Origin of the sequence: Nostoc commune NIES-4072 (genome assembly GCF_003113895.1) — a bacterium.
In the GTDB taxonomy this organism is placed as follows: Bacteria; Cyanobacteriota; Cyanobacteriia; order Cyanobacteriales; family Nostocaceae; genus Nostoc; species Nostoc commune.
This window is the reverse complement of the sequence record NZ_BDUD01000001.1, coordinates 288,358-346,028: the sequence shown is the minus strand read 5'-3', so window position 1 is coordinate 346,028 and position 57,671 is coordinate 288,358. Positions and strand designations below refer to the sequence as shown.

General features: G+C 42.5%; 52 protein-coding genes and 1 riboswitch (2 of these 53 only partly in view). Of the genes, 18 read left to right on the top strand and 34 right to left on the bottom strand.

What is annotated here, in order from left to right; all coding sequences use genetic code 11:
• The 9 genes from CDC33_RS01500 to CDC33_RS01460 form a co-directional block, all read right to left on the bottom strand.
• Positions 1-268: the 5' end (the start) of a DUF1822 family protein gene (locus tag CDC33_RS01500; protein WP_244919103.1), read on the bottom strand. 980 nt of this gene lie to the left of the window's left edge; 268 of the gene's 1,248 nt are visible here — the first part of the coding sequence; the start codon lies at positions 266-268; its stop codon lies beyond the left edge, outside the window.
• Entirely contained in the window at positions 252-1,421 is a 1,170-nt protein-coding gene (locus tag CDC33_RS01495) for a sigma-70 family RNA polymerase sigma factor (protein ID WP_369694276.1), read from the bottom strand. The genes CDC33_RS01500 and CDC33_RS01495 overlap by 17 nt, the downstream gene beginning before the upstream one ends.
• Before the next feature lie 535 nt (positions 1,422-1,956).
• Positions 1,957-3,990, bottom strand: coding sequence for a serine/threonine-protein kinase (locus CDC33_RS01490; protein WP_181373859.1), 2,034 nt, complete (start codon positions 3,988-3,990; stop codon positions 1,957-1,959).
• Between the two features lie 426 nt (positions 3,991-4,416).
• On the bottom strand, positions 4,417-5,469 hold the full coding sequence (locus tag CDC33_RS01485) for a serine/threonine-protein kinase (RefSeq protein ID WP_109006983.1): 1,053 nt from the start codon (positions 5,467-5,469) through the stop codon (positions 4,417-4,419).
• A gap of 365 nt (positions 5,470-5,834) precedes the next feature.
• Complete coding sequence (locus tag CDC33_RS01480; RefSeq protein ID WP_109006982.1) at positions 5,835-7,463, bottom strand: outer membrane protein assembly factor BamB family protein; 1,629 nt, start codon at positions 7,461-7,463, stop codon at positions 5,835-5,837.
• A gap of 1,314 nt (positions 7,464-8,777) precedes the next feature.
• Positions 8,778-11,012 carry a glycoside hydrolase family 57 protein gene (locus CDC33_RS01475; protein WP_109006981.1) on the bottom strand — a complete coding sequence of 745 codons (2,235 nt, stop codon included), beginning with the start codon at positions 11,010-11,012 and terminating at the stop codon, positions 8,778-8,780.
• A gap of 77 nt (positions 11,013-11,089) precedes the next feature.
• On the bottom strand, positions 11,090-11,326 hold the full coding sequence (locus CDC33_RS01470; RefSeq protein WP_109006980.1) for a NifU family protein: 237 nt from the start codon (positions 11,324-11,326) through the stop codon (positions 11,090-11,092).
• Positions 11,327-11,775: 449 nt separating this feature from the next.
• The gene (locus CDC33_RS01465; protein WP_109006979.1) at positions 11,776-13,539 is read right to left on the bottom strand and encodes a sensor histidine kinase; all 1,764 of its coding nucleotides are present in this window, start codon (positions 13,537-13,539) and stop codon (positions 11,776-11,778) included.
• Between the two features lie 171 nt (positions 13,540-13,710).
• Positions 13,711-13,947: a hypothetical protein gene (locus CDC33_RS01460; protein ID WP_109006978.1), complete on the bottom strand. Its 237-nt coding sequence runs from the start codon at positions 13,945-13,947 to the stop codon at positions 13,711-13,713.
• 597 nt (positions 13,948-14,544) lie between these two features.
• Here CDC33_RS01460 and lepA point away from each other — a divergent pair.
• The 3 genes from lepA to CDC33_RS01445 all read left to right on the top strand — a co-directional run bounded on the left by lepA (position 14,545) and on the right by CDC33_RS01445 (position 19,664).
• Positions 14,545-16,356 (top strand): translation elongation factor 4, encoded by a 1,812-nt coding sequence (gene lepA, locus CDC33_RS01455; protein ID WP_109006977.1) that lies wholly within the window; start codon positions 14,545-14,547, stop codon positions 16,354-16,356.
• 661 nt (positions 16,357-17,017) lie between these two features.
• Entirely contained in the window at positions 17,018-18,205 is a 1,188-nt protein-coding gene (locus CDC33_RS01450; RefSeq protein ID WP_109006976.1) for a glycosyltransferase family 4 protein, read from the top strand.
• Positions 18,206-18,605: 400 nt separating this feature from the next.
• A complete protein-coding gene (locus tag CDC33_RS01445; RefSeq protein ID WP_181373858.1) occupies positions 18,606-19,664 on the top strand; it encodes a cyanophycinase in 1,059 nt (352 codons plus the stop codon).
• 360 nt (positions 19,665-20,024) lie between these two features.
• Here CDC33_RS01445 and CDC33_RS01440 read toward each other — a convergent pair whose 3' ends face one another.
• Entirely contained in the window at positions 20,025-20,783 is a 759-nt protein-coding gene (locus tag CDC33_RS01440; RefSeq protein ID WP_109006975.1) for an SDR family oxidoreductase, read from the bottom strand.
• 529 nt (positions 20,784-21,312) lie between these two features.
• On the opposite strand from CDC33_RS01440, the gene CDC33_RS01435 reads away from it, so the two are divergent.
• Positions 21,313-22,269: an aldo/keto reductase gene (locus CDC33_RS01435; RefSeq protein WP_109006974.1), complete on the top strand. Its 957-nt coding sequence runs from the start codon at positions 21,313-21,315 to the stop codon at positions 22,267-22,269.
• On the opposite strand, the gene CDC33_RS01430 is transcribed toward CDC33_RS01435, so the two are convergent.
• The 5 genes from CDC33_RS01430 to bcp all read right to left on the bottom strand — a co-directional run bounded on the left by CDC33_RS01430 (position 22,217) and on the right by bcp (position 25,417).
• Positions 22,217-23,425 (bottom strand): cysteine desulfurase family protein, encoded by a 1,209-nt coding sequence (locus CDC33_RS01430; protein ID WP_109006973.1) that lies wholly within the window; start codon positions 23,423-23,425, stop codon positions 22,217-22,219. The genes CDC33_RS01435 and CDC33_RS01430 overlap by 53 nt on opposite strands.
• Positions 23,426-23,430: 5 nt before the next feature.
• Positions 23,431-24,057, bottom strand: a complete 627-nt coding sequence (locus tag CDC33_RS01425) for a type I restriction enzyme HsdR N-terminal domain-containing protein (RefSeq protein ID WP_109006972.1) — start codon at positions 24,055-24,057, stop codon at positions 23,431-23,433.
• Positions 24,058-24,081: 24 nt separating this feature from the next.
• Complete coding sequence (locus CDC33_RS01420) at positions 24,082-24,477, bottom strand: hypothetical protein (protein ID WP_109006971.1); 396 nt, start codon at positions 24,475-24,477, stop codon at positions 24,082-24,084.
• Between the two features lie 3 nt (positions 24,478-24,480).
• Complete coding sequence (locus CDC33_RS01415) at positions 24,481-24,870, bottom strand: hypothetical protein (RefSeq protein WP_109006970.1); 390 nt, start codon at positions 24,868-24,870, stop codon at positions 24,481-24,483.
• Between the two features lie 67 nt (positions 24,871-24,937).
• Positions 24,938-25,417, bottom strand: a complete 480-nt coding sequence (gene bcp / locus CDC33_RS01410; protein WP_109006969.1) for a thioredoxin-dependent thiol peroxidase — start codon at positions 25,415-25,417, stop codon at positions 24,938-24,940.
• A gap of 99 nt (positions 25,418-25,516) precedes the next feature.
• On the opposite strand from bcp, the gene CDC33_RS01405 reads away from it, so the two are divergent.
• The 5 genes from CDC33_RS01405 to CDC33_RS01385 all read left to right on the top strand — a co-directional run bounded on the left by CDC33_RS01405 (position 25,517) and on the right by CDC33_RS01385 (position 30,234).
• Positions 25,517-26,413 (top strand): FAD-binding domain-containing protein, encoded by an 897-nt coding sequence (locus tag CDC33_RS01405; RefSeq protein ID WP_109006968.1) that lies wholly within the window; start codon positions 25,517-25,519, stop codon positions 26,411-26,413.
• A gap of 104 nt (positions 26,414-26,517) precedes the next feature.
• Complete coding sequence (locus tag CDC33_RS01400; RefSeq protein WP_109006967.1) at positions 26,518-26,976, top strand: adenine nucleotide alpha hydrolase family protein; 459 nt, start codon at positions 26,518-26,520, stop codon at positions 26,974-26,976.
• A gap of 139 nt (positions 26,977-27,115) precedes the next feature.
• Positions 27,116-27,205: riboswitch (adenosylcobalamin-variant (AdoCbl-variant) riboswitch) on the top strand.
• On the top strand, positions 27,192-28,727 hold the full coding sequence (gene cobG / locus CDC33_RS01395; RefSeq protein ID WP_181373857.1) for a precorrin-3B synthase: 1,536 nt from the start codon (positions 27,192-27,194) through the stop codon (positions 28,725-28,727). (Overlaps the previous riboswitch by 14 nt.)
• Before the next feature lie 173 nt (positions 28,728-28,900).
• Complete coding sequence (locus CDC33_RS01390; protein ID WP_109006965.1) at positions 28,901-29,527, top strand: precorrin-8X methylmutase; 627 nt, start codon at positions 28,901-28,903, stop codon at positions 29,525-29,527.
• Between the two features lie 2 nt (positions 29,528-29,529).
• Positions 29,530-30,234: a precorrin-2 C(20)-methyltransferase gene (locus tag CDC33_RS01385; RefSeq protein ID WP_109006964.1), complete on the top strand. Its 705-nt coding sequence runs from the start codon at positions 29,530-29,532 to the stop codon at positions 30,232-30,234.
• 258 nt (positions 30,235-30,492) lie between these two features.
• Here the strand turns inward: CDC33_RS01385 and CDC33_RS01380 are convergent, their stop codons facing one another.
• The 5 genes from CDC33_RS01380 to CDC33_RS41100 all read right to left on the bottom strand — a co-directional run bounded on the left by CDC33_RS01380 (position 30,493) and on the right by CDC33_RS41100 (position 33,990).
• Entirely contained in the window at positions 30,493-31,680 is a 1,188-nt protein-coding gene (locus CDC33_RS01380; RefSeq protein ID WP_109006963.1) for a transposase, read from the bottom strand.
• 3 nt (positions 31,681-31,683) lie between these two features.
• Entirely contained in the window at positions 31,684-32,079 is a 396-nt protein-coding gene (locus tag CDC33_RS01375) for a four helix bundle protein (protein WP_109006962.1), read from the bottom strand.
• Positions 32,080-32,205: 126 nt separating this feature from the next.
• Positions 32,206-33,213 carry an aldo/keto reductase gene (locus CDC33_RS01370; protein ID WP_109006961.1) on the bottom strand — a complete coding sequence of 336 codons (1,008 nt, stop codon included), beginning with the start codon at positions 33,211-33,213 and terminating at the stop codon, positions 32,206-32,208.
• 209 nt (positions 33,214-33,422) lie between these two features.
• On the bottom strand, positions 33,423-33,752 hold the full coding sequence (locus CDC33_RS40110) for an SDR family NAD(P)-dependent oxidoreductase (RefSeq protein ID WP_109006960.1): 330 nt from the start codon (positions 33,750-33,752) through the stop codon (positions 33,423-33,425).
• A gap of 112 nt (positions 33,753-33,864) precedes the next feature.
• Positions 33,865-33,990, bottom strand: a complete 126-nt coding sequence (locus CDC33_RS41100) for a hypothetical protein (protein ID WP_280524389.1) — start codon at positions 33,988-33,990, stop codon at positions 33,865-33,867.
• Between the two features lie 84 nt (positions 33,991-34,074).
• On the opposite strand from CDC33_RS41100, the gene CDC33_RS01355 reads away from it, so the two are divergent.
• The 5 genes from CDC33_RS01355 (at position 34,075) to arsH (ending at position 37,881) form a co-directional block, all read left to right on the top strand.
• Complete coding sequence (locus CDC33_RS01355) at positions 34,075-35,058, top strand: AraC family transcriptional regulator (protein ID WP_109006959.1); 984 nt, start codon at positions 34,075-34,077, stop codon at positions 35,056-35,058.
• A 99-nt stretch (positions 35,059-35,157) separates the two neighbouring features.
• Positions 35,158-35,484, top strand: coding sequence for an ArsR/SmtB family transcription factor (locus CDC33_RS01350; protein ID WP_109006958.1), 327 nt, complete (start codon positions 35,158-35,160; stop codon positions 35,482-35,484).
• Positions 35,485-35,680: 196 nt separating this feature from the next.
• A complete protein-coding gene (gene arsB / locus CDC33_RS01345; RefSeq protein ID WP_109012393.1) occupies positions 35,681-36,745 on the top strand; it encodes an ACR3 family arsenite efflux transporter in 1,065 nt (354 codons plus the stop codon).
• 31 nt (positions 36,746-36,776) lie between these two features.
• A complete protein-coding gene (arsC, locus tag CDC33_RS01340) occupies positions 36,777-37,187 on the top strand; it encodes an arsenate reductase, glutathione/glutaredoxin type (RefSeq protein WP_109006957.1) in 411 nt (136 codons plus the stop codon).
• Between the two features lie 4 nt (positions 37,188-37,191).
• Positions 37,192-37,881 (top strand): arsenical resistance protein ArsH, encoded by a 690-nt coding sequence (gene arsH / locus CDC33_RS01335; RefSeq protein ID WP_109006956.1) that lies wholly within the window; start codon positions 37,192-37,194, stop codon positions 37,879-37,881.
• A gap of 85 nt (positions 37,882-37,966) precedes the next feature.
• Here arsH and CDC33_RS01330 read toward each other — a convergent pair whose 3' ends face one another.
• The 6 genes from CDC33_RS01330 to CDC33_RS01305 all read right to left on the bottom strand — a co-directional run bounded on the left by CDC33_RS01330 (position 37,967) and on the right by CDC33_RS01305 (position 44,938).
• Positions 37,967-38,653, bottom strand: a complete 687-nt coding sequence (locus CDC33_RS01330; RefSeq protein WP_109006955.1) for a PHP domain-containing protein — start codon at positions 38,651-38,653, stop codon at positions 37,967-37,969.
• A 584-nt stretch (positions 38,654-39,237) separates the two neighbouring features.
• The gene (locus tag CDC33_RS01325; RefSeq protein WP_109006954.1) at positions 39,238-40,374 is read right to left on the bottom strand and encodes an AIR synthase related protein; all 1,137 of its coding nucleotides are present in this window, start codon (positions 40,372-40,374) and stop codon (positions 39,238-39,240) included.
• Between the two features lie 87 nt (positions 40,375-40,461).
• A complete protein-coding gene (locus CDC33_RS01320) occupies positions 40,462-40,668 on the bottom strand; it encodes a hypothetical protein (RefSeq protein WP_109006953.1) in 207 nt (68 codons plus the stop codon).
• Between the two features lie 138 nt (positions 40,669-40,806).
• The gene (sodB, locus tag CDC33_RS01315; RefSeq protein WP_109006952.1) at positions 40,807-41,409 is read right to left on the bottom strand and encodes a superoxide dismutase [Fe]; all 603 of its coding nucleotides are present in this window, start codon (positions 41,407-41,409) and stop codon (positions 40,807-40,809) included.
• 654 nt (positions 41,410-42,063) lie between these two features.
• Complete coding sequence (locus CDC33_RS01310) at positions 42,064-43,668, bottom strand: bifunctional pantoate--beta-alanine ligase/(d)CMP kinase (protein ID WP_109006951.1); 1,605 nt, start codon at positions 43,666-43,668, stop codon at positions 42,064-42,066.
• 169 nt (positions 43,669-43,837) lie between these two features.
• Positions 43,838-44,938 (bottom strand): septal ring lytic transglycosylase RlpA family protein, encoded by a 1,101-nt coding sequence (locus CDC33_RS01305; protein ID WP_109006950.1) that lies wholly within the window; start codon positions 44,936-44,938, stop codon positions 43,838-43,840.
• Between the two features lie 895 nt (positions 44,939-45,833).
• Here CDC33_RS01305 and glsA point away from each other — a divergent pair.
• Complete coding sequence (gene glsA / locus CDC33_RS01300; protein ID WP_109012392.1) at positions 45,834-46,817, top strand: glutaminase A; 984 nt, start codon at positions 45,834-45,836, stop codon at positions 46,815-46,817.
• A gap of 66 nt (positions 46,818-46,883) precedes the next feature.
• Here glsA and CDC33_RS01295 read toward each other — a convergent pair whose 3' ends face one another.
• From CDC33_RS01295 to CDC33_RS01260, 7 genes are all read right to left on the bottom strand, one after another.
• Positions 46,884-47,138: a hypothetical protein gene (locus CDC33_RS01295; RefSeq protein ID WP_109006949.1), complete on the bottom strand. Its 255-nt coding sequence runs from the start codon at positions 47,136-47,138 to the stop codon at positions 46,884-46,886.
• A gap of 38 nt (positions 47,139-47,176) precedes the next feature.
• Entirely contained in the window at positions 47,177-47,992 is an 816-nt protein-coding gene (locus CDC33_RS01290) for a DUF1838 domain-containing protein (protein WP_109006948.1), read from the bottom strand.
• 148 nt (positions 47,993-48,140) lie between these two features.
• Positions 48,141-49,901 (bottom strand): serine/threonine protein kinase, encoded by a 1,761-nt coding sequence (locus tag CDC33_RS01285; RefSeq protein ID WP_181373856.1) that lies wholly within the window; start codon positions 49,899-49,901, stop codon positions 48,141-48,143.
• A gap of 309 nt (positions 49,902-50,210) precedes the next feature.
• Complete coding sequence (rpsU, locus tag CDC33_RS01275; protein WP_012407716.1) at positions 50,211-50,399, bottom strand: 30S ribosomal protein S21; 189 nt, start codon at positions 50,397-50,399, stop codon at positions 50,211-50,213.
• A 116-nt stretch (positions 50,400-50,515) separates the two neighbouring features.
• The gene (gene rbp, locus CDC33_RS01270; protein WP_109006946.1) at positions 50,516-50,839 is read right to left on the bottom strand and encodes an RNA-binding regulator; all 324 of its coding nucleotides are present in this window, start codon (positions 50,837-50,839) and stop codon (positions 50,516-50,518) included.
• Between the two features lie 562 nt (positions 50,840-51,401).
• Positions 51,402-53,042 carry a tetratricopeptide repeat protein gene (locus tag CDC33_RS01265; RefSeq protein WP_109006945.1) on the bottom strand — a complete coding sequence of 547 codons (1,641 nt, stop codon included), beginning with the start codon at positions 53,040-53,042 and terminating at the stop codon, positions 51,402-51,404.
• A 101-nt stretch (positions 53,043-53,143) separates the two neighbouring features.
• The gene (locus CDC33_RS01260) at positions 53,144-53,347 is read right to left on the bottom strand and encodes a hypothetical protein (protein ID WP_109006944.1); all 204 of its coding nucleotides are present in this window, start codon (positions 53,345-53,347) and stop codon (positions 53,144-53,146) included.
• A gap of 444 nt (positions 53,348-53,791) precedes the next feature.
• On the opposite strand from CDC33_RS01260, the gene CDC33_RS01255 reads away from it, so the two are divergent.
• A complete protein-coding gene (locus CDC33_RS01255; protein WP_109006943.1) occupies positions 53,792-53,974 on the top strand; it encodes a CsbD family protein in 183 nt (60 codons plus the stop codon).
• A gap of 691 nt (positions 53,975-54,665) precedes the next feature.
• On the opposite strand, the gene CDC33_RS01250 is transcribed toward CDC33_RS01255, so the two are convergent.
• Positions 54,666-55,760, bottom strand: a complete 1,095-nt coding sequence (locus tag CDC33_RS01250) for a hybrid sensor histidine kinase/response regulator (protein WP_109006942.1) — start codon at positions 55,758-55,760, stop codon at positions 54,666-54,668.
• A gap of 580 nt (positions 55,761-56,340) precedes the next feature.
• Here CDC33_RS01250 and CDC33_RS01245 point away from each other — a divergent pair.
• Positions 56,341-57,060 (top strand): response regulator, encoded by a 720-nt coding sequence (locus CDC33_RS01245; protein ID WP_109006941.1) that lies wholly within the window; start codon positions 56,341-56,343, stop codon positions 57,058-57,060.
• A 180-nt stretch (positions 57,061-57,240) separates the two neighbouring features.
• A protein-coding gene (locus CDC33_RS01240; protein ID WP_109006940.1) for an NAD(P)H-quinone oxidoreductase subunit 4 crosses the window boundary here: on the top strand, positions 57,241-57,671 show its 5' end (the start). The gene runs 1,255 nt beyond the window's last position; 431 of the gene's 1,686 nt are visible here — the first part of the coding sequence; it begins with the start codon at positions 57,241-57,243; its stop codon lies beyond the right edge, outside the window.

Genomic DNA, 57,671 nt, shown 5'->3' with positions numbered 1-57,671 from the left:
ATTCCCAAAAAGCAGGAATACCAGGGGAACTGTACCAGATACTTGCTTCTGGAACATATTCAGCTTTTACCCAATTCAAAAACCCATGAAGGCAAATTTGATTTATGTAAGCACGCCAGCGACTACTAGGTGTGGCGTACATTTGGCTTTCTTGCCAAGAGCTTGTCTGTAAGGATGGCGATATTTCTAACAATAGTTCCTGTGGTTCCGTAAAAGCAGAAGTCATTTTTACTACCTCATCCTTCATAATCTCAGCGATGTTCCCCATACTTAACTTTCAACCATTCTTCCAAAGCACTACTCATATCATTAACTAGGTTGGAAGTCACAGAAATATTAAGCGTGTCTTGACTCCATTGGATCAATTCTGAAAGCATTGATTCTCTAGCTTTGAACAGTCGGCGAGAAACAGTAGGCTGACTCATTTGTAGGCGTTCTACAATCTGTGGCTGAGTTAACCCCTGTTGGTAGTAAAATTTTAGTATTTCTTGGGTTTTTGCCTCAAGAGTTTGTAATTTTTTTAACAAAACATTTTCAATCTGAGATTGTTGATTTTGTTGGTTTTGGGCATCCTCTTGGGCTATCATCTGAGCGATTAATGAGTCAGAGGATGGGGATGGATCTGGCAAATCAAAAGTTGTTGTGGAATCATCTTCTGATATCGCTGCATTTAGAGAACTAACAGGTGGATACAGATAACCACGCACGTAGACAGCTGCCTGGGTTAGCCACTGTTCAATTTTCTCTCTCGTGCATTCTGGAGTAGGTTGAGTTAACTGATTTTGGCGATCGCGGTTGTAAAGGTTGACAATAGCTTCCCAAAGTTGGGATTCTGGTTCTGGTAGTGATTTTGTACCACCTGGTTGATTTTGAACATACAGTTCTTTGAAACAAGTCCAGGCGAGTCGATATTGGTCAATTAGAATAGGTGATAATCCAGCTTGAGCAAGAGCTTCTAATAACTGCTTTTTGCTTACTTTGCGTAACAATGCCCAATTTGTGCAAATATCAGCTTCTTTGCGTTGGCGTAAAATATCTTTTAGCCGACTGGGAACTGCAATAGTAGCATAGGCTTTTAAACTAGAGCATTTTTCTGGGTTAAATTGTTTAAGAATTGTTTCAATTTCAGCATTCGCCATTTGAAAATAATCTGCTAGGCTGTATTGACTATTTGTAAATTTGGCAATTGTTTTTTTAGCAGCCCAATAATTTGGTTCCTGTAAATAAGCAGATAAATGCATTCTAGCAAGGCTATTAGATTCCTCTCGCCAGCACTTGTGCCAATATAGTGCCCAAAAGTTTTCTGAGTTAGAGACTTCTTGTGAACACTTCAAACAATTTTGAATACTTCGATGCAGCTTGATATCAATCAACCATTTGCTGAATCTGTCTCCTTCCAACTGAACGAAGGTTGAGAACATCTCCGTAATTTTTTGGCGAGGATGCATAAGCAATTAAAAATCAAAATTGAGCCAACTTCAGTAATTATCGCAGGGGCAGAGACTTCTGCGGCTGATTGCACACGTTGCTTTCCTTTTTAATTTGCAATCAAGTAGCACGCAGCTATAGGAATCATATTTGATTTTTGAACGAAATTAGGTATTGTAGGGTGTGTTAGAACGCAGTTCGTAACGCACCAAACCCTTGATGATGGTGCGTTACGCTGTCGCTAACACACCCTACGTATCTTTTCAGAAATCAAATACTAGTCCTATATTCTTGCCTCATCTGATAATACCTGAGTGGGACGATAGCGACCTCCCAGTAGCGCAAAACCTGTCCTTCTGCGGTAGGCAAAAGCGACAGATTTGAACTTTAGTTCAATACAGGAGGTTCGTCTAACTCATCTGGATTTAGGCGGATCTAAAAGTGTTTGATAGATCGCTAATTCAGGTAAATAGACCACAGGAACGCATGGCTGTGCGCCCCTACTACGCAATTCAGTATAATTCCTCTTCACTGAGATAATTGCCAAATTTTAATAGTATTATCTTCACTACCACTGACAAGAGTCTTGCCATCAGGGCTAAAGGTGACAGATGTCACAGTGTTGCTATGCCCCGTCAATGTCAGAATTTCTTCTCCTGTGGCTGAATTCCACAATTTGATGGTGCGATCGCGGCTACCACTAGCAATAATTTTACCATCGGCGCTAAAGGCTACGGATGTAACTGTGTTGGCATGTCCCGTAAGTGTGCGAATTTCTTTTCCCGTAGTTAGATTCCAAAGTTTGATGGTGCGGTCGCGGCTAGCACTGGCTAAAGTTTTACCATCTGGGCTGATAGCCACGGCTGTTACTGTTTGATAATTTCCCTCCAGTGTGCGGATTGAGTACCCTTTTGTCAGATTCCAGATTTTGATAGTCTTGTCAAAACCGCCACTGGCAAGAATCACACCATTAGGGCTAATAGCTAGCGATCGTACCCAGAATGTATGCCCTGTGAGTGTCCGAATTTGCTCTCCTGTTGCTAAATCCCAGATTTTGATGGTGTTGTCATCACTTCCACTAACTAGAGTCTCGCTATCAGCACTAATGGCTAAGGCATGAACAGAATCAGAATGCCCTGTAAGAGTGCGAATTTGCTTTCGCGTTGCCAGATTCCAGATTTTGATGGTGTTGTCATCACTTCCACTAACTAGAGTTTTGCCATTAGGACTGATCGCTACTACACTCACCTGCTGAGAATGTCCATCAAGGGAAGAGATTTGTTTTCCGGTTGCGAAATTCCAAAGTTTGATTGTGCTATCGCCCCCACTGCTGACAATGGTTTTGCCATCGGGACTGATGGCAACAGATAAAACCGATCCATGCCCTTGCAGGGTATTAGCTAAGGAAACCTTACCCAAAGTAATTTTTAGTGGTTGACCTAAAAATGCTTCATCTTTGCCAGAATTATTGTGCTGAGTCAGCCGAGAAACCAAACTGGTCTGAATCCGGCGAAAATGTCTATACCAAGATTCTTGGAATCCAAACAACAGAATCAAAGCACTTACCAAGATTAAAATTCTCACTAAGGGATAACTTTTTGGTAAATCCGGTGCTTTAGTTGGTGGTATTTTCCCAGAGGATTTCCCGGCTGGTGGTAGCGCCAGGAGTTGTTTTGGACTCAAATCTCTAAGAACTTCATCGGCTGACTGGTAACGTTCATGGATATCTTTTTTCAAAAGCTTGTCGATAACGAAATCCAACTCAGCATTTAATGGACTCCGCAAATATTCCCGCCAATTACTCACCCAGGCGTACCCAGATTCCATCCACAACTGAAAGGGGGAATTTCCCGTTAGCAGATGAAAGCAGGTAGCCCCCAAACCGAACAAGTCACTGGCGGGGAAAGCTTTACCATCTCGAATCTGTTCCAAGGGTGAATAACCATGTGAACCAATGGATGTGCCAGATTTCTGCTGAACTTTGGCGGTAAATTGCTTTGAGGAGCCAAAATCAATCAAACTTAATCGCCCATCACTTTTATTGCGGATAATATTTTCTGGCTTGATATCTCGATGAATGACTTTGCGATCGTGGATAAATTTGAGGATAGGCAGTAAATCTAGCAAAATAGATTGAATTTCTCTAGCGTTATAAGCCTTGCGCTGTTGCAACTCCTTTAATAAATTTTCTCCATTAATAAACTGCTGCACTAAATATAGGCAGCCGTCTTGCTCAAAGTAAGCTAGCAAAGTCGGAATTTGGGGATGTTCCCCAAGGTCTTGTAGTCGCTGGGCTTCTTCAGCAAATAACTCCATCGCCTTTTTTTGCGACCAAGTTCCTTGAAATTTTGGAGCTAGTTGCTTGATAACACAACGTTCATTGAGTTTATCGACATCTTCTGATAGATAGGTTCTGCCAAATCCCCCCTCATCTGAAAGAACTCGGATGACACGGAAGCGATTTCTTAAAAGTGACACCAACGGGGTGCTACAACTTTGGCAAGACTTCTTTCCATTGGGATTCAGGGGATTTGAGCAATCGGGATTTAAGCAGCAGATCATGATCTGACAGGCGCGACTGCATGACAACTTAGGCTAAGTTTGCCCCGAACTTTCCCTTAAGAAAATTGACTCTCGCTTACTCGTGGTAGAAAACCCTGTTCTGGGGATTGGGGAATTACTTAATATAGTTAGCGTTTGTAAATAGTAGTTAGTCTTCCTCATCTGTGGAAAACTACGAGAGTCATAAGATTAATTATTCTCTCGATTATATAATAATTTGAATAAAAATTTTTTCGGAACTTTTAAACCTAGTAATTTTGCTTGTATATTGGTAAGCAATAATCTACTAAGTATTAAAGATAAACCCTGATTAATTAACCATCACTGACGATGAAATGTAGTTAAAATCTTACTAAATTTGTTTTTGATATTTTAAATTACCCATGATTAATTGTTAATTTGATACTTTAGGCAGTGCAACCTTGTTTACTTTAGTTTTGCTCTCCATCTCCGAATAGCATTAGCAGTTCTGGCAACAGGTGGTAAATATGCATCAGGAGTTTCGTAAGAATTTCCGTATTGTGTAATACTTTTATTATTTAATTTTTGGGTAGTTAGACAGTCAGCCAAAGTAGACAAATAACTTTCATGACCTAAAGCTTTCATCACTTCATCGGCAGTTTTAAACCGATCAGTTAACGGAATTTTTACCATTTTTCCTAAAATCTGGGCGAAACTATTGCTAATAATTACTTCTTTTCGCCAGCATATTTCACCAGTATTTGCGTCGTAGTCAAATTCTAAAGGACTTTTAGCAGTCAACATAAAAATACAAGTTATACCCAGTGCATAAATATCACTGGCATAAACTGGACGTAGAGAAAATTGTTCTGGTGGTGCAAATCCCCTAGTTCCGATAAAGTTGGTGTTTGCAACTAGATTCCGAGAGTTTTCACAAGCATCAGCTAATTGCTCTTTCACCGCTCCAAAATCAATCAGCACTATTCGTTTGTCATAGTCACACCGCAATAAATTCTGGGGCTTAATATCCCGATGAATCACATGATGTTTATGAAGATACTTTAATACAGGTAATAATTCTTGCAAAAACTGTTTAACTGAAGCTTCACTTTTGGGGCCAGTTTGCCGCACTTCTCGTGCCAAAGTCAAACCCGGCACATATTCTTGAATTAAAAAAAAGTCCCCATTTGCCTGAAAGTAGTCTAATAGCATGGGTATTTGCGAATGACTACCGAGTTGGCCCAAAGTTCTTGCTTCTTTTTCAAAGCGCCTACATGCCCTTTGCCAGGTTTGAGGATTAGTCACTTTTGGGCAAAGCTGTTTAATAACACAGAGAGGATTCCCCGGTAATACAGCATTTTTGGCTAAAAACGTGATCCCAAATCCACCTCGACCCAAAATTTGCAATATTTCATAGCGATCGCGAAACAGCTTCTTGGAACCACACATCTGGCCAAGTTGAGTTTGCTGTAAAATGCTCTCTTGAGAATTCGTTATTTTCTGAGAAAAGCGATCCATTAGCGTAGAATATCTGTTCTGAAATGTTTCTAATCTTATGACAAATATTCTTTGGTTACAGTAAAATTACTGCAACTTTGCCAAATCATCAAACTTTTTCAAAAAATAAAAAGAAATTTTCGTAGAAATTACGCATTGACAACAAAGATTAAATATACATATAAAATTCTTTGCCACACATGAATCGGCTGTAGGGACGTACAGATGTACGTCCCTTAATTTTACCGTTAAGCCTTGAAAAGCTTGTTCACAAAGAATTTAGGGGAATAGCACTAAGTTAAGATACAGTCCTTTCCCAGTCCCCCGTTTTCGAGAGAGTTTTAAGTATTATTACTTATTAAAAAGTTGTTTGTAAACTTAACCTGTTACCGATGCTTCGAGACTGTGAACGCGTAAAACTTATTATTAGACTTAAACCCGCCTGGGATGCGGCTGTAGCCAGAACCCCAGTACACTGTACCATCAACCACTGCTGCACCTGCAATTACTGATCCCCCACTGTTAAAATTCCACAGAATTTTACCAGTCTTTGCATCTAATGCATACATGTTATTCTTATCGGCTACTGATGCCATCGAGCCAGCATACACCACTCCATTCGCTACTGTCATTGGAGCCATATCCCTTTCACCTGTTGGATCTGCTGTCTGCCAGATAATTTTGCCAGTAGCTGCATCAAGCGCACTCCATGACCCACCGTTAATAGTCTCACCTGAGGGATCTAATGTGTACTTCTCAAATCCGTAGTTTGAAATCGCTACATAGATTTGTTGACCATCCGTAGCCGAACCCCACATTATTCCACCAGCAGGACCACCAGGGCCAACAATTCGGCTCCAGACGACTTTTCCAGTATCCCGGTCAAGCGCCCAAAAAACACCACTCTTCTGACCAGCACCAAGGAGATCGCGAGATTTTCCCGCATCTTTAACAGTGAAAAGCATGGGTGCCTGAGCGAAATCATAATCTGGCCCTTTGGGGTCAGGGCAATTGGAGATACCGCCATAGAAGCAGGCAAGAGTCCAGGTATCGTATCCCTGTAGTTTATTTGCCCACTTAATCGTGCCAGTGTTGAGATCAAGTGCCATGATCGCGTCAATATAATTATTGCGATCGAGGCATTGCGACTCATTAGGAACTTTCTGTGAAGATAATTTTGTAATACAATCTCTTACCGTTCGAGGCACATTGTAGTTATTGCCTGTTGCAATATATACCGAATTTCGCTTTGGATCGATTGCTGGTGTGCTACCCCAAACTGCTCCACCTGAGTAGCCATCCGATTCACCATAATTTTCTGGTACAGTGTAAGTTTTCCACAGAAGCTTTCCAGTATTTAAATCTACCGCCGTCATGCTTCCACGGAATGTGCAGCATGGATAGTTCGGCTGGTTTGCTGCTGTTTCCTCAGAAGAGGCAACTCCAACATACACACGATTGCCATAAATGGTCGGCGACTGAGTAATAATAGCATAGGGGTGCTTGTCAAGTTTTGTTTTCCAGATGAGCTTCCCAGTATCTTTGTTAACTGCTATCAGGAAAGCACCTTCCTGGCTACCAATAATTACTTTATTCCCCTTAAGTGCTGGACTTGTGCGCGAGACAGCTTTTGGGATAGTTGGATCATTAATATAGCTGGCAATGCTATTTGCCCAAATCTGTGTACCCGTCTGTGCATCAATCTTAAAAAAATTACCGCCCCAGTCTGGTATATATACAGTTTTATCTACAACTGCTGGTGTTGCAGAGAGTTCACCACCTGCACTAAAAACCCATTTGGGAGACAACTGTTTTACGTTCTTTGGATTGAGGTATCTCTCACCTGCTTGATAGCGAGTATTGTTTAGGTTCTGGCCACCCAAACTCCACTGATTATCCGATTTACAGTCACTTTCTTTAGCACTACTGCTAATTGTTGGCATGATCAAGACTAATGCCACTGTGACAATTCCAAGCGCTTGTTTACAGGATGAATAAGTTTTAATAACAGTCACTAATCTCCTCCACTAATAATAAAAATAATTTGCTATGGCTTTACCGCACTTTTAGTGAAAAAATTAAGCTTATTGAAGCTTTTCATAAACTAAGTAATTAAGTTTTAAATTAACTTTTTTGATGAGCCTTAATCCACTTTCTACAAATTTGATGACTATAGAGAATGAACTGTCTGCGCTGTATTTTATGTAAATAGGGGCTATGCATGACGCGCAATAGGCAATAAGCTGTTAAGTATACAAATTGCATGACGAGGGCGGGCAAGATGCCCACTCCCCAATCAGATACAAAAAATGTTAGTGCAATTTAAAGGCACAATAGCTGACTCGTAAAGAAAACGAACGTATTATTAATCAAAAGCAGTCGCTCACTTGCTTGCAGTAATGCTGAAAAACTTACACAACTGTTTCATTAGTTTGTCAAAAGCTACCTATGAATTTTATTCAATAATAATTTTCATAATTCGAGCAACGTAGCTTATTTAAATGGGTTTTTTGAATGCTTTATTTTGCTTAGTCAAGACACTTCTATCTTTATCACTATTCACAAGCCAAGTAAACTTCTTTACTCAATCTTTAAGATATAAACTTGTGTAAAATCTAATATGTTTTCGAATTGTTATAAGCGAAAAATTATCCTTTGCACAAATGTATTTCGTTCGCTTATTCAAAATTCGATACCTTAATTAAATTTCATGTTTTTCTTGATAAAAATGCAATTTATTCTTGTACTAAAAATAATTTTGTGATATATAATTGTGCTGAAAAATACATAATTTAATTTTATATGTAAGCCTAATAAATTTATTATCAAGCAATCATCAAGTTTATACAAGCTTTATATAATGTTGTTACCTGTGGTAAATCCGCTCATGACCTCATGAACACGTTTGAAGAACCATTACCCTCAACTCGACCCAGTAATTTTTCTCTTCTTTCTTTTCTTCTCTACGAGAGGCTGCACGTAGCAAGATCCCCGTAGGAGTATGCGGTTCGTTCTCTTGTCCCTCATAACTAATGCGATAGACCAGTAGTGATCTATCGCATTAGTTATGAGGGATGAAAAAGTTCGTATTCAGGACTTTAGTCCTGAATTTTTAAGCACGCTTTGTGCTTACTACGAACTCCTCAAAATTAATAGGACAGACTACTACTGGTCTGTCCCATTAAATTTGAAGGGTTATAAAAGTTCGTAGTAAGGACTTTAGTCCTTGATTTGAGCGATAAATCGCTCACTACAAACCCTTCATAACTAATAGGACAGACTACTACAAGGAATTTTGTAAAGTGGTATAACACCAAATCTATTGAGTTCTAAGGCACTTCAATAGGAATCAAAGCATTTTCTGGTAAATAGTTGTAAAAACGTCCTTCATCTGCAAGCACCAAAATCAAGCGCAAAGGATAATCTGGCGGAACTTGCAAATCTGCCCACGGGACTGCCAACTCTAAACAATTATTTAAAGCTACTTGAGCGCGACTGAAACGGGGATGCCATTGATAATTATCTCCAGCTTCCCGAAATTGAATCGATTGCGTCAGCAAGTTAACTTCCAGAAGATGGTGGAAATGGTAATTAAGTGGGGCTGCATCTGGTACATCTGCCAAGGGAATTGGGCTGTTAACCATTGTTTTTTCTGGATAGAACCACAGCAAATTCAATTCTGCTGGAAAATCTTGCCCTGGTGCTGCGCCACTTTTAAAGTCCAGCCGCACATAGAAATTGAGGTGATCCACCCCATACCAAAGTCGCTGGATGACACTGCTATTGTGCATCGTCCCTCGCGCCCCACCGATTTCTATGCGTCCAGCTTTGTCCCAATCTTGTTCATCACCCCTACCATCAATGACGGGATGAATAAACCCTTGTGGAGTGTGGCTTCCCTGTGCTTGGTGGATTTCCACTGGTTGCTTGAGGTAGGGCGGTACAGGTTCATTTAATGCCTTGTAAATGCCAAACAGATGTTCTCGAAACAATTGATCGAAGATGGCATCCTGATTTGAGGAATGTCCTGCACCAAACCACCAAAACCAGTCTGAACCCTCTGCGGCATACAACGCTTCCCATGCTTCGGGGTTGTTTTCTTCCGTCGCTTCAGGATGACTTGCGAGCATAATCCTTGCTTCTGTCAAGTAATCCCAAGCACGATTTTTGGCGGGATCGCCGATCCAAGTAGTGAAACTGCCATCCACCCAAGAACCACTATGTAGTTGTCCTCCGGGAATGGTGGCTGTGGCTGGAAATTCTTCGAGAAATTCGGAGACAGTGACGAGTTTGAGGTGGGGTTCATCGCTTAAGCTTTGATATAAAGCTTCTAAGAAGGGTTTGCCATCTTGAGGATAAAATTCCCAGCAATTCTCCCCATCCAAGGCGATGGTAACTAGCCAAGGTTCTTCAGTTTGACTTTCTCTTTGCATTTTAGCGATCGCTTGCAAATGTCCCACTAAATCTGCTGCTGCCTTTTTTGCTGGCATTGCGCTATAAGTAAAGCCAATCAAATCTGATAATCTATGGTCACGAAACACAATTGACAAGTCACCCTCGGCGGTTTGCAGGCGATAGGGTCGATACAGCAGTTCTGGTTGCTGTACATTCCCTGCCCCATCCCGATGAAAAAAGTGTTTCAGCGTCCACCCTAAGACGGCTTCATCTGAGCATATCCACTTAAATCCTTGGTTGATAATATCTGGAAGGATTGCCGGACTTACTGATTGTTCCGAAGGCCACAAACCACGAGGTATCTGTCCAAAGCGGTCTTTATAAAAGTTCCAAGCTTTCCGCAAGTGGCGGGGAATATCTTCTGCCCACTGAAAACGCTGCTTAGGTAGTGTCATATTAGGCACAGCTACCCGACCAGAGTTAGTATCAGCCAGCAATGGCAAAATTGGGTGAGTGTAAGGCGTGGTGGTAACTTCTAACTGCCCCGCCTCTTGCATTTTGCGATGTTGGGGGATAATGCGGCTGAGGATTTCTCGCTGTTTGGAATAAATGCGCTGGCGATCGCTTAAAGTAAAATTCCGACCCTGTTTTAACCAAGTAGCAATTTCCGGGTCATCCCAAAACAGAGGATCGATCCAAGCTAAATTGTGCCAAGCTAGCAAATCGCTATAATCTGACAATTTCCAATTTGCTAAACACCAAGCTTGCCCTTTTTCCTGCCTTTGCTGGTACAACTCGGCATAACGGGGATGAGGATCAATTAGAGTATGGTGATTGGCATCGAAAAAGTGTTGGATAATAAATTCGCGCTGCTGCTGCGTCAGTTGTTCATCCGGTGTCAAACTGGCTGTGAGATAAGGGTCAAAAGCAGTACCAGCAATATAATCTTCGAGTTGCAATATCAGCGACGGAACTAAATTTACCGTTTGGTGTAACTTAGGATACCGCTCTAAGAGCAAGACCAAATCTAAATAATCTTTAGTCCCATGCAAACGTACCCAAGGAAGCCGGTACTGCTGACTCGGAGATAGCGCAGCGCCACTGCCAGGAGATTTGTACAGTGGCTGATGTTGATGCCAGATAAAAGCGATGTAGAGAGGATGGGACATAGAAATAGTTAGGAGTTAAGAATAAGGAGTTAGGAGTTGATTCAAACTCATAACTCCTAACTTCTAACTCCTAACTTTTACACCACTTGCTCAATTTCTGCAATTTCGGGAATCATTTCCTTTAAGCGGCGCTCAATACCCATTCTCAGAGTCATTGCAGAACTGGGGCAAGAACCACACGCACCTTGCAGGCGCAATTTTACAATAGGCCCTTCGAGTTCTACGAGTTCCACATTACCGCCATCAGACATAAGATAAGGGCGCATTTCATCTAAGACTGTTTCAACGTTTTCAGGTGTGAGTGTAAGTGTCATAGTTTTAGACCTGCTAAGTTAATGATGGGGATTGGGCATGGGGCATTGGGCATGGGGCATGGGGCATTGGGCATTGACTAATAATGATCTCTGTGCCAGATGCGCGGTTACTCATTAACCATTATCCAAAATTTTATTTTTCAGCTTTGTTAAATCGATCCTAAATCTAATTGCCGCTAGATTGTCAGATGTCAGTTTTGAATGACTTTTGACTAAACCACTGCTGGTTTTAGCAACTTGATATTAGATTAGCTGAACAATTTGTCGTGCAAGCCCTCCTACTCTACTTTAGCGGTTAAAGTCCTGAAGAGAACGCCAGGAGGTGAGGACAAGGAAATTTTTTTCCCAATACCCAATGCCCAATATGCTTAATTAAATAATAATTACTAAAAAACTTTAAACTTTAAAACTCAAAACCCAGTCCTGGTAATCATTCAAATGACCAATGACTAACATTCAGCACTACTTGTTGAGTCGCCATCATTGGATGAAACCATGACTGGTTGTTGATATAGTGGCACGGTGAATGTGACTGTTGAACCAAGTCCTTCGCCCAGACTATAAAAATGTACCTCGCCGCCCATTGCCTCCACTAGCTTTTGGGATATTGCCAATCCTAAACCTGTACCGCCGTAGTGGCGAGTGCGGGAACCATCCACCTGAGAGAATAATTGAAACAGTTTATCTTGTTTGTCTAAAGAAACACCAATACCAGTGTCTGCTACACGTACTTTCACCATGCCAGGAAACTGCTGATCTTGAAAGTTCGCCTTTTTGAGTACTAAATCGGCGCTAACGGTGACACCACCTTCATGGGTAAATTTGATGGCATTCCCTACCAAATTGAGCATCACTTGTAGCAACCGTTGATAGTTGCTTTGGACAATGATTTCATCGGAGGTAGGAGGCATTTGCATCTGGAAGCTGAGATTTCTCATTTCTGCTTGGGGACGCATGAAATTTTCGACATCATGGAATAGTTCATCTAGCTTGACTGGAGCATAAGCTAACTCCATTTTGCCAGCTTCGATTTTAGCGATGTCCAAAATGTCGTTGATAATATTCAGCAGATGTATCGATAATTGGTGAGCTTCTGACAAAAACTGATTTTGTTCTTCTGGATCATCTGCCATTCCTTCCAAGATCAGCTTCAAGAAGCCAATCATGCCGTTGAGGGGAGTCCGAATTTCATGGGATACATTAGCCAGAAACTCGCTTTTGAGACGGGAAGCTTCTTCGGCTTTTTGACGCGCTACTTCTAATTCTTCATATAAAGTAGCATGAGCGATCGCAGTTCCCAATTGATCTGCTGCTTCTTTTGCTAGTTCTAATTCTGATTCTGTTAATGTGTAGCATTCATCCTGCCAACTCAAGGCAACCAATCCATTGGCCTGGTCTTGATAGCAAGTTGCAATCACCAAAGTTTTCTGCTGCCCAGACTGTGCATATCCCGGCACTTGCATTACAACTGGTTCTAGGGTTGCCAAAGCTTGAGCAAAGGCAGGCTCTGAAGCTATATTTATTTCTAAGCCAAGCATTGATTTAAGTGCTGCCTGGTGATACTCAGCCTTCACCTCCACTTTTGAGCTAGAGGGCTGATAAGGACAAATAATACAGCGCTCTAGCCGCAGTGCTTTCCCTAAACTATCAACTGTTTGCTGCCAAATAATATCTAAATCCAACGTCCGCCGGATATTTCTGGTAATGCGATTTACCACTTTTTGGTGTTGCTGCGATCTTATTGCCACTTCTATTTGTGTGGGCGTTTTTGATGGCACAGGCACTTGTTTTTTGTTGAGTGTTGCTTGCACTAACCGTCCCATCACTAAAACTGTAGTGGCAGTCGTTCCCAAACTCGGCATAATTGGGCTAATTACCAATTCCAACTCAAATAATTCCTGCTGGTAGCTAAACCAACACTGAAACCTTTCTGGCACCAAACTTGTCAAAATTCGGTGCAATCGTTCCAAATAAGTAACTTTATCCACTGGGACAAAGGTTTGGGTCTGGTTCAGTTCATCAACTATTTTTTCGGTACTTAACCCCAGGAGTTCGCTATGCTGCCACCAAAAGGTCAGATAGTGCCCTGCTCCATCTTGCGTATACACCAACTCGGCTCCTAGAGTTGCTAATGAGCCATCAGTCTTGCTGGGAATAGATTCCAGGTTTTGGGAAAATACATTTGACAATTGGGAATTGGCAGTAATAGTCATTAATTGAGTTGGATAGACAAAGGGTATCCGACCGTAATTTTACTAAAGCTGCTCAAATTTATGCATAAATTCTTACAGCTTTTTCGTTTTTTATTGAGTATTTCTTGGTGATCTGAAACCCAGATTGGCAAACTTCACTTTTTAACTTGCATTGACAGCTGATTAATAGCGTCAATCATTCCATTCACCCCGAGGAGGAACGGGTTTACGCACAGGGGTACGCGTCAGTTCGTCATCTCTAAGGATTTCACCCCGCAACCACTGACGAATCGCCACCTCAATCACTTTACTTGGGTCATTGGTGAGATGCTGAATTTGCTCTAGTAGCTCGGAGTCCAAGCGGACAGCAATTTCTACCTTATCGGCTCGTGTGTTTTCCGCTTCGGTAGTTTTCTCTTGCATATTCATAGGTTTGATATACTCTGAATTGGTTTTGTCTAAAGCTTTGTAAAGTAGTTATATTCATAATTTGGGCTAATTTACTGAAAAATCTTCAACGGAATATTTACATAGTTCCCCGAAATAGCACCAAAGTAACAGCTTTAAGTTTTAAATCGCATTTTTCATATAACTTACTAGACAATGGCTTTAGAAGTTTTGCCGATAAATCAGTGACTATGGGTAATTACGAGTGGTAATTATCCATGATCCTTACATGATCCCTACATGTACTTATTTATATTTATTGTACGCTTCTAGTTGTTGAATACTAGCAGCGACAAATAGACTTTCATAATATTCTTAAAAGTCCACCTATTTAGATCAAAAGTTAAAGATGGGGTGAAGAGGGGAAGAGGGTAGGGGGTAGGGGGCAGGGGGCAGGGGGCAGGAGGCAGGGGCAGAATAATAACTCCTAACTTTTAACTCTTAACTTTTAACTCCTAACTCAGCACTCAGCACTCGTAACTCAGCACTAAAAACGGAGCGTCTTGGCTAAGAAAGCATTAAAATACATTAAGTAAATTGCTCTTTTAACTTTGGTTGCTGCTAAGGCAAAGATAGTATATGACTGACGTTCCCGCAGTTCGCATTCGCAATTTTTGTATTATTGCTCACATCGACCACGGGAAATCAACCCTCGCCGATCGCTTGCTACAAGCTACTGGCACTGTTGAAGACCGACAGATGAAGGAACAGTTTCTCGACAATATGGATTTGGAACGGGAGCGCGGCATTACAATTAAGCTGCAAGCTGCCCGGATGAATTACACAGCTAAGGATGGTCAACAGTATGTGCTGAACTTAATTGATACTCCTGGGCATGTGGATTTCTCTTATGAAGTCTCTCGCTCTCTTGTGGCTTGTGAAGGAGCGCTATTGGTAGTAGATGCGTCCCAAGGTGTGGAGGCGCAAACTTTGGCAAATGTGTATTTAGCGTTAGAGAATAACCTGGAAATTATCCCGGTTTTGAATAAAATCGATTTGCCTGGGGCAGAACCAGAACGAGTAATTGGCGAAATTGAAGAAATTATCGGTCTAGATTGCAGTGGTGCGATTCTTGCCTCTGCTAAAGAAGGAATTGGTATTGATGAGATTTTAGAAGCAGTTGTGGAGCGGATACCGCCACCGCCTAATACCATAAATGAACGCTTACGAGCGTTAATATTTGATAGCTATTACGACAGTTACCGGGGAGTAATTGTGTATTTCCGGGTGATGGATGGCACTGTGAAAAAAGGCGATCGCATCCATTTAATGGCATCTGGTAAAGAATTTGAAATTGATGAATTAGGCGTTCTTTCTCCCACTCAAAAGCAAGTTGATGAACTCCACGCTGGGGAAGTGGGCTATTTGGGAGCGGCAATTAAAGCTGTAGCTGATGCACGGGTAGGAGACACAATTACCCTCAGTAAGGCGAAAGCTGAATCACCCTTACCAGGTTATGCAGAAGCGAACCCGATGGTTTTTTGTGGGATGTTCCCCATTGATGCTGATCAATTTGAAGATTTGCGGGAAGCTTTAGAAAAACTCGAACTCAACGACGCAGCGCTGCATTACGAACCAGAAACTTCTAGCGCGATGGGGTTTGGCTTCCGTTGCGGGTTTTTGGGCTTGCTGCACATGGAAATTGTTCAGGAACGTCTAGAGCGGGAGTATAACCTAGATTTAATCATTACAGCCCCCTCGGTGGTTTATAAGGTGATTACCGTCAAAGGTGAGGAACTGTACATCGATAATCCTAGCCGCTTACCTTCTCCCAACGATCGCGAAAAAATTGAAGAACCCTACGTCCAAGTAGAGATGATTACGCCGGAAACTTATGTTGGCAGCTTGATGGAGTTGTCACAAAATCGCCGTGGCATCTTCAAAGATATGAAATATCTTGCCCAAGGACGAACCACCCTTACTTATGAGCTACCCTTGGCGGAAGTTGTAACTGACTTTTTTGATCAAATGAAGTCGCGATCGCGCGGTTACGCCAGTATGGAATATCACCTCATCGGCTACCGTGAAAATCCTCTGGTGAAGCTGGATATCATGATTAACGGCGATCCTGTGGATTCCTTGGCGATGATTGTCCACCGTGATAAAGCTTACAACGTCGGGCGGGCAATGGCAGAAAAACTCAAAGAACTAATTCCCCGCCATCAATTTAAAGTGCCAATTCAGGCATCTATTGGCAGTAAAGTTATCGCCAGCGAACACATCCCCGCCTTGCGGAAAGATGTGTTAGCCAAGTGCTACGGCGGTGACATCAGCCGGAAGAAGAAATTATTACAGAAGCAAGCAAAAGGTAAAAAGCGGATGAAATCTGTGGGTACTGTGGATGTACCACAGGAAGCCTTTATGGCAGTACTGCGCTTGGATCAAAACTGATTTAAGAGTGCTTAATGCTTGCGGCGACATCTCAAAGATCGAATAAATTCGTTCATTCGCTTATAGCCCCCGAATAGAATTTTTGGGGGCTTTACCATAACGTCTCGTAAGGACTAAAGTCCTGATAATCCTTGTTTCGAGCAATGAATCGCTCACTACGAACTAGGATTTTATTTTATGTTTAACAAAGTTTGGGGATACCAATTCGCAATGGGCAACTCTTAGAGACTAGGACTTACGCAAAAATTGCTAAAAAGCTTAATTTCTCGAACCGCCAAGACGCCAAGAGCGCCGAGAATTCGTAGAGTGTGCGTAAGTCCTAAGACGCTAGAAGCGAACGCCCCCTACGCTGTTTTCATGCCCAAAGGGCTGTACGCAATGACGCTCGTACCTCTCGTAGAGAAGCCAAGCAGCAAGGGCGCGATCAAGTTAGCCCTTACTGACACATGAGTTGCGAAGGGGATGCTAAATTGTTCTAATTACGAATTACACCTTGTTTGTTATCCCTATCCCACAGTTGATAACCTTTGATAAGCTTTAACAAAATAACTGTTAAAAAATCTCAAAATTTTAGTAAACATACTTACTATATTTGCCACCCTTGTATTTTTAGGTAAATGTAATTTTTTAGATATTTGTAAAGTGTCGGGGAATCTAGCAGATGAAGATACTGGTACTGAGTTGGGAGTTTCCACCAAGGATTATTGGGGGAATTGCGCGGCATGTAGCGGAATTGTACCCGGAACTGGTAAAGCTAGGACATGAAGTCCACTTAATTACAGCAGAATTTGGTCATGCGTCGATGTATGAAGTGGTTGAGGGAGTAAAGGTGCATCGAGTGCCAGTGGCACATAGTAATGACTTTTTCCACTGGGTAGTCAATCTCAACCTGAGTATGGGAGATCATGGTGGTAAGTTGATTTTAGAAGAAGGGCCTTTTGATTTAATTCATGCCCACGATTGGTTAGTAGGAGATGCTGCGATCGCTCTCAAGCATAATTTTAAAATACCACTAATTGCTACAATTCACGCTACAGAATACGGACGCTATAACGGTATTCACACAGATATTCAAGGTTATATAAATAGCAAAGAAACCTTGCTGGCTTACAACGCTTGGCGGATTATTGTTTGTAGCAACTATATGCGCCAAGAAGTAGAACGAGCGCTACACAGTCCTTGGGACAAAATCGATGTTATTTATAACGGTATCCGAGCCGAAAAGAAACAGCATAACGTAGATTTTCATGCTCTGAATTTTCGCCGCCAATTCGCCACAGACGATGAGCAAATAGTTTATTACCTTGGTCGCATGACTTACGAAAAGGGTGTACCTATATTGCTCAATGCCGCACCTAAGATCCTTTCGCAAATGGCAGGTAATGTTAAATTTGTAATTGTTGGTGGCGGCAATACTGACCATCTCAAGCGCCAAGCCTGGGATTTGGGAATTTGGCATCATTGCTATTTTACAGGTTTTCTCTCGGATCAATACTTAGACAGATTCCAAACTGTCGCTGACTGTGCCGTTTTTCCTAGTCTTTACGAACCTTTTGGAATTGTGGCTTTAGAAAGCTTTGCTTCTCGGGTTCCGGTAGTAGTTTCTGATACGGGTGGTTTTCCAGAAGTAGTGCAACATACCAAAACAGGCATTGTGACTTGGGTGAACAATCCCGATTCTTTAGCTTGGGGAATTTTGGAGGTTTTGAAAAATCCAGGGTATCGGCAATGGCTGGTGGATAACGCTTATGAGGATTTAAAGCGACGGTTTAGCTGGCCGAAATTAGCCAAGCAAACCGAAGAAGTATATCAGCGAGTTGTACAAGAGCGATCGCAAATTGCGTGGTAAGCATAGATCCCCGGCTTCTTGAAGAAGCCGGGGATCTAGAATTTTAAACAACACAAGCAATATAGAGATTTTCGCAGAGTAGAGCAGAGAATAAATGATTACTCCGCGTTATTTTGAGTTAACAAACAGTACAAGCCCTGTACGCTGGAAATTCTACCCTCTCTAGTGCCAGAGTTAAGCTAGTACGCGTTTAAGTTGCAGATTTTTTCGTTAAAACTGTCATTTGTCATAGGGCATGGGGCATGGGGCATGGGGCATGGGTGATTGGTTATTCACAAATGACAAATGACTAATGACTAATGACTAATGACCAATGACTAAGGACAATCCTCACGGATAAATAAGCAATTAAAGTGCGTAACAGCCTAGCAATAATTGCAGTTTGCTCTAGAAGCTTAGTATGACAAAGGCATTCCCAAGCATAGCAAGGCGCTTGAAAAATACAGGAATCAAGTTGTTGAAGATGGGAACCTTCCTAATAACCCGTTTTATTGCAAGCTGGAAACGCTACTTCCTGGGTGACACTATTGATGTCCGCCCCTCCCCCTCTGGCTCTCCCTCTTTCGACAATGCTAGACCCACCTTAGCAGGCCCAGTCCTTACCTTAGGTGGGGGTGGCCCCGATGTCGATGATGCAATCCAGTGGATGATCAATCAAGTTCGGGGAGGTAGTAACTCCGGCACTAGAGTTAATGTTGTAGTTCTCCGCACCAATGGTAATCACGATTACAATCGGCTGATTTATGCCATGAAGGGCGTAAACTCTGTGGAAACTCTTCTGATTCGTAATAGAGAAGAAGCAAACAAAGCTGAGATTTATGAAAAAATTAGAAATGCTGATGTAATTTTCTTTGCTGGCGGCGACCAATGTCAATACATCCGCAACTGGAAAGATACCAAGCTTGAGGCTGCCGTTAAGTCAGTTTACCTTAAGGGAGGTGGTATTGGTGGCACCAGTGCGGGTGCAATGATCCAAAGTGATTGTGTCTATGATGCTTGTGCTTCTTCTGAAAAAGGCATTGAAACTAGAGATGCACTCGATGATCCCTACCGAGACATTACTTTTACTTACAACTTTTTCAATTGGAGTAATTTGAAGGGAACCATTGTAGATACGCACTTCGACAGGCGGCAAAGAATGGGTCGAATTATGGCTTTCATTGCCCGTCAAATTAAGGACGGTGTAGCTAGCAGTGTTTTAGGCATAGCGGTTAGCGAAAGTACATCGGTTCTTGTGGATAAAAACGGTTTGGTGAAAGTTATGGGTAGGGGTGACGCGTACTTTGTACTTGGCAATCATATACCAGAAGTATGTGAACCCCGAAAGCCGTTGACCTTTTCTAATTACAAAATTTGGAAAGTTCGCAGTGGCGATACTTTTAATTTAAAAAACAGACCAACTTCTGGGTACTATCTCAGGAGTGTTAAAAGGGGACGGATTGATTCAAATCCCTATTAAATGGGGAGTGGGGAGTAGGGAGTAGGGAAAAGAGAACAAGGAGACAAGCTGGATGAACGGAGATAAAAGGTGGATTCATCCAGTTCAAAGACTCGTTAACGGAGTTCAAAGGTGGATTCATCCATAGGACTTACGCACACTCTACGAATTCTCGGCGCTCTTGGCGTCTTGGCGGTTCGAGAAATTAAGCTTTTTAGCAATTTTTGCGTAAGTCCTAATCCACTTCAAAGACTCGTTAACGGAGATAAAAGGTGGATTCATCCAGTTCAAAGGCTCATTAACGGAGATAAAAGGTGGATAAACCGAATTTTCTAACTCCTGCCCCCTGCCCCCTGCCCCCTGCCCCCTGCCCCCTACTTCCTACCAGGGAACCACGCCATCCTCATCAAAAAACCCTCCGCTAGAACCATCATCAGGTAAAGTGGCAAGTCTCACTGCTGCGATCGCTCCCTGCTCAACGGTGCGGTATCCTTGGTTTTGATTAATGTCTGTTGCTGTGAAGCCTGGGTCAGCAGCATTGATTTTAATTGGGGTATCTTTAAGTTCAGCAGCCAATAGAACTGTGATCGCATTTACTGCTGTCTTTGATGAGTTATAAGCGAGAAGCTTAGAATTAGCGAACTCATAATTTGGGTCAGAGTTTTGAGTTAGAGAACCTAAACCACTTGATATATTTACTATTCGCCCTGCTGTTGACTTCTTTAAGAGTGGCAACAGCGTTTTTGTAACTGCAAACACTCCAAATACATTTGTATCGTAAGTGTGTCGCAGTGTTTCAATATCAACTTGACTGGGTGGAAGGCGTAGTTTACCGCCGTAGGCATCGCCATCACTTAAGATTCCAGCATTGTTCACAAGGATGTCAAGTTTTCCAAATTCGCTCTCAATTTGTTTAGCCGCAGAGTCAATTGTTTTTTGGTCTGTGACATCAAGTTGAACTGATCGAGCATCGATCTCATTTGAACAAAGTTTATTCGCCGCTTCTTCACCACGTTTGATATCTCTTGCACCAACCAGAACAGTAGCGCCTCTAGAACCTAGTTGGCGTGCAATCTCATACCCGATACCTTTGTTTGCACCAGTGATTAGCGCAACTTTGCCTTTTAAATCTTCTGACATATTACTTCTCTATTTTGATAAACACTGATATCAATTTACAAAAATCCTGATACATGTAGATTTATTGTAGGGGCAAGGCGCAATGCCCATAGGTATCAACTTCACGTAAAAGCCATGTCCCGCAAGGAACTGAAGTTCCTTGCTAATAGCTAAAGTCTACTAAAGTAGACTAAAGATTTTTAGGAATATTTAGTCTACTTCAGTAGACTTTAGCTATTAGCCCTGAAATTTATTTCTGGGCGGGTGAGGAAGCTTTCAGTTAAGCTACTTTTAGCTTAAGTTGACACCTATAAGCATTGCCATGCCCCTATTTATCTTGTTAATTGAGATAATAGCTGGATTTACGCCGTGCTGTACTAATGTATAAGTAGTATATATCAACACAACCTTCAGAATTTAGTAATCCTACATAAGTAATGATTTGCTGTTGGGTTTTCAGTAGTAGTCATTCACACTTCAGATAGCGGTTGAGAAAATATTTGTAACCTAAACTAGCAATTGACTCAAAAATTCTTGGAGATATATAGATATGCAAACCAAACAGCTCGGTAATTCAGAGCTTCACATTACCCCAATCGGCTTTGGAGCCTGGGCGATCGGTGGAGGTGAATGGGCTTTTGGTTGGGGAGCGCAGGATGACCAGGAATCGATTGAAGCGATCGCTCGCGCTCTCGACCTCGGCGTTAATTGGATTGACACCGCAGCTATCTATGGTCTAGGACATTCGGAGGAAGTTGTTGCTAAGGCGCTCAAGGGTCGATCTAATCGCCCTTACATTTTCACTAAATGTTCAATGATTTGGGATGAAAAGGGCGAAATTAGTCGCAGTCTGAAGGCGGATTCTGTGCGGCGGGAAGTTGAAGCTAGTTTGCGCCGACTTGACATTGAAACCATTGATCTCTACCAAATCCACTGGCCTAACCCAGAGTCAGAAATTGAAGAAGGCTGGACGACTCTCTCCAAACTCAAGGATGAGGGTAAGGTTCGCTATATCGGGGTTTCAAACTTCAATGTAGAACAGTTAAAACGTATCCAAAAGATTGCACCAGTTACCTCATTGCAACCGCCTTATTCATTGGTTAAGCCTGATGTTGAAAAGGAAATTCTGCCTTTTTGTCAGGAAAACAACATCGGTGTAATTGTATATTCACCTATGCAATCGGGTTTACTTACAGGAAAGATGACACCTGAGCGAGTTGCCAATTTACCAGATAATGATTGGCGCAGGAATAGTAGTGAATTTCAGGAGCCACGTTTATCTCGTAATCTGAAGCTGGTAGAGCTGTTGCAGCATATTGGTGAACAACACGATCGCTCCCCCGGTGAGGTGGCGATCGCTTGGACTTTAAACAATCCGGCGGTGACAGCTGCGATCGTTGGCGCACGCAATCCTAAGCAGGTGGAAGGAATCATCGCTGCTGGGGAATTTCGCCTCAATCAGCAGGAACTAGATCAGATTGCTGCTTTTCTTGGCGAGAATCCATAAAGGAGGTTTTGCGTAAGCTTTGAATGGTAGCGATCGCATGTTTCGCCACAATATCAATTTCCTCTTGGGTATTAAACCGGCCAATCCCAAACCGCACTGAGGCATAAGCTAGCTGTTGGGGGTTTCCCAGTGCTGTCAGAACATGGGAAGGTGCAGTACTTGCTGATGAGCAAGCAGAACCAGAAGAAATCGCCATTACTGGCTGCAATCCTAGCAAAAGTGCGGCTCCATCCACCCTCTCAACGCTGATATTCAAGTTTCCCGCCAATCGCTCTTGAGGGTGTCCGTTGAGATGAATTCCTTCAAGTTGGGAAAGCTGCGACCACAAGCTTTGTCTTAACTGAGTAAGGCGTTGGTTTTCTGTTGCTTGTTCAGCCAAAGCGATTTCTACAGCTTTCCCAAAGCCGACGATTTGCGGTGTATACAATGTCCCAGACCGCATCCCCCGTTCATGTCCGCCGCCGTGCTGCTGGGGGGCTAGTTGCACTCTGCGATCGCGCCTGCGGACGTACAGCGCCCCAATGCCTTTTGGCCCATATACCTTGTGTGCAGTTAGCGACATCAAGTCAATTTTCATCGCTTGCACATTTAGGGGAATTTTACCAATAGCTTGGGCTGCATCGGTGTGGAAAATGATGTTGTAAGCATGGCATAGTTCCCCAATTTCGGCTATTGGCTGTAAAACGCCAATTTCGTTATTTGCAGCCATCACCGAAACCAAAATCGTCTCAGGACGGAAAGCTTTGTTTAACTCATTTAAATCAATCAGTCCATCTTTTTTAACTGGGAGAATAGTAATTTCAAAACCGAGAGTTTTTAAATAATTACAAGGGTCAATTACTGCACTATGTTCAGTGGCAACAGTAATAATATGCTGACCTTTTTTAAAATAAGCTTCAGCAACACCTTTAATAGCTAAATTATTTGCTTCTGTTGCACCACTGGTAAAAACAATTTCTTCTGGAGTGGCGTTAATTCCTGCTGCTAAAATCTCTCGCGTTTGCTTAATAGCAGCTTCTGCTTCCCAACCGTAAACATGACCAATACTAGATGGGTTGCCAAACTTTTCTGTAAAGTAGGGGAGCATCGCTGCTAATACCCGTTCATCTACGGCTGTAGTAGCGTGGCAATCAAGGTATATAGGACGAATAGACATAATTATTAACTCAAACTTTGACTCAAATTTTTTAATACACTTAGAACTTGATACAATTCACTTTTTCGTTTCAAAAGTGTAAATTGGTCAGAAATAGCATACTTTGGCTGATTTTGTTTGGTAAGTTTCAAGAAAATAAAATCACTACCATTTGTTACTAATCCAAAAGTAGGTTTGTCTTGATTAGGATTAGCCAACATATAAACAAGTGCTTGAGGTACGGCTTCTAAAAGAGAAAAGCTAGACCTTTTAGATTCAATTACTAACAACCAGAATTGTTCTTGAATAACTAAAACATCAATTCTACCCCTAATGATTTCTCCTTCATCTTCCGCAGAAATTTCTATTGATTCCTCACCTCTCATATAAAAAGGTTCATCATAAAATCCAGCTAAATTGAGTAAAGGAGATAAAATTACTAATTTTACCGTTTCTTCCGACAATGGAGGACGCTTGACTAAGCGGAGAAAATGAAGTTTTATTCTGTCTAAATCTTGCTTTTCTAAATCTGTAATTTCCGGTAAAGTTTCAAACCATTCTGTGAAGAATGCCTCATCTTCGGCTAGCTGTAGACTAAATTTTTCCTCCAAATAGGCAAGCCCGACATTGTGTGCTTGGATAAATTGAACCATAATTTATGCAACTCTATATACTATCTAAACAAAACCTAGTTTTGTTTGGCATAACCCTAATAATTCTTGTGCTGAGTAGACTTTTTGACTTGAATTATAGACAATACAAGACCATTTTTTGGCAAACTGACACGCAAACTCTAGCGCTAGTTGCTCACTTCCTGAAGTTTTGCTGACATCAAGTAGAATGTGAGTCTGAGGTTTAGCTGTAAGCTTCTGGGTTATGAGTTCAATTTCATCAGGATTAAAATTTTTTAATTCAGTGTTATCTAAAACAATCCAAACATGAGTATTGTCTCTAGAAATACGTCCATCATATACATTATCTGGATGTAGTAATACTCCAGAATATTGCAGAAAACTCAAAAAGTCTCCTGGTTTAATCTCAGCACTAGAAATTAGAGAAATGGGTTCTGGCATCGGTTATGCTCCTAGTATGGATAATAATTCTAATAATTCCTCTTGACTGCAAACTACATAACTGCCTGTAGCGATGATATCTTGAGTCGGAGTAAATTTATAATTGGGTGCATAGAGAATAACTGGCTTGTTCAAGGGATTCAAATCAGAGTTTGATATCAACTTTTGAACTTGCTTCAACTTTCGAGCAGTTTGGGTTGTTACTTCGATGATAGCGTTACTGGTTTCCACATCGATTTCACCGACTTCGCCATTTAGACCTACTGTTTTATTAAAACTAACTAAATCAAATCCTGCCTGGATGATAGCATTAGCGACTTTGCCTTCCAGAACTTTTTGAGGATTAGCTGAGTTCAGTGCATTGGCGATCGCTTGCTCAAATAAGCTGCTCACATCCTGCTTTATTACTATAAATATGATTCACGTAGCATTGCTGTAACTATACCTGCATTCAGTCGCGTTATGTGGTTGCTAATTCCCGTAATTTAGTTAAAACTGCCAGAGCATGACCTTTAGTTTTCACATTCGGCCAAGCATAGACAATCATTTTATCAGGTGAAATTAAAAAAGTTGAGCGAGCAACACCCATATATTCTTTGCCCATAAATTTTTTTAAGCGCCAAGCACCGTAGGCTTCTGTCAAAATATGTTCTGGGTCACTCAAGAGGGTGATTGACAAGTTATGTTTGCTGATAAATTTACAATGAGACTTACCCAAATCGGGACTCACGCCTAAGATTTTCGCTCCCAGTGCGCTGAAGTCTTGATACAACTCGGTGAAATCTTTGGCTTCGGTGGTACAACCGGGTGTGTCATCTTTGGGGTAGAAGTAGAGAACAACCCACTGGCTGCTGAGGTCGTCGAGAGTGACTGCATTGCCATTTTGGTCAGGGATGGAGAAATCTGGTGCTGGTTGTCCGACTTGGGGAATGTTGCTCATGATGGAAGTGTGAGAGATTGCGACCGCTTTAGAATTGTACATAGATTAAGCCATGCCTGCGGCGGGCTATGCCTACCTACCTATTTATATTTGTTTAGAATGTCTAAAGATATGCAACGCGAATTTACCAACCGCGATGAGTTGGTAGCCTACCTCCGCGAACAATTCCCTGATGCGGCGCAACGCGATGACCACATCAGCGAAACTCTGGGGGGACGCAAAGCGGCAGAGAAAGCGCTGCAAAAAATCGATGCAGTAAGCTACGCGCAAACACGTAATTTTTTCGCGGGTGCAGTCACGCGACTTTCGCCTTACATTCGTTATGGCGTTTTGAGTTTGCGAGAAATTCGAGATTATGTCCTTGAACGGGTACAGCACCAAAATGATGCTACAAAACTAATTAACGAGTTAGGCTGGCGCGACTATTGGCAACGGTTGTATGTCAAGTTAGGGGATGGAATCTGGAAAGACCAGGAAGAGTACAAAACTGGTTACACTGCGGCTGAATATGCACCCGAATTGCCGCAAGATGTTATACAAGGAACCACAGGTAGGGTTTGCATCGACAGTTTTAGCCGTGATTTGAAAGAAACTGGCTATCTACATAACCACGCCCGAATGTGGCTAGCAGCTTACATTGTCCATTGGCTGCGTATTCGTTGGCAAGCAGGAGCTAAATGGTTTCTCGAACACCTATTAGATGGAGATCCTGCTAGTAATAATATGTCATGGCAGTGGGTTGCCAGCACCTTTAGTCAGAAACCGTATTTTTTTAATCGTGAGAACTTAGAACGCTACACCAAAGGCATTTATTGCCAGAAATGTCCCCTTTACGGTCATTGTGATTTTGAAGGCAGCTATGAAGAATTAGAACAGCGACTTTTTCCTAAAGGGGAATTTAGCAAACAAGCCAATAGCCAAAGTTGGCAGCGTGGAAAGAAAGGGAAAGGGAGCAGGGGGAGTACGGGAGGACAAGGGGGACAAGGAAGAGAATAATAACTCTTGATTAATGACTAATGACTAATGACCAATGACTAATGACCAATGACTAATGACTAATGACCAATGACTAATGACTAATGACCAATGACCAATGACTAATGACTAAACCAATTGTTTGGGTACATGGAGATTGCCTCAGTCCATACAACCCTGTATTACAAAAATATCCCGATGCGCCAGCTATCTGGGTTTGGGACGAGGCTTTGATAAATGAATGGCAACTAAGTCTCAAACGCATCACTTTTATTTACGAATGCTTGCTAGAGTTACCCGTTGTTATCCGTCGTGGCGATGTGGCACTGGAAATTTTAGCTTTTGCTAAAGAACATGATGCAAATTTAATTGTCACAGCTAACAGTCCCAGTCCCCGATTTGATGATATCTGCAATCAAATGGAGGGTTCTATAGCGGTGGAAGTGCTAGAAGTAGAACCATTTTTTGACTATGATGGCTATATTGACCTCAAGCGGTTCTCGCGCTATTGGAAAGTGGCTCAAAATTATGTTTTTCGTTCAAATCTGTCCCTTTCTGACTCAGAAAAAGACAGTTTTGTGTAGTAAAACCAGCGAGAAGTCTTTTTATTAAACTAATTAGGCGGTTACTATATGAGCCATCGAATTCACGCTTTTGGGCGTGGATAGGTTGATTCAAAATATGAAGCATTAAAGTTTCTGACTACGTTCTCGTGCTAAATTACTAAGGCTTGGAGTTGGGAAACTCCGGTGAAATTCCGGGACTGTGCCGCAGCTGTGATGGGATTGCCCAAGTCAGAATGCCAACTCTCAAGATGTCGTCAAGACACACTCACCGTCTACTCCCTGCGTTGCACGGGGAAGGAGTTCCAAGTTTGGTTTCTGGATTTGCCACTTGTCCTGGCTTGTTTTATGCTACACCCGCCGCCGATGGTATGTTATCTCGCATTAGAATACCAGGTGGAATTATTAGTAGTCAGCAGTGCCGTGCGATCGCAGATATAGCAGAACAGCACGGTGGCGGCTATGTAGATGTGACTAATCGAGCTAACCTACAAGTCCGTGAAATCCGCACGGGGATAAATGCTGAGGTTCTGAAACATCTACAAGATATAGGATTGGGTTCTCGTAATCCTGTTGTAGACCACATCCGTAATATTATGACCAGCCCAACTGCTGGCATCGACTTGCTAGAATTAATCGACACCCGCCCTTTTGTCCAAAGTTGGGATGATTATATTGCTGCACATCCGGCGCTTTCGGGACTGTCGGCAAAATTTAGCGTTTGCTTTGATGGTGGTGGGATAATTCGGGTGTGCGATCGCTTGAATGATATCCTATTTGCTGCTGTCTTATTTGACGGTAATGTTTATTTCCGCATCTATCTCAGTGTCGGCGCAAAAGGTCAACCGCCCAGCGATATGGGAATTTTGTTACCACCAGAGAAATGTTTGCCCGTCTTGGCAGCTTTGGCGGATGTTTATCTAGCTCATAGTAATACTACAAGTAAGCGTCGGCTACGTCTCTTAGAGTTATTGAATACTTTAGGTTGTGAAAATTATCTTCAGGAAGTTCAGCAGCGTCTACCTTTTTCTCTTTTATGCAGTCACCTAACCCCCAATCTATTAGGGAAAAGGGAGGAATTCTCTACTCTTTTGCAAGGAGAGGGAAAGTATCAACATATTGGCATCCATCCCCAACGTCAGAAAGGCTTATTTTACATTGGTGTCGTCTTACCCCTTGGACGATTGGAGAGTAACCAAATACGGGGTTTAGCAGATTTAGCGACGAAATACGGTAGCGGTACTCTTCGGTTAACCCCCTGGCAAAATTTGCTGCTAACAGATATTCCTCAGCAATGGGTTGCTGATGTCCAAACTGAAATTGCTTTCTTAGGATTAGATGCCTCAGCAACTAATATCAAGAGTGCATTAGTTGCCTGTTCTGGAAAAAAGGGTTGCACCGCCTCTGCCACGGACACCAAAAGTCATGCATTAGCATTAGCAGAGTATCTTGAAACTCGCGTTACTCTCGATTGCCCTGTCAATATCCACTTTACTGGCTGCGAAAAATCCTGCGCCCAGCATAGCAAGAGTGATATTACTCTGCTAGGTGTCAGCATTGAGGATGACACTGGAACTGTGGAAGGGTATCACGTTTATGTTGGTGACAGCACGCAGAAATTTGGACGGCAAATATATCAATATGTGACTTTTGCTGAACTACCTGCATTAATAGAGCGGATGCTAGATATATATAAAATTCAACGCTTGAATCAGAATGAATCCTTTAGGGAATTTAGCAATCGATGTGCGATCGCTCAATTACAACTGTAGGACTTACGCAAAAAGCGCTAAAAAGCTTAATTTCTCGAACCGCCAAGACGCCAAGAACGCCAAGAATCGTAGAGTTTGCGTAAGTCCTAAACTGTAATTCAATAAACGCTTAGATTCCCTTCTGCCTGCTGAACAAGTCAATCCAAAATTTAAAATCCAAAATCTAAAATTGAATGCCCGACTACATCCGAGATGCCAACGAAATTTACCGCAATTCTTTTGCAATCATCCGGTCAGAAGCGAACCTAAATGTGTTGCCACCAGATGTAGCAAAAGTTGCTGTGCGTCTCATTCACGCCTGTGGAATGACGGATATTGTCACTGACTTGGGATATTCACCAACAGCAGTACAATCTGCAAGGGCAGCATTAGCAGCAGGAGCGCCAATTCTGTGCGATTGCCGGATGGTTGCCGATGGCGTTACTAGGCGGCGGTTGTCTGCAAACAATCAAGTTATTTGTACCCTCAACGAGCCGGAAGTGCCAGAAATTGCCCAGCGTCTGGGTACTACCAGGTCGGCGGCAGCTTTAGAATTATGGCGATCGCACCTGGAAGGATCGGTGATTGCAATCGGTAATGCGCCCACAGCACTATTCCGGCTATTAGAAATGCTCGATGAAGGAGTGCCGAAACCTGCTATTATCTTAGGCTTTCCAGTGGGGTTTGTCGGTGCAGCCGAATCGAAAGCCGCATTGGCAGCAGATAGCAGTAATGTACCATTTTTAACCTTACATGGTCGGCGCGGTGGGAGTGCGATCGCAGCCGCAGCAGTTAACGCCCTGGCAACGGAGGAAGAATGAATATGGAAACCAAAGGTCGTCTTTATGGAATTGGTGTCGGCCCAGGCGATCCCGAACTATTGACTCTGAAAGCACTGCGGTTATTACGTGCGGCTCCTGTGGTAGCTTATCAATCAGCCACAGATAAAGAAAGTATTGCGAGAGCGATCGTCGCGCAGTATTTACCTGGTAATCAAATCGAGGTATTGTTTCACCTCCCCCGCGCTTTCGAACCAGAAAAGGCCAAGTCTATTTATGATAAAGAGATTGAACCAATCGCCAACCATTTAGCAGCCGGTCGGGATGTCGTGGTGCTATGCGAGGGCGATCCATTTTTCTATGGTTCGTTCATGTACGTGTTCACGCGGTTATGTGACCAGTACGAAACAGAAGTTGTCCCCGGAGTTTCTTCGCTGATGGCTTGTCCGGTAGCCTTGGGTGTACCTTTCACCTACTACACCGATATCCTTACAGTCTTACCCGCGCCATTGCCAGCAGAAGAACTGACTACCCATCTGCTGATGACCGACGCAGCAGCAATTATGAAGCTAGGTCGTCACTTTACCAAAGTACGAGATATTCTGCATAAATTAGGGCTAGCATCACGAGCAAGATATATTGAGCGGGCATCAACATCACAACAACGCATCATACCCCTGGATGAAGTTGATCCAGATGAAGTACCCTATTTCTCGATGATTGTGATTCCAACTAAGAATCGACTATAAACCTGTCAAAAGAGGCAAGGGGGCAGGGGGAAAAACTGAGATGGAGCTTGTACTCCGCCCCAGTTCAAGTTTGGAGACTTCCAGAAAATAAATTATCCAATTTACTCAGATCATATTTTTCTTTCTCCCCCAGCAAGAACTGCTCCCTGCTCACAAGTGTAGGTTTTTTACAATCAGATCTAGAAAGAGGTAAGACTTGGAAGACTTGGGGGGAAAGTAGACAAGGAAGCTTTTTTACGCCAGAACCATTCATTGAGATTAGGAAGTATTGGCAGCAGCAGCAGATGTACTGTGGTAGGGTTGTGGAAACAAACCAGTTAAAGAAATAGCCTTGCCGTTAAGTAAGTCAGCAAGAATATGAATTAAACCTTGAAGAAAACAAGAAATCTTACAAACAGTTTTTTTGGGAATATCTTGTTTTTTGTCCAGATGATTTGGAGAAAGTTCTTTCGATAAATTATTTAGGTAATGTGGCTCTATATCAGTGCCAATTGTTATAGTCCAAAGGGTAGCTACAGCCATAGCTAACCATACCCTTTCGGCTCTATTTGGTTCTCGTAAACGAGTTTTATGCCACTGCCAACCATCACTTTTGATATCCCGATAACTACACTCAATCCAAGAACGTAAAGAATACCAGAGAGCATCCCCTTGTTGGGGTAGTAAATCCGTGACAATTAACCAAGGATCTTTGTAACCTTCATCCCAACGGGCAAGTATTGTGCAATTGAGTGGATTAGTTTTAAAACAGGTGACTATTCCAGACCAACTCGTCCCTGTTTTTTGTACTAGTTTATCTAAAAACTGCCATTCGGTCTCTCCTCTAATTTGATATGTTCCAGTATAATTAATTCGTAAAAAAGGATGCCAATTCAAAGCACAAATTGTGTCAAACAACCAGTCAGCATAGAGTCCTCTATCTGCTGAAACAACGACTTGCATTTCCGGAGGAACAACATCTTTCAATGATTGGAATAATTGCTGCCAATGAGGTTTCCAAGCTCCTTTTTCTGTTCCTTTGACAATTTTCCAAGCTACAGGAATGCCGCAACCCCGATAGAGAACATGAACAGAAAGAACCGTGAAGTGTTGTCCAATATTAGTGCTATCTACCGCAAGAGGAAGCCATTTTTCTTCACTGTTCCACATACTCAAAATCCATTGGAGTAGAGGAGCAAAGCACTTAGTTACATCTATAGCAGTTCTTTTTTTTCCTGTTTTGGCATCTGCTTCTTGATACCATTCTTTTAGTCTTTGTCGAACTGCATTAGTGTTCTCTTGATTAAGCCTGCCGATAAATTCTGAGACTCTGGTTAGACTACTTGAGCCTGTCATCACTATCCCAAAGCTCCAAGTGGCTAAACCTGCTACTTCTGGCAAAGATAGATCAGGGAAATGATAACTAACAATTTTCGCCCATTCTTTGAGATACTTATTCTTTAGCATTCTTCAACCAATTAACCAATCTTCTGGTTGATTAATCATCTTGACTAATCCGCTTAATACTTGATTATATGCACCAGATAAATTTTTTTCCTCTTCTATCGATAAATACTGATATCTGAGGGCAAACTTAAGCCAAACCTGGGTTTCTGCTGCTTCTGCTTCACATTCGTTTAATTTGGCGATAAATGAGGCTTTATATCTTCTTTTTCGCCAAGCCTCTGCTAAGTTGGCACAAACTGAGCGAGATGAACGACGAATTTGGTCTGTAAGAGAGTATCTTTCTTCGTCTGGGAACCGTTTTGATATCTCAAAAATAGTTATAGCTGCCTGAAATGCTTTTTGGTAGATGATTAAATCTTCGTGGGTTATAATTTTTCTGCGTTCTTCCTCCTTGTCCACTTTCCCTCCTTGTCTACCTAGTCTTACCTCATTCTAGATGTTTTTTGTAAAAAACCTACACTTGTGAGCCTGCCCCCCTGCCTACACCACGATAGGATATTTTTTTAGTTGGAAGTCCCTTGCCGCTCAACGACCGGTCATTTGCTCCAGCTTTTCAGGGTATCGAGCGCCTTGCACCGTGATCTTGGAGGCGGCATCATCGATTTCACGCAGATCGTCGGGCGTGAGTTCGATTGAGACTGCCCCGATGTTTTCGTCCAAGCGATGCAACTTCGTTGTGCCTGGGATCGGAACAATCCAAGGCTTCTGGGCAAGGAGCCAGGCGATCGCAATTTGAGCAGGTGTCGCCTGCTTCTGTTCGGCAATGCTGCCAAGCAGATTAATCAAGGCTTGATTCGCCTTGAGAGCCTCCTTAGTGAAGCGAGGCAGGGTGCTGCGGAAGTCGGAACTGTCGAAAGTCGTGCTTTCGTCCATCTTGCCAGTGAGAAAGCCCTTGCCCAGTGGGCTGTACGGGACAAAGCCGATTCCGAGTTCCTCAAGGGTCGGTATCACTTCCTTTTCAGGAGTCCTCGTCCAGAGGGAATATTCGCTCTGGAGAGCCGCGATCGGCACAACCGCGTGTGCGCGACGAATCGTTTGCACTCCTGCTTCCGAGAGTCCAAAGTGCTTCACTTTACCCTGCTGAATCAGTTCCTTCACCGCTCCTGCCACATCTTCGATCGGCACGTTCGGGTCAACCCGGTGCTGATAGAGCAGGTCGATCGCCTCGACTTTCAGCCGCTTGAGCGAACCCTCCACGGCTTCCTTAATATGCTCAGGTCGGCTATTCAGTCCGGGTGAACCCTTCATGCCACGGGGATCAGAATTCGGACTGATGTCGAACCCGAATTTAGTAGCAATGACAACTTGCCCCCGGAAGGGAGCGAGGGCTTCACCCACCAGCTCTTCGTTTAGGAACGGGCCGTAGACCTCGGCGGTGTCAAAGAATGTAATGCCGCGATCGATGGCGGCCCGGAGAAGATCGGTCATCTCCTGCGTGTCTTTGGGTGGGCCATAGGAAAAACTCATTCCCATGCAGCCCAGCCCGATCGCTGAGATTTCTAAGTTGCTGTTTCCAAGTTTGCGCTTTTGCATTGTTTGAACTCCTGTCTTTAAATTAAAGGTTAGAATGGTTCCTGCCGTGCAGCACACCGACATACCCGATCGCTCCACCGGGACGCGCAACGCCGAGCGCCGTTGCCATTGCTGACTCATTGCCAACACACTCAAGTACAGACTCCGCACCGCCTTGGTCATCTATTTCACGGCGGCGATCGCACTCAGTCTAACCACCAGCACTATCTTTACCAAGGCTGCGTGGTTGGCCCGATTGTAAATTCGTTCACATTTGTATCTTCTGGCTGATCAATTGCAAATGCCACAATATTGGCTACTCGATCGGGTGAGATGCCATACTGCTCATACAACTGAGTCATTTTTTCAGCCATATCTTGGTTGGTAATCTGATTTAACAACTCAGTGTTAATTGCAGCAGGATAATCTGAAACATCAGCAACCACCACACTGGAACCCTCACGGGCAAACGCCAGCGCCGTAGCTCGACCGATGCCGCTTGCTCCTCCGGTCACAAACGCAACCTTTCCTCTGTAGTTTCCATTCTCATTCGTCGTCACTATTTTTCTCCTTCGATTCTTCGCCTAACAAGGTCTTAAAACCACCGGATGTGGCTGTCCCAATCGTAGAAATTGAACATTTATCGCCTCTCTATCAATAAGGATGAATTTTTTAAGAAGCAAGGTTAGCTTTGATGCCGTTTTGGTTGTCAGTAGGTAAGTCCCTTACCCAATCAAAACTGAGTTTTCTCTTGAATAAAAATACAGACGTTTCCAAGAAGCCGGAATCGTTTTTCATTGCTTTAGCTTTATCTTAGGCATTTTGCAGGACAAGCAATAAAACGATCGTCTAAGATTGTTGTACAATCCTGCAAACTTAGAAATGAACGCTGCAAAAACGAGTGAAAAGTCTGCTATGGAGTTAATGAACGACCCGCAGGCAAAGCGCGAGGTAGACAGAGCGCAAGCCAACAGAGACGAACTGACTGAACGGATTGCCCAGGCGATTCGTCATGATGGGACGATTGAGCCGCTCAAAGGTTTGCACTTCAACCGCTCCTCCTCGCCTTCGGAATGCCTTCATAGTGTCTCTATCCCTGCCTTTTGTGCGATCGCTCAAGGCAGCAAAGAAGTTCTTTTGGGTAGCGATCGCCATCAGTACGACCCGATGCATTATCTGCTTGCTACGGCCGAACTGCCGATTGTCAGCCAAATTCTGGAAGCGTCCAAGGAGCAACCGTACCTTAGCCTTCGCCTCGATCTTGACCCTACCCTCGTTGGCTCAGTGATGGTCGAGGCAGGGTATCCCTCATCGCGCAGCCGTGCTGATGTGAAAGCAATTGACGTAAGTCCATTGAATGCAAATCTTTTGGACGCTGTGGTGCGGCTTGTCAGGCTTCTAGATTCTCCTGCTGAAGCTCATGTTCTCGCACCACTGATTAAGCGGGAAATCATTTACCGACTCATGATAGGAGAGCAAGGTAATCGGCTCCGTCATATTGCAGTTCTAGGTGGCTACACCCACCACATCGCCAGAGCCGTCGAGCGACTTCGTAAAGACTTTGACCAACCGATCAAGATTGAGAGCATCGCACAAGAGATGGGAATGAGTGTTTCGGGCTTTCACCATCACTTCAAGTCTGTCACGGCAATGAGTCCCTTGCAGTTCCAGAAGCAACTGCGGCTCCAGGAGGCTCGCCGTCTGATGCTCGGCGAGAACCTTGACGCTGCTAGCGCTGGCTACCGCGTGGGTTATGACGATGCCTCGCACTTCAACCGTGAGTACAAGCGGCTCTTTGGTATACCACCAATGCGCGATGTGGAGCGGCTGCGAGAAACTGTTAGGGAAACTGCTAGTTCAATATAATCTTCTCAACAATACCTTAGCCAAAACAAGAGGAAGAACAGAGATATTGTTAAGCCATCATTTAGACTTTACTATAAATAAATACTTCAAAAAAAGTTGATGGTTCCTAATAGCACCTTCACTCCTGATCCGATCGCTGCTGGCTTTCATGCCCTGTCTGACCCACTACGGATTAAGGTATTAGAACTTCTGCGTTCTCAAGAACTATGCGTGTGTGACCTATGCGACCACCTGGGAACCACTCAGTCTAAACTGTCTTTTCACCTCAAAACCTTGAAAGAAGCTGGTTTAGTTCGCGCTCGTCAAGAAGGACGCTGGATTTACTACAGCCTCAATCTGTCGCAGTTTGTTGCCCTAGAACAGTATTTAGCAGAATTCCGCCGCTTTAGCCCAATATTGCCTATTCGTCCCCCCTGCGAGACTTAAAAATTCATCAATTTTTTTTGTAATGTTTTGTTTATTTCTAATTCCCTACGGATTGACAAATCAATTTTTTTTGAAATGATAGAGATATACTCTTGATAGAACTCACCGAATTTTAGATTTTCAATTTTGGATGTTGGATTGAATAATCTGAAATTCCTGCTCGAAGCTCCTGCATTTATGTATGGGGTTAATTGTAATGAACAAAAAGACTTTAAAACGCCTCTCGTTTATCGACCGCTTCCTAACCTTGTGGATTTTTTTAGCAATGGCGATCGGTGTTGGTCTGGGCTATTTATTTCCGGGAGTAGAAGCCTTTATCAACCAGTTCCAAGTAGGAACAACAAATCTACCGATCGCTATTGGGTTAATTCTGATGATGTACCCGCCCCTAGCCAAGGTGCGATACGAAGAATTAGGAGATGTATTTCGCAACGGAAAAATTCTTGGTGTGTCACTACTTCAGAATTGGATCATTGGGCCAATTCTGATGTTTGCGCTGGCGGCTACCTTTTTACACGGTTATCCAGAATACATGACAGGATTGATTCTGATTGGATTAGCTCGTTGTATTGCAATGGTAGTTGTGTGGAGTGACTTAGCACGAGGCAATACAGAATACACGGCTGGATTGGTTGCCTTCAATAGTATCTTTCAGGTTATCTTTTATAGTCCTTATGCATGGTTTTTCATTACTGTACTGCCACCACTATTCGGGTTAGAAGGCAGCGTTGTTAATGTAAGTATTGCCGAGATTGCCAAAAGTGTGTTTATCTATCTCGGTATTCCCTTTTTAGCTGGATTTTTCACTCGTTTCTTCCTAGTAAAGGTGAAAAGCAAGCAGTGGTATCATGAGGAATTTGTGACTAAAATCAGCCCGATCACGCTGATTGCTCTGTTATTTACAATCGTGGTTATGTTCAGCTTGAAAGGGAATTTGATCGTTCAAATACCCTTAGATGTGGTGAAGATTGCAGTTCCGATGATCATCTACTTCGTGATCATGTTTCTGATTAGCTTTTACATGGCTTGGCGGATTAAGACAGACTATTCTAGAGCCGCAAGTGTAGCGTTTACAGCCGCCGGAAATAATTTTGAATTAGCGATCGCAGTTGCGATCGCAGTGTTTGGCATTAATTCGGGTGTTGCTTTTGCTGCCGTCGTCGGGCCTCTTGTCGAAGTGCCTGTATTAATTGCTCTTGTTAATGTTGCTTTCTGGTTTGAAAAACGTTATTTTTCGCCATCTGAATCAAGAACATTTTAAATTTAGTCAAATTATTCAAAAAAGTTGAACCATGAAACGTGTGATGTTTGTTTGCAAAAAAAATTCTGCGCGTTCCCAGATGGCGGAAGGCTTTGCTAAAACCCTTGGTAAGGGAAAAATTGAAGTAATTAGCTCTGGTTTAGAAGCAAGTCAGGTCAGACCAGAAGCAATCGCAACCATGAAAGAAATTGGTATCGACATTACCAATCAACACTCCAAACCCCTTAGTGATTTCCAAGCACAAGACTTTGATGTAGTGATTTCTTTGTGTGGCTGTGGCGTGAATTTGCCGCCAGAGTGGGTTGTGCGAGAAGTATTTGAAGACTGGCAATTAGACGATCCAGCAGAACAACCGGAAATTTTTCCTAGAGTCCGCGATGAAATTAAAGAACGGGTGACTCAATTGATTGAGTATACAGAAAATCCAACACGCAAATCCTGATGTTATGACGACATTTGACCATCCCCCCAGAATTTTATTTTTGTATGGCTCTCTGCGTGAGCGTTCCTATAGCCGCCTCTTGGCAGAGGAAGCAGCACGCATCATTGAAGAACTTGGCGCAGAGGTCAAGTTTTTTGATCCCCGTGAACTGCCAATTTATGGCAGCGTACCTGACAGCCACTCAAAGGTGCAGGAGTTGCGCCAATTAAGCTTGTGGTCAGAAGGTCAAGTTTGGTCTAGTCCAGAACTGCACGGTCAGATTTCTAGCATTATGAAAAACCAAATTGACTGGATTCCGCTAAGTATTGGAGCCGTTCGCCCGACTCAAGGGAGAACTTTAGCTGTCATGCAAGTAAGCGGCGGCTCTCAGTCTTTCAACGCTGTCAACACATTAAGAATTCTTGGGCGCTGGATGCGGATGTTCACTGTCCCGAATCAATCTTCAGTGGCTAAAGCATACGAGGAGTTTAATGAAGACGGGACTATGAAAGATTCGCCCTACCGCGATCGCGTTGTCGATGTTATGGAAGAACTTTACAAATTTACCTTGCTATTGCGTGACAAAGTTGATTATCTCACAGACCGCTACAGCGAACGTAAGGAAAAAGCTACTAAAGAGACAATCAAGATAGCTTCTCAAGCTCTTGAAGTTAACTCTAATATGGTTCAAATCAACCTGCCGAATGTGGGTTGATATCAGGCTTGATTAGCGAAAATCCAAAATAGAATAACCTCCTGGCAGATTTAACCAGGAGAGTTCAAAAAAAATTGATTCATTTTTACAAGCGTTGTAGCAGGCTCAAACCGTGGGTATCAGTACCACAAGTATTGAAAAGAAAGTATTCATCAGCCAACTTTTGTACTTGTTCTGATTCCACTACGCTAGGTTTCCAGGGGTTAGGGTTATTGTAGGCGTAAAAAGTTTCCACACCATCAATGCCCTTCTCGGACGCAGCTGGAATTAAGTCAAAAAGCGATCGCTTGTAACGAGCCGGATGAGCCAAGACTGCCAATCCCCCAGCTTCATGAATAGCAGCAATCACGTTACTTGCTTGATATTCTTGCCCTGTAGTCGGTCTTCTTTGGAGATAAGGCTTTATGCTAGGGTGTTCTGGTGTAAAAGCGTAAGCCAAAATGTGAACTTCTATATCCAAAAGGTTGGCATTAATTTCCACACCACTCCACAGGTAAGGAGTGCTTGCACCAGGATTATTCCACTTCCAGTCTTCTAACCAAGCAATTGCTGCTTGATAGCCCATGATACCATGATGATCGGTGATGGCTAACCCTTTTAATCCAATCGCGATCGCCTGTTCCATCAATGCACTCGGCTGCAACCTACCATCTGAGTAGACAGTGTGCATGTGAAAGTTGAATAACCTTGGACAACTTTGTGCATCAATGTTTTGGAATACTTGCTTCAAAAGTTCTGTGGAAGCAGTAGTTCGGGCCAAATTTACAACCATAACCCCCTCTGAACAAAAATATATCTTTTTAACACACTAAAACGGTACATCTACAGATGAGAAAGACTCAGCACCCTAAATTAGTGTTCGCTGCTACTTTCTCAGCTTTCTCAGCAAATTTTTCAATATGTTAAGACTACGTTAGCAAATCTTAACCTCAGTAGTCATGCGTAATTTGGACTACTTTCAAGATAAGTAGTAACAAATATTGCATATAAATTTATATAAATATGTTTATAGCATTTATGCTAAAAGACTTACTGTTAAAGCCTTAAGAGAGTAATTCCCTTTGATAAACCTAAAAGTAAACTATATTACGTGTAATATAATATTATTATCCTCAGCAATTACACTAATATAGATAACTAGTAATGACTTCAGCAATCGCATAAGTCAGTCTATAATAACTTCAAGAAAAGTAGCGATGTCTACGACGGGCTATGCCTACGCTCCTGAATCACTAGACCTCTTGCAAAAGTGCTTTTTGCAAGAGGGGAAAAGGGTAAAGGTTAAAGGGGAAGGGGACAATACAGAACTTTTTCCCCTTCCCCCTTTCCCTTTTCCCGACTTATGCAAGAAGTCTACTATACTCCTCGCGCAATTCCAAAAGAATCTCCCTTCAAGGTGATTCCGAGCGGTTCTATTACCACCTCACGGCTAAGAGATGCTTCAACTCTTCCGGCAATCACAGCCGTAAGCTTATGTTCTCTTGCAAGGATGACAATCCTTTCTGCATCCTGCTCTGACTCTGTATAGAATGCAAATCCTGCACCGTAATTGAACACAGAAAGCATCGTCTCAGCCCCGCCCTCAAGATGACCCTCGACAAACGTAAATATCTCCGGCACTGGGAGCATCGTTTCGATGACATACCGGAGCGGCTTCACTGAGCGCATCAGCTTTTGCCATCCATGTCCAGTGATATTCTCCATCGCAGTGGGACGAATTCCCTCGCCAAGCACCGCCTGCACAAGTGGCGTGTAAAGATATGAAGCGGCATTTATGGCTTTCCAGAACTCTTGCCCACTTGGAAGTTTTGTTCTATAGCCATCAGGGAGGGACTGGGCAAGCTTTCGCAGTGGGGTAAAGCCGTTCTCATGGGGCCCCGAACTCTCGACCAGAACAATGGTATTTCCGGCATCCAGACGCGAGCTATCAATGGGAGCGACGCCAGCCGGCATAACCCCAAAAACCGAGCCTGCGATGTCAAGCCGACCTGGAATCATCTTAGTTTTTAGTTGAGGAGTTTCTCCTGAGAGATAGACACATCCCACTCGTTTACACCCTTCAACCACTCCATCCAGAAACCCATCAAGGAAAGCTGGGGTGAAGATCGTTTCAGGAGTACTCGACGGCAGATATAAACCGAGAAGTATAGTCTGCATACCTGATGTTGCGGCATCGTTCGTAAGACACGAGATGATCTTGATACCGATATTCCACCAAAATCGTCGAAGTTCTTCTTCGGAAAGGTCGTCAGGTCGAGTATCGTCTGCTGTACCCAGTCCTTCCGGGACAAGTGTCATCGAAAGTTCTCTAGCCCCCGCCTCTAAAAATGGAGCGAGGTTGAAGCTGAAAGCGTTAGCACTTGCTCCAAGACCCGATGCGGGCACAATGCCATAGGCGCTTGCAAAGCCAAGGGTGCGTTTTGCGGCATCAATGAAGCGTCGTTTTGCGGCATCGAGAGTATCGTAATCGACTTGATCGAGAGCTTGAGCCATCAGGTTGCGTTTTAAATTAGGAGTAGAGACGCTATTAATTACGTCTGTGCAAGAGTTAAAAGTTAGGAAAATTCATAACTCCTAACTTTAAAATACATCATCTTCAATACCACGCCACCATTCTCCCAAATTCATCATGTCTTGGTAAATGTCCTTTAATTCTTTGTCGTAAACATCGTCTGTAAGGGTAGCTCGACGCTCTTGTAGTTTCTTAAGGCGCAGTTGTACCAATAGCCAAGGTTTCGTGATGCTATTAGTTGCTTCTATGTATTGTGCTAATTCTTTGCTATCCATAATGTTTTATATTTTGATTTTCATGCCACTACTTTTATTCAAGCTACTGCCTGTCTTGCCACTTAATAACAGAAAAGGGAGAAATTCTTTTTAATTTCTCCCTTTTATTGGTGGAACCAGTTTAAAACTGACAGCTAATTAAGCTTTGGCCAAGTTTTCAGCAGCAAAGTCCCAGTTGACCAAGTTATCTAGGAAATTCTTGATGAACGCCGGACGGGCGTTTCTAAAGTCAATGTAGTAGGCGTGTTCCCAAACATCTAAGGTTAGGAGTGCTTTCTTACCATGAGCTAGAGGGTTTTCTGCGTTTGGTGTTTTGATCACCTTCAGCGTACCACCATCATCAATGAGCCAAGACCAGCCACTGCCAAATTGGGTTGCGGCTGCGTTCGAGAACTCTTCTTTGAATTTGTCAAAGCTACCAAAATCTTTATCGATTCTGGCTGCGAGATCGCCAGTGGGTGCGCCGCCACCTGCTGGTTTCAAGGAATTCCAGAAGAAGGTGTGGTTCCAAACTTGGGCAGCGTTGTTGAAGATTCCCGCTTTCGAGGAGTCGTTGAAGGAAGTTTTGATCACCTCTTCCAGAGACTTATTAGCAAGTTCTGTACCTTCAGTGAGCTTGTTGAGGTTGTCTACATAAGCTTTGTGATGCTTGCCATAGTGATACTCGAAAGTTTCAGCTTTCATGCCATAAGGCTCTAAAGCATTAATATCGAAGGGTAATGGGTCTTGTACAAATGCCATCGTGTCAAATCCTCTCTTTACCGGTTTCCAGTTTTAAGCTATTACAGAAGCTTAGGAAATTAACAGCTTTTATTTTTAAGGTTTTATGTCTTTAATGATGAAACATAAAACTTAACATCGTCATTTTACTACCAAAGTGAGGATAAAAACAAAGTACTTGTCTAATAAGTAAAATAAGTCAAATCACTAGGAAATAATGACTATAAATAAAAATGGCTAATATTTCCTAGTTAAAAACTAATAAGTAATTTCAGCAGAAACTGCCTTTTACCTAGCATTTAGCAATTAAAGCTTTCAGGCTTCTATCTGTGGCAAGATTAAATGTGATGTGAAAAATCAGTCGAAAGCGTGATGATTTAGTACTTTAAAAAAGCTAATATCTGCAATACCGAACTAAAATTTTAAAATTATTTATTTTGCATCTGGACTGTTTCTGGTAGGTATAGTTTTAAGGATGGTAAGTAGATAATTACTCACCCACCACCCTTTTGAACTGAAAAACTAACCCAAAATAGTGATCATTAAAGCTGATGCGTGTCTAAACTATATAAACACTTTTGATGTTGTTAACTGCTGACTGCTGACTGATGACTGTTAACCGTCAACAGTCATCAGTCATCAAGTAAATGTACAAATTAAATGCGTAACAGCTTACTACTGAGATAAACGCTGCTGGTAGTAGTTCACAATTTGTGCTGTGACTTCAGAAATATTCAGACCATCGGTTTGAAGTTCAACCGCATCTGCTGCTTTTTGCAAAGGAGAAACTTTGCGTGTGCTATCTTTCCAATCGCGTTCAGCAATGTCCCGCTCCAGCTGATCTAAACTGATTTCGGGTTGACCTTGTTTGTGAAAGTCTTCCTGGCGGCGACGGGCGCGTTCACTCACAGAGGCGGTTAAGAAAATTTTCACTTCGGCATCGGGGAATACATGAGTACCAATGTCCCGCCCTTCCGCTACTAAACCACCTTTTTTACCCCAGTTTTGCTGCTGTTTAACCAGTGCTTGACGGACAGCGCTTTGTGCCGCGATCGCAGATACAAGAGAAGTTACCTCAATCGTGCGAATTGCCTGGGTAACATCGATACCGTCAATCCAAACCCCCACCGACGATTGTAAATCCTGGGTAGGGGTAAGTTCAATTTTACACTTGCTAGTTAATTCAGCGATCGCACACTCATCATCAACAGCAATCCCCTTTTGCAGAACTAACCAAGTTACAGCCCGGTACATAGCTCCTGTATCTAAATACACTAAATTTAGATTTGCTGCCACTTGACGCGCCACTGTAGATTTTCCAGCCCCGGCTGGGCCATCAATGGCGATAATAGGTTGACGATCGCGCAATATAATATTGTCAATCAAACGTGTAGACTCAAGACGAGCTGCGATCGCCAACATTCCTTCCTCCTGAACTTTTTCTAAAGACATTAACGTAGTCGGTTCAACCAATTCAATATATTCCACTAAAATCGTGTTGACTATAGCCACTTCTTGCTGTACTAGTGCTATCAACTTGTTACTATTGCGATCGCCTGCCAGGAAAGCAGCTTCAGCGCGTCGCAAGCCCCGATATAATGCCGCCGCTTGCTCTTTTGCCGTTGCAGTCAAATATTGATTACGAGAACTGAAGGCAAGACCCGAAGCTTCTCGCACTGTTGGACAACCAACAATTTCTACTGGCAAATTTAAGTCAGCTACTAAGCGTTTAATAACTGCCAGTTGCTGACCATCCTTTTGACCAAAGTAGGCACGGTCAGGCTGTACCAAGTTGAAAAGTTTGGTCACAATCGTAGCAACACCCTGAAAGTGACCTTGCCGAGAACGACCACACAAGCCTGTTATCATAGCAGACGGGGGGATAACTTGTGTAACCTTTGATTCTTGTATACTCTTCTGGGGAACTACCATTTCTTCCGGAGTCGGCGCAAAAATTGCATCTACCCCAGCTTGTTCGCAAAATTGTTGGTCTTGCTCTAAAGTGCGGGGATAGCGTTGATAATCCTCATTGGGAGCAAATTGTAGGGGATTGACAAAAATACTTACAATCACCGTAGAATTTTCTTGCCGCGCCCGTTGAATCAAGCTTAAATGACCTTGATGCAAATTTCCCATCGTTGGCACCAGACCGACTGCGGTCTGATACCAGCCAGTCATCTCATCTAGTTTTAGATCCTCAGTAACCGCAATTAGCTTGTTTTCTGAGTAGCGTTTAGTTAAATAGCAGCGTAAAGCTGCGACTGTTGTCAGCAGGCGCACAAAAATACCCCTAGTTCTTATCGATCCCTCCCCCGTTAGTTTATATCTGAAAGAGAGGGAAGAGATGATTGAACTAGGGGAATTGTTATGGGAATGGGCATTGGGTATTGGGCATGGGGCATTGGGAAAAAGCTGATCCTCTACTCCTTATTCCCTACTCCCTACTTGATTATTTCCCCAAAACTTCAATATGCACTGGTGCTACACCACTACCCATCATTCCCAAAATCCGAGCCGCACCAGCAGACACGTCAATGACTCGACCCCGAATGAATGGGCCTCGGTCATTAATCCGCAATACTACAGAACGACCATTGCGGGTGTTGGTTACCCGGACTTTTGTACCAAAGGGTAAGCTGCGATGAGCAGCAGTCATGCCTTCTGGGTTAAATCTCTGTCCGCTAGCAGTACGATTACCAGAACCGTCATAGCCGTAATAAGAAGCCATACCTCTCAAAGTGGCTCGCACTACTCCAACTGCCTCTTGAGGCAGCTTTTGTATTGATTCTGGCAGACGCACTGGTGGTAAATTAGCAATCTCTTTTAAGGGAGATGCATTGCCTAGAAGTCTTCGCAGGCGATTGGTTGCTTGCAATGCATCTTGCGCCAGATTGTTGGTACTACCTGCTAATCGCGTACCTTCGTTGATTTCGACTAATTCTTCGCCATTAATTTTGATTACGTAGCGATCGCCATTTGGTTGGACTGGGGCGCTTTTGTTTTGCGCTTGATTGTCAGTCGATTTTTCCCCTGCTTTCCAACTTACGGTAATCTTACTCCCGTCCACATTTTCCCGATTCAACTGGTTGATTTTTGCTGCTATTACACCAGCTATCTGAACCGGGTCATTGTCACCGGAGCTAATCTGGTTACTTACATCTGTTACGCTGCCAGTATCCAGTTCATTTGATGAATTGCTAGCAATAAGGGCGTACTTTTGTACGCCCCCATTTCCAATTGCACCAACTTTTTTAGTTTCAAGATTCGTATTTGATACAGAACTCAAAAAGGTGAGAACAGGTATATTTCGGATAAAAAGGGTTGCCGCCTTACGTCCTTTAACGTTGTGAGGATGAATTTCTGTAATCACAGCATCCAAGGTTTGTTTCCCTGCTCTGGATTGATACTCTCCCACTTTCACCACATCAGGGGCGAGTGATTTCTGGGAAGCTAGCGCATTTCCCTTGGTGGTTTGAGTGCAACCAACTGAGGGTATGCCCAAAGCAGCCATAGACAGGGTAACAATAATCCACAAATGTCTTTGATTCATGCGTCCGTTTTTTAAAGCGACTATAGAATTTAAGTTTTATGATTCGCGGGATTCTTCACTTTGTGAAAGTGACTTCCCTCCTGAAAAACTCGAATTCGTTCCGTTTTCACTTTGTTGTTTATAACTGCAACAGACTAGCACGAACCTTTTGGCTTGGGGATCAGGGTTTTAGCGTAATTCTTGGCAGCTTTCCCAATTTCAATTCCAATTTTTAGGGTGAAACCTTTCTCAATTGCGGACTTTGGCTATGTAACGCTTTTTTTGGCAAGTCCAAAAATTATTAAAAAAACTTTACGCTTATTGCACGCTAAAGCGACGATACCCTATTCCCATCGGTTATAAAGGCTCGTCGCTACCCGTGTATTTTAAATTACATCTATTTTGACTATTTCCAATTAGAAGATAATATAACTTTAATTGAATGGCATCGGCAGAAATACTCAAAATAAATTATTTTATAAAATCTTTAGATTTCTCTATGAATAAGCCATGATATGAGTTACATCTTAAATAATTATGTAAATTAATTTGGGTTTAGTATCTTTTTTCAAAGTTTTTTCCACTTAGATTAATCATGACTTTTATTTTCCATGACTAGGCTAAAAATAGTGATATATGTAACTTGGCATTACAGTAATACTGAGTATCAAAAAAAGGGAGATACTCAACTTAATATTTTTCAGGATGAATGATAAAAAAATTAAGAAATCTTTGCGATCGCTTGTAGCTTCAAATTATTAGGTATCATAAAGCACATTAGACTTTTTATAATCTAAGTACTTGCTCAAATATGATTTTTTAAAGCAAACTATCTGTCGAAAAATCTTTGCAGCTGTAGGGATGTACAGCTGTACCCCTACTATATATAGTGAGTATTTTGGGGAATGCTATCAGCGTGATCACACAAACACATCAAGGAGATTTAGAAATAAATCCATCGCCATTATTAGCTGTTCTTAAGGATTTGCATTCTCAGTACAAGTTACTGGGGGAGGGTGCAGTAGCGAAATATATTCCAGAACTGGCAAAGGTAAACCCGGAGTTGTTCAGCATTTGCATTGTGACAGTAGATGGTCAAGTTTACAAGGTCGGAGACTATGACCAACTCTTTACCATTCAGTCAATTTCCAAGGTATTTGCTTATGGACTTGCCTTAGAAGATCATGGACTGGATTACGTTTTGACTAGAGTTGGCGTGGAACCGACGGGGGATGCATTTAACGCGATTGTTTTGGATGAGCAATCGAAGCGACCTTATAATCCAATGGTAAATGCAGGTGCGATCGCCACCACCAGCTTAATTAAAGGTTCCGGCCCCACCGAACGCCTCAACCGAATGCTGGATATGTTTCGGCGATATATTGGGCACGATGTGTTCGTTGACATTTCAGTTTTTACCTCAGAACGCAGTACAGGACATCGCAACCGGGCAATGGCGCATCTGATGCTCAACTTTGGCATGATTGACCGGAATATTGAAGAGTCGCTGGATCTTTATTTTCAGCAGTGTGCTGTGATGGTGAATTGCCAAGACTTAGCGGTGATGGCGGCTACCCTTGCTAACAAAGGTATTAACCCTATTATCAAAGAACAGGCGATAGATAAGCGTTATATCAAAGATATTTTGAGTGTGATGTATACCTGCGGAATGTACAACTTTGCAGGTGAGTGGGCTTATAAAATTGGGATTCCGGCGAAAAGCGGAATTTGTGGTGGGATTATCGCCGTTGTACCCAATAAGATGGGCATTGGAGTTTTTTCGCCTCTGTTAGATGTGCGTGGTAACAGTGTGCGGGGGGTAAAGGTGTGTGAAGAACTTTCCCAACGGTTAGGTTTACATTTATTTGATTGTTCAGGGCAAGAGGCGAAATTTGGTTGAAGGAAGCAAAGGGGCAGAGGAAGAGGTTCTATGTTTGTTAGGGATTAATCGTGAGTTTTACTCTCGCTATTTGAACTTATCTATTACTGATTGTAGATATTTTGTAGAGGCAGCTTCGGCTTGAGAGTGGATAATCAACTCTGGTATTGTTAATTTAGAGCGAAGTTGGCAGTAAAAACGAATGGTGTGTTCAATCCACTGCGGGTCAAAAGGTGGATAATTTCGTGGATTATCTGAAACAGCTAAGGTTAGTAGATTTCCCCGCTCCCATAGAATAATCGGATTTTCTATGCGGTCTGTTTGAAAATCTTCTAAAAGCAAAAACTTTAAATTGTCATTAATTTTGCAGGGCTACTAGTTTAAAATTCTTCTGCTTGGGGAAGCGGGAAGATTTCACCAGCTAAGTAAGCTTGAAAGTATTTTTGGAAATACAACCACGAAGTCATATCTTCTCCATCTATGAATGATTTTGGGGCTTTTTTATATAAAGGAATACGGTTATTAATTTCGTCTTGCAACAGTGGAGGCAATTCTGCTAAACCATTGACTTTGCTGCCAACAGCACTATAGATCAGTTGACCGGGGCGATCGCCCATTTTCATCCAGGGAAGCCATTGACCAATCCGATCCCAGCTTAGTTTGAGTTGAGAAACTGAGGAGAGGGCTGTATTGAATAAGTCTGCGGTTGGCACTGTTAATTTAAATAATTCTGCTGCCTGATAAATTGGATTTGGGCTGTATTCGGCAAATTTGGGGTCTTCTGCTAAGGGATTGGGGTAATAGGGAAATATATCAAAAACAAAGGTTGTGCTGTCATTATCTACTTGTGCGGGGAAATTTCCTTTAAACTTGCCCTGCACTGGATTATTAGCAACGTGAATCACCGGAACTGTTTCACCTGTCCAAGGATTTTCCCATTTGCTTAAAACTTCATCTGTTTGTGGGTTGAGGTAATAAGTTAATTCCCTGGAAGTAAAATCCCAGCTACCCTCATCTGTGGGAATACATCTGCTAACACTCAATCCCAGCATCTTAAACAAGAGTTGTTTTTTCTCACCGGGGATAAAGGCGTAAATTTTACCTTTCCAAATCAGGAAAGTAGATTCGCTAGGGTCGAGAGAAGAACGAGTTTTAACCCAGTGCTGGGCTTCAAGTTCTTGGATTTGGGCAACCATCTAAAGTATCCTTTGTATTTGAAAGGGAGTAGGGAGTTAGGAGTTAGTAGCTTCCTGATTCTAGGCGATCGCAGATTTGCACAGTATTGGGATGGGGTTCTTCAACAGCTATTAGCTAAAAATTGATAACTGATAACTATTCACTGATTTAACGCCACCCTAAAAACCGCAATCCAGGAACAATTAGGTAGTAACTCACTCCTAACCAGAAGCTAATAAAGACACCCACAGAACCAAAAAAAATCAGAGGTAACTGTAACTCTGACCAGCCTGGTTGACTAGAGAATTGGAAAATCGGAGGCGCTAACCTCAAAAGAATCAAAACTGCATAGGCGATCGCACTACCAAAGGCAGCGAATACAGCGTACACTATGTGATGGCTACGAAGTCCTAAACTTAAGGTAAGTAGGCAAACTCCCACTAAAATCACTGCCACTAAGCCCTCACCGCTATCTTTGGGTGTCATTAATTGCAAAATCAACCAGCCGAAGCCATAGCTAATCATGCCCATCAGCGACGCTACTAAAAAGCGTCGCTGTTGACCAAAACAGCCGGATACTGTCAGTCCCCAAGCGGTTCCCCAGCCTGCGGCGACGAATACCAAAATATCTGCCCCCAAGACGGGTTGAGTATTTGGCACTAATTGGTTTTGCTGATTCCAAATAAATTCCACAACCTGACGACCTAAGCTTGTGTGATATGCCAAAATAAAACCTGCGATCGCACCAAAACAAGCGCCAACATAAGCCAGAATCATCGCCCAAATCGTCGCCAAACAAGCTTGCAAAATTTTGATGATTGTCTGAGCAATAAAAATAACGGTTTTGGTTACAGCTTGGCTAAAGTTAGCTAAAACTTGTTCAATAGTTTGTATTAACTGTGTAAATCTTTGGGAAACTTGCGTTGAAGCAAGCTTACCCTTGTCTCGCAGTTGGGCAAATAATCCTGATGGCGGTAATGGTTGAGAAATCTTCGCCAAACGTTTTTGAATTATAGCTGCATTTGCTGGACGCGATCGCACATCCTCCTGCACCATCTCATCCAGCAAATCTGCTAGTTGGGGGTTGATATTTACCGTAGTTCGCCAGTGCAATTTTCCCGTTTGCTGATCTTCTAAGTCTAGCGGGTACTTGCCTGTTAGTAGTTCAATCATGGTTCGACCAAGGGCATAAAAATCGGCACTTGGCCCGACAATCCCTCCAGTCACTTGTTCTGGTGGACTGTAGCCAGAAGAAAATAATCGAGTGGAACTAGACTGAGAACGCAGCTTAGAGGGGCTAAATTGTTTTGCTCCTCCAAAATCAATTAGTACTAAGCGATCGCCCCCTGTTTGCCCTTGAGACGGGGTTAAAGATGGCGAAGAAGTGCCCAGCATTAAATTAGAAGGTTTGATATCCCGGTGAAGAATCTGACGTTTGTGTAATTCTTGTAAAATCTGTACAGCTTGGGCAAACCAGTTTAAAACTAAATCCTCTGGACAGCCTTGGGGAAACTTTTTTAATATCTCCTCTAAAGTCCGTCCATTAATTTTTTCCATTACCAGACAAGACAATTGGTGCGGTTTGGGGTTAAACAGTTGTACCTGAAAATACCCTTCGGCATCGACTCTGGGGACACCTGGATGGTTCAAACTAGATAAAACCGCCGCTTCTTGGGTAAATAACTCCAGTGCCTTTGGTGAATCTTCTATCAACACCTTCAGCACTTTCTCTGTTTGAGTTTTTTCATCCCAAACCGTGTAAATTTGAGCAAATCCTCCCGACCCCAAAGCCTGAAGTGGAACATAGCGGTCTAACAGTTCTAGCGGTGCGCCACAACTGTTGCAAAATTTGTTTCCCCAAGGCTGAGGATAAGGACGTTGACAATCAGGATTTATACAGTGAACCGCCCTCTGAGTGATGTGAGACACAACCGCTACAATACAAAGGCTGACTTGATTTTAGCGTTTCTTTAGGTTTCCTGATTTTAAAATAGCCAAAAGGAAAACCCTCATAGATTTTATGAGGGCATTCGTTATATCTATGTCAGCCCTCAATACGGTTCGGATAAGCTCTTGGGCAGGGGATGCAGGGGAGGCAGGGGAGGAAAGAAAGTTATTGTTCAGTAATTCTTGTATCAAGAACAGCTTCTCCTCTTGCTCCCCCTGCTTCTCTTCTCCCTCTGCCCCCCTGCCTGCCTCAACCAAGAAATTCCTTAACCGTACGTATTGTGTCAGCCCTTAGTTACGAAAGCTTCTCTTACTTTGTCTGTGCTTGGCAACTTCTTTGCGCTTGCGTTTTTCTAGGGGCGTTTCAAAATGGCGATGCTTTCTCATGTCTGGAAAAATTCCAGCCTTGGAAACTTCTCGCTTAAATCGCCGTAAGGCTGATTCAATGTGTTCATTGTCACCTACAATTACTTGGGTCATTATCTCTCCTAACTAAGTTGACTTCATCAATGGCTATGGAAGCACTAACATTACAAAAAAAAGACAGACACCTTGTCTGACCTTAAGACTCTAGGTAAATTTTTTTGTTTCCAACATTAGTAGCGGTTGCGTCCACCGCCGCCACCACCGCCGTATCCTCCTCTACCACCACCAAAGGAACCTCTGTCACCTCTATCTTCTTTGGGTTTAGCCTTATTCACTTTCAGGTCACGACCCATCCACTCAGCACCATCGAGAGCTTCAATGGCAGCTGCTTCTTCAGCTTCGGTTCCCATTTCCACAAAAGCAAAGCCGCGTGGACGACCTGTTTCACGGTCAGTAGGTACTTGAACCCGTTTTACAGTACCATATTCTGCAAAAATACCACTTAAATCTTCTTGTGTAACGTCATAAGAGAGGTTACCTACATAAATTGACATCGATTCTCTCCAAAATCATCACTGTGTAGAGATTTTAATTTCTCTGAGTAGTCTGTAAATACTAAAAGGAAAAAGCCTTTCAATACTAAAACCAAAGACATCACCAAATTAACTCTCCTAATCTAGGATGACATACGAGCCAACTCTCTGCATCCAGTAGATCGTTAACAGATAATTAACTAGTGATGCGATCGCACTTACGTGATCGCCTGCCCCCACCTACCATAAGTACAGCCCACCGCAAAAAAAGGGTTGGAAATGGAAGAAGATAAATCCTATAGGGTGATTAAGGAAATCAGACATGCAGGGGCGCATCTTCAATATCCGAATTGAACGTTTGACTGTATTAACCAAAAGTATTACTCCCAAATTTTAATATGAAAGGCAAAGTCAGGCAACAAATAAAGGGTATGGCAATCCTAATTTGAGTTATAAAAATTATCTAACCGCTTTCTGGTGCGTCGCTTTTAGGGCAGGGGAGCAGGGAGCAGGGGGAGAAAAAGTGGTTTTGATTCCAAAAATTGGATAATTTATTTTTTGGCGTTCCCTCAATACATGTTGGCTATAGCAAGTTGCTTATATCACCTTTCCAAGCTGTTTCCAATTCGGCTTTGACAAGTTGAGCAGCCTTATCTTTCCCCAATGCCTGTAAACTTGCCTGCAAGCCAAATAGAGAACGCCCATTATGGGGATACTTTTCTAGATCAGCACGAAAGACTTTTTCAGCCTGTGCATAGTCACCTTTAGCCAAAAGCACACTGCCTAAAGATTCCCGTGTGGGAAAGTACCAGTCTGGTGGTTCCACGTAATCAAGGGTATCTTCTAGTGCCACTGCTTTTTCTAGCAATAAAATGGCAGATTCATAATCATGCTTTTCTCTAGCAATTTTAGCGTCTAGAACTTTTGAGGCAATGTCTAAAATGCGACTGGCAGGACTAAAGCCAATAGTTGCTTCGGTGGAAATTCCCTGTTTGGCGGCAACCAATGCCCGACTTTCACTTGCTGCATCTTCAAGTTTGCCTGTGGCTGCACTTGCCATACCACGAGCAAAATGCCAAAGTGCTGTGGTAGTGGGCAATTTAGCATCGGGGGCGGGAGTTTTTAAAATGGCATCCCAATCACTAAAGCGTGTCTGAATCAGCATTTTGCTGCCCAGGAATCCCTCAAGCATTGGTGCGTAGGGGTCAATTGCAGTAGCATTTGCGACTAACGTCTCTGCGGCTTGGAGAGCATCTTTATATTTTCCTGCCATGCTACTGGCCACCATGAGAAAATGTATATTGTGGTTGTAGTACATCATGGCGTAAGTGCCCTGGACTTGATATTTTTTGATGTAAATATCATCTTGAGCGATCGCTTGCTCGTTTGCCTGCATTGCCCCTTCATAATCTCCTACACGAAAATAAATATGACTTGGCATGTGTACCAAGTGTCCGGCTGTTGGTGCTAGGGTTCCTAGTTTTTTGGCACTCACAAGGGCCCGTTCTGGAGTAGGTGAAGCTTCCACTGCATGAATATAGTAATGATTAGCTCCGGTATGATTCGGGTTACGTTTGAGGACTGATTCTAAAATAGCCACAATTTCTTCTGTATCTGGCTGTGGCTTGCCATCTTTAGTCCAGTGCTGCCAAGGATGCAAATCCATCAAGCTTTCAGCGTAAAGCGTCGCCGCATCCAAATCATCTGGATAGCGTTTAACTAGGGTTCCCATTGCTTTTGCGTAGTAAAGCGCTAGTTGAAACAAATCTGCATCAGGATCTTGGGAGTAACGTTTTGCTAAGGCGGTAATGTAGTCTCGTTCTTCGGCAGATGCTTGAGTGGAAAGTGCTAAAGCTTGCTGTACCGCTTGGTAAGCAGCTAATTCTCGGTTGGGGTCGATTGCTAAGTTAATATTGGGGCCTAGAGCTAGAGCGATACCCCAATATGCGATCGCTAAATGTGGATCGAGTTTGGCAGCGTATTGAAAAGAACGCACCGCCTCATCATGATTGAAAGCGTAAATCAAATTTAATCCCTGATCGAAAAACTCTTGCGCTTGGGGATTAGAAGTGGAAACTGGATGGTGGATTGTCCCAACTCCAGATATTAAAGTATAGGGCTGTATTGCTTGAGTGTAGATATGAAGGGGCTTGTTGTTAGCGATCGCTGCACTTGGAGCGACTAAACAGAGTATAAGCACCCAAATTAGCAATAAGTACTTCATTATTCTTTATATTCAAGCTATTTTTATTAATATTTAAATACCACAGGTTTTCTAAGGAAGCAATTGGTTATTATCCACTTTCATATTTTTTTAATTCTGAGTTATATTTTCGATATATCTCTTTTTAAGGTTCCATTGCGCCATTGATAAAGTTCGTATACTTCTTCGGATAAGCTGAATGGTAAATCCTTGGTAATTTCGTCAGTCTGCTGGAGAGTTAAACCTGGATTGTAACAATCAAATAAATCATGATTGGTAGATTTTAACCAATTCAAAATATATTGAACATTCGTAAGTTCAGACATTTAACTAACCTCATTTAGTAATTAAAGACGAAAGTATTTTAAAGCATCTCATTTACTCGGAATTGAATACACGGACTCACTAATATTGCACTATCTACCACCAAACTGAAAGCCTCTGCACCCTGTTGACATACTTTACTATATCCAGTTGTGATAAGCCAAGTTGCGGTTTATCAGCATCACTATCTACCTAAAGTTATAAATTATCTTGTCTTAAGACTGAACAATATAAGAATGCCTTTCTCTCTTTTGGATATTAGTTGAATTCTCAAGATGAATTTAACCTTTAAATATTTATGTACAACGGATACAAATATTCTTCATAAAAACATCGTCAGATAGAAGAATTAAAACTTGTCTAAAAGTAATCTATAAACATTGCAGCGCTTTTCAAGCAAGCAATAAAAAACTAATCAACAATTAACACACTTAGGAAGAAAAAATATGAGTATCGAAGATAGAGCAAAAGCTTTTGCTAAAAATGTTGAAGGTAAAGTCCAAGAGGCGGTTGGTGAAGTAACTGGCGATCCTAAAGATAAAGCTGAAGGTAAAGCCAAACAAGCTGAAGCTCAAGTCCGCCACACTGCTGAGAATATCAAAGATGAAGTTAAAAAGAATTTAGAATAGGCTGAACTTTATTTAAGAAGAAGGTGTAAGTAAAATAATTATTTACTGAACCTTCTTCTTTTTTCAAATCTATGTTTTACCTTGGGCTTTAGGCTTTTGCCAATACTGTCCCGATATTGTTCCAGAAACTGATCGGTAAAAATATTTATTTTTGCCTGCTTCCTCCTATATCTGAGTTTTCTATCTTAGTGTTCACGGATTTTGCCTGTGAACACTATTTTTGATTGCAAAAAACCTATTTGTTACACTAAGGAAATATAAACTGCAATACTTGTCGGGTTTTGGGGAAAAGGGAAAGAAAAAACCTTTAACCTAAACCCAGTAACCTTTTCCCCAAACCAAATTCCGAATTAAAAATCCAAAAACCGAGCAGTATTGATATAAACTGAATCTTCCAAGAAACAAAAAGAACAAATTACATCGGCTCTTAATTCTCAGAAAATAAAAAATAGAGTGGTAGATAGCCATTGTTATATAGGACTTACGCACACTCTACGAATTCTCGGCGCTCTTGGCGTCTTGGCGGTTCGAGAAATTAAGCTTTTTAGCAATTTTTGCGTAAGTCCTATTATAGTCAAGATCGGCGGTTCCATTGTGCCATTGATAAAGTTCTTACTTTCGCCAACCCGCTTGCTGTCTTGCCAAATGCTGCCACAAATCCTACAAAAAAATAATTTTGTATGCCTACTTTTTAGTTTTCGACTGCTACAGGGAGACGGATAGTGAATGTACTACCCTGCCCTGGTTCAGATGTTACATCGATTGTGCCTTGATGTGCTTCAATAATGCAGCGAGATAGATATAGTCCTAAACCACTACCAGAACGTTGGTGTTTCCCTTGGCGAAATCGCTCGAATAATATTGCTTGGTCTTGTTTAGAAATTCCCGGGCCCGTATCTTGGATATCAATAGTCACAGCTAATGGAGTAGGATAGCAGCGAATATCTACAGAACCTTTGTCTGTAAATTTAATGGCATTGCCAATAATATTTGTTAAAACTCGCCGCAGTTCAACGCGATCGCCCATAACGGTACTTACCGTTTCACCTAGATCAATATTTACAGTTAATCCTTTTTCTTCAGCTAGAGGAGTTAATTCTTGCGAAACTTCACCAACTAATTCCTGAATATTGCAGGGAGAAATTTTTAAGGTTTTACAACCCGCTTCATGACGATAAACTTCTAGCAAGGTATTTACCATTTCCAGCAGGTCTTGATTACTGCCAATCATGGTATCAATTATTTCTTGCAATTGTGGCGAAACATCGCAAAACCTGCCTTCCAACAATAATTTTAATACGCGGTTAGAGGCTACTAGTGGGATGCGTAAATCGTGAGTAAAACGAGAGACAAAATCTGCCCGCAGGTTAGCCATCTGATCTCGTTCGTCGATACTATGCTTGAGGCGGAGGAGCGATCGCACTCGTGCATGTAATTCATTAGGATCGAATGGTTTACGAATAAAGTCATCTGCACCAGCATCAAGTCCTTCCACAACGCTAGACGCATAGTGAGCCGTGAGCAGCAAAATGGGGATAAATGGCAACGCCGGATTTTGCCGGATGCGTCGAGTAAATTCATAGCCATCTATCTCCGGCATCATCACATCTAAGAGAATTAAGTCTGGCGGCGACTCCTCAACCATAGCCAGAGCAATTTTGCTATCTTCGACTAAGCTAATTTCATAGCCCTCATCTTCTAGGACAGCTTCTAAGACCAATAAATTGTCAAAAACATCATCGACAGCTAGAATTTTATCTTTTTTGACAGTTTTAGTTAAAGACATGGCTAAATAAAAAAAAGAAGTGCTTGGCTATCCCTCGCAAATCTAGTAATAGCTTACTTCACCAGCGCTGAGATTATTAAGGATTCACATTTTCCTTTCAAGTTTCCTGAATTAAAATCTTGGCTTTTTAAGTAATTACACTAGTGATTTATTTTATGTATGTATTAAGATATTTATTTTAACAAGTATTTTAACCGTCTGGTTATCCAAGCAATATCTGTGTTTGGGTCTGAGGGTGAGGTATTTTAGCCCCTTTTATGTGAATCATCCTAGCCACTGCAAGGGCAACTATTTAATAGTCACCGACGATTACTTGCTACCGGATTTTTAATGGAAAATTGTTTACCATGAAACATCTATTCTCAAGTTAATGTATAAAAATATTTTTTGATTGACTTCTTATTGCCATATCGAAACTCTTGCTTTAGAAAAACTTACGAGATAAGGTTATTTATGTCTAATGGTAGATGAAGTTTAGTAAACAATACCAACTACATTGCTTTTTGTATAAGATACCGGATAGAAGAACGAGATTATTTTAATCTGTACTTTAGATAGATAACAGTAAAGTCAAGCAACTATGAATGAAATCAAGATCCTTGTAATTGAAGATCACAACCTTACGAGAATCGGCTTACGGGCTGCCTTACAAACCCAGCCAGAGTTTAATATTGTTGGTGAAGCAGCCAATGCAGCCGAAGGCATTAAGCTTCTGAAAAGTCTTAAGCCGGATGTTGCTACTATTGACATCGGTTTGCCTGACATGGATGGTATTGAGCTGACACGCACATTTAGGCAATATCAAGCAGAGAATGAAGATTATACTACAAAACTGCTAATTTTAACCATGCAAAACAGCGAACAGGCAGTTTTAGCAGCATTTGCAGCAGGTGCAGATTCTTATTGCATGAAGGATATCGAAACTGAAAGACTAGTTGAGGCTGTGCGAACGACCCATGCAGGTAGCTCATGGATCGATCCAGCGATCGCAGACCTTGTACTACAACAAATACGTCAAGATTTCCCCGATAGTAGCAGAGGCGCATCTGGAAAAAGAGTCTTGATTGAAGGTATTGACCCAGATGTTGAAAAAAGCATAGTCACCTATCCTTTAACTCATAGGGAGATGGATGTTTTAGAGTTGATTGTCGCTGGGTGTGACAATGCAGAAATTGCGAAAAGGCTCTATTTAACAGTCGGTACTGTAAAAACTCATGTTCGAGGTATTCTCAATAAACTTTGTGTTGCTGACCGGACACAGGCTGCCGTCCGTGCCTTGCGGGCTGGATTAGTACCGTGAGCAAATAAAAATCTTTCTTCCCCAGTCCCCAGTCGCCATTTTCAAGTCAATTGTCTTTGAGTCAAAGCGGTTAACTGGGACAAATATTTATGGTTAACTGGGACAAATACTTATGAAGAAATTGTTACAAAGTTTAGTAGAATAACATCATTCACAAATAAGTATTTTTTCTCATACAGCATGATAGCGGATCAATTTCCTTGGCTTACCGCGATTGTCTTGCTGCCACTCGTTGCTTCCCTGCTTATCCCTGTGCTGCCTGATAAAGATGGTAAGCGCGTGCGGTGGTATGCATTGGGTATAGGTATCGCAGACTTTGCTTTGATGTGCTATGCCTTTTGGAAGCATTACGATGCCAGCAATGCTAGTTTTCAAATGGTGGAAAGTTATGCGTGGATGCCTCAGTTGGGTCTTAACTGGGCAGTATCAGTCGATGGACTTTCAGCGCCACTTGTGCTTCTGGCAGGATTTGTCACCACACTCTCGATTTTTTCGGCCTGGCAAGTTGATCACCGTCCCCGCCTCTTCTATTTTTTAATGCTGGTGCTGTATTCCGCACAGGTAGGGGTGTTCGTTGCCAAAGACTTGCTGCTATTTTTCATTATGTGGGA

What these genes read in the sequence shown, in the direction of transcription:
- CDC33_RS01470 (WP_109006980.1), bottom strand. Translation starts at nt 11,326, where the DNA reads ATGACACTTACACTCACACCTGAAAACGTTGAAACAGTCTTAGATGAA.
- rbp (WP_109006946.1), bottom strand. Translation starts at nt 50,839, where the DNA reads ATGTCAATTTATGTAGGTAACCTCTCTTATGACGTTACACAAGAAGAT.
- CDC33_RS01450 (WP_109006976.1), top strand. Translation starts at nt 17,018, where the DNA reads ATGAAGATACTGGTACTGAGTTGGGAGTTTCCACCAAGGATTATTGGG.
- CDC33_RS01370 (WP_109006961.1), bottom strand. Translation starts at nt 33,213, where the DNA reads ATGCAAAAGCGCAAACTTGGAAACAGCAACTTAGAAATCTCAGCGATC.
- CDC33_RS01495 (WP_369694276.1), bottom strand. Translation starts at nt 1,421, where the DNA reads ATGTTCTCAACCTTCGTTCAGTTGGAAGGAGACAGATTCAGCAAATGG.
- cobG (WP_181373857.1), top strand. Translation starts at nt 27,192, where the DNA reads ATGCCAACTCTCAAGATGTCGTCAAGACACACTCACCGTCTACTCCCT.
- CDC33_RS01380 (WP_109006963.1), bottom strand. Translation starts at nt 31,680, where the DNA reads ATGCTAAAGAATAAGTATCTCAAAGAATGGGCGAAAATTGTTAGTTAT.
- CDC33_RS01325 (WP_109006954.1), bottom strand. Translation starts at nt 40,374, where the DNA reads ATGGCTCAAGCTCTCGATCAAGTCGATTACGATACTCTCGATGCCGCA.
- sodB (WP_109006952.1), bottom strand. Translation starts at nt 41,409, where the DNA reads ATGGCATTTGTACAAGACCCATTACCCTTCGATATTAATGCTTTAGAG.
- CDC33_RS01405 (WP_109006968.1), top strand. Translation starts at nt 25,517, where the DNA reads ATGTCTAAAGATATGCAACGCGAATTTACCAACCGCGATGAGTTGGTA.
- bcp (WP_109006969.1), bottom strand. Translation starts at nt 25,417, where the DNA reads ATGAGCAACATTCCCCAAGTCGGACAACCAGCACCAGATTTCTCCATC.
- CDC33_RS01440 (WP_109006975.1), bottom strand. Translation starts at nt 20,783, where the DNA reads ATGTCAGAAGATTTAAAAGGCAAAGTTGCGCTAATCACTGGTGCAAAC.
- CDC33_RS01460 (WP_109006978.1), bottom strand. Translation starts at nt 13,947, where the DNA reads ATGAATATGCAAGAGAAAACTACCGAAGCGGAAAACACACGAGCCGAT.
- CDC33_RS01420 (WP_109006971.1), bottom strand. Translation starts at nt 24,477, where the DNA reads ATGCCAGAACCCATTTCTCTAATTTCTAGTGCTGAGATTAAACCAGGA.
- CDC33_RS01475 (WP_109006981.1), bottom strand. Translation starts at nt 11,012, where the DNA reads ATGTCCCATCCTCTCTACATCGCTTTTATCTGGCATCAACATCAGCCA.
- CDC33_RS01290 (WP_109006948.1), bottom strand. Translation starts at nt 47,992, where the DNA reads ATGGTTGCCCAAATCCAAGAACTTGAAGCCCAGCACTGGGTTAAAACT.
- CDC33_RS01490 (WP_181373859.1), bottom strand. Translation starts at nt 3,990, where the DNA reads ATGATCTGCTGCTTAAATCCCGATTGCTCAAATCCCCTGAATCCCAAT.
- CDC33_RS01330 (WP_109006955.1), bottom strand. Translation starts at nt 38,653, where the DNA reads ATGGTTGTAAATTTGGCCCGAACTACTGCTTCCACAGAACTTTTGAAG.
- CDC33_RS01465 (WP_109006979.1), bottom strand. Translation starts at nt 13,539, where the DNA reads ATGACTATTACTGCCAATTCCCAATTGTCAAATGTATTTTCCCAAAAC.
- arsH (WP_109006956.1), top strand. Translation starts at nt 37,192, where the DNA reads ATGACGACATTTGACCATCCCCCCAGAATTTTATTTTTGTATGGCTCT.
- CDC33_RS01250 (WP_109006942.1), bottom strand. Translation starts at nt 55,760, where the DNA reads ATGTCTTTAACTAAAACTGTCAAAAAAGATAAAATTCTAGCTGTCGAT.
- CDC33_RS01385 (WP_109006964.1), top strand. Translation starts at nt 29,530, where the DNA reads ATGGAAACCAAAGGTCGTCTTTATGGAATTGGTGTCGGCCCAGGCGAT.
- CDC33_RS01350 (WP_109006958.1), top strand. Translation starts at nt 35,158, where the DNA reads ATGGTTCCTAATAGCACCTTCACTCCTGATCCGATCGCTGCTGGCTTT.
- lepA (WP_109006977.1), top strand. Translation starts at nt 14,545, where the DNA reads ATGACTGACGTTCCCGCAGTTCGCATTCGCAATTTTTGTATTATTGCT.
- CDC33_RS01255 (WP_109006943.1), top strand. Translation starts at nt 53,792, where the DNA reads ATGAGTATCGAAGATAGAGCAAAAGCTTTTGCTAAAAATGTTGAAGGT.
- CDC33_RS01260 (WP_109006944.1), bottom strand. Translation starts at nt 53,347, where the DNA reads ATGTCTGAACTTACGAATGTTCAATATATTTTGAATTGGTTAAAATCT.
- CDC33_RS01265 (WP_109006945.1), bottom strand. Translation starts at nt 53,042, where the DNA reads ATGAAGTACTTATTGCTAATTTGGGTGCTTATACTCTGTTTAGTCGCT.
- CDC33_RS01320 (WP_109006953.1), bottom strand. Translation starts at nt 40,668, where the DNA reads ATGGATAGCAAAGAATTAGCACAATACATAGAAGCAACTAATAGCATC.
- CDC33_RS41100 (WP_280524389.1), bottom strand. Translation starts at nt 33,990, where the DNA reads ATGAAAAACGATTCCGGCTTCTTGGAAACGTCTGTATTTTTATTCAAG.
- arsC (WP_109006957.1), top strand. Translation starts at nt 36,777, where the DNA reads ATGAAACGTGTGATGTTTGTTTGCAAAAAAAATTCTGCGCGTTCCCAG.
- CDC33_RS01400 (WP_109006967.1), top strand. Translation starts at nt 26,518, where the DNA reads ATGACTAAACCAATTGTTTGGGTACATGGAGATTGCCTCAGTCCATAC.
- CDC33_RS01245 (WP_109006941.1), top strand. Translation starts at nt 56,341, where the DNA reads ATGAATGAAATCAAGATCCTTGTAATTGAAGATCACAACCTTACGAGA.
- CDC33_RS01430 (WP_109006973.1), bottom strand. Translation starts at nt 23,425, where the DNA reads ATGTCTATTCGTCCTATATACCTTGATTGCCACGCTACTACAGCCGTA.
- rpsU (WP_012407716.1), bottom strand. Translation starts at nt 50,399, where the DNA reads ATGACCCAAGTAATTGTAGGTGACAATGAACACATTGAATCAGCCTTA.
- CDC33_RS01305 (WP_109006950.1), bottom strand. Translation starts at nt 44,938, where the DNA reads ATGAATCAAAGACATTTGTGGATTATTGTTACCCTGTCTATGGCTGCT.
- CDC33_RS01425 (WP_109006972.1), bottom strand. Translation starts at nt 24,057, where the DNA reads ATGGTTCAATTTATCCAAGCACACAATGTCGGGCTTGCCTATTTGGAG.
- CDC33_RS01435 (WP_109006974.1), top strand. Translation starts at nt 21,313, where the DNA reads ATGCAAACCAAACAGCTCGGTAATTCAGAGCTTCACATTACCCCAATC.
- arsB (WP_109012393.1), top strand. Translation starts at nt 35,681, where the DNA reads ATGAACAAAAAGACTTTAAAACGCCTCTCGTTTATCGACCGCTTCCTA.
- CDC33_RS01445 (WP_181373858.1), top strand. Translation starts at nt 18,606, where the DNA reads ATGACAAAGGCATTCCCAAGCATAGCAAGGCGCTTGAAAAATACAGGA.
- CDC33_RS01355 (WP_109006959.1), top strand. Translation starts at nt 34,075, where the DNA reads ATGAACGCTGCAAAAACGAGTGAAAAGTCTGCTATGGAGTTAATGAAC.
- CDC33_RS01485 (WP_109006983.1), bottom strand. Translation starts at nt 5,469, where the DNA reads ATGGATCGCTTTTCTCAGAAAATAACGAATTCTCAAGAGAGCATTTTA.
- CDC33_RS01390 (WP_109006965.1), top strand. Translation starts at nt 28,901, where the DNA reads ATGCCCGACTACATCCGAGATGCCAACGAAATTTACCGCAATTCTTTT.